Origin of the sequence: Pseudomonas sp. rhizo25 (assembly GCF_031931935.1) — a bacterium.
Lineage (GTDB): Bacteria > Pseudomonadota > Gammaproteobacteria > Pseudomonadales > Pseudomonadaceae > Aquipseudomonas > Aquipseudomonas synxantha.
This window is the reverse complement of the sequence record NZ_JAUJXA010000001.1, coordinates 681,347-735,808: the sequence shown is the minus strand read 5'-3', so window position 1 is coordinate 735,808 and position 54,462 is coordinate 681,347. Positions and strand designations below refer to the sequence as shown.

The 54,462-nt window shown below is 60.2% G+C and carries 60 protein-coding genes and 1 riboswitch (2 of these 61 only partly in view); of the genes, 38 read left to right on the top strand and 22 right to left on the bottom strand.

Going from position 1 to position 54,462, the window contains the following annotated elements; translation table 11 throughout:
- Together gatA and gatC are read right to left on the bottom strand one after the other, a co-directional pair.
- On the bottom strand, positions 1–1,151 hold the 5' portion of the coding sequence (gene gatA, locus QZR30_RS03480) for an Asp-tRNA(Asn)/Glu-tRNA(Gln) amidotransferase subunit GatA (RefSeq protein WP_056845511.1). It extends 301 nt beyond the left edge of the window; only the first 1,151 of its 1,452 coding nucleotides appear in the window; its start codon is at positions 1,149–1,151; its stop codon lies off the left edge, out of view.
- Between the two features lie 16 nt (positions 1,152–1,167).
- Positions 1,168–1,455 carry an Asp-tRNA(Asn)/Glu-tRNA(Gln) amidotransferase subunit GatC gene (gatC, locus tag QZR30_RS03475; RefSeq protein ID WP_046070912.1) on the bottom strand — a complete coding sequence of 96 codons (288 nt, stop codon included), beginning with the start codon at positions 1,453–1,455 and terminating at the stop codon, positions 1,168–1,170.
- Positions 1,456–1,665: 210 nt separating this feature from the next.
- On the opposite strand from gatC, the gene mreB reads away from it, so the two are divergent.
- From mreB to tldD, 8 genes are all read left to right on the top strand, one after another.
- Positions 1,666–2,703, top strand: coding sequence for a rod shape-determining protein MreB (mreB, locus tag QZR30_RS03470; RefSeq protein WP_002555108.1), 1,038 nt, complete (start codon positions 1,666–1,668; stop codon positions 2,701–2,703).
- A gap of 138 nt (positions 2,704–2,841) precedes the next feature.
- Complete coding sequence (gene mreC / locus QZR30_RS03465; protein ID WP_080944717.1) at positions 2,842–3,933, top strand: rod shape-determining protein MreC; 1,092 nt, start codon at positions 2,842–2,844, stop codon at positions 3,931–3,933.
- Complete coding sequence (mreD, locus tag QZR30_RS03460; RefSeq protein ID WP_043048570.1) at positions 3,933–4,421, top strand: rod shape-determining protein MreD; 489 nt, start codon at positions 3,933–3,935, stop codon at positions 4,419–4,421. The genes mreC and mreD overlap by 1 nt, the downstream gene beginning before the upstream one ends.
- A gap of 50 nt (positions 4,422–4,471) precedes the next feature.
- A complete protein-coding gene (locus QZR30_RS03455; protein WP_046070914.1) occupies positions 4,472–5,068 on the top strand; it encodes a Maf family protein in 597 nt (198 codons plus the stop codon).
- 70 nt (positions 5,069–5,138) lie between these two features.
- On the top strand, positions 5,139–6,596 hold the full coding sequence (rng, locus tag QZR30_RS03450; RefSeq protein WP_046070915.1) for a ribonuclease G: 1,458 nt from the start codon (positions 5,139–5,141) through the stop codon (positions 6,594–6,596).
- Between the two features lie 78 nt (positions 6,597–6,674).
- Positions 6,675–10,490, top strand: coding sequence for a YhdP family protein (locus QZR30_RS03445; RefSeq protein WP_311902937.1), 3,816 nt, complete (start codon positions 6,675–6,677; stop codon positions 10,488–10,490).
- A gap of 48 nt (positions 10,491–10,538) precedes the next feature.
- Positions 10,539–11,387: a carbon-nitrogen hydrolase family protein gene (locus QZR30_RS03440; protein ID WP_311902936.1), complete on the top strand. Its 849-nt coding sequence runs from the start codon at positions 10,539–10,541 to the stop codon at positions 11,385–11,387.
- Positions 11,388–11,403: 16 nt separating this feature from the next.
- Positions 11,404–12,846, top strand: coding sequence for a metalloprotease TldD (tldD, locus tag QZR30_RS03435; protein WP_046070918.1), 1,443 nt, complete (start codon positions 11,404–11,406; stop codon positions 12,844–12,846).
- A 45-nt stretch (positions 12,847–12,891) separates the two neighbouring features.
- On the opposite strand, the gene yjgA is transcribed toward tldD, so the two are convergent.
- Positions 12,892–13,413, bottom strand: coding sequence for a ribosome biogenesis factor YjgA (gene yjgA / locus QZR30_RS03430; protein WP_046070919.1), 522 nt, complete (start codon positions 13,411–13,413; stop codon positions 12,892–12,894).
- Positions 13,414–13,521: 108 nt separating this feature from the next.
- On the opposite strand from yjgA, the gene pmbA reads away from it, so the two are divergent.
- From pmbA to QZR30_RS03400, 6 genes are all read left to right on the top strand, one after another.
- Positions 13,522–14,868: a metalloprotease PmbA gene (gene pmbA, locus QZR30_RS03425; protein ID WP_046070920.1), complete on the top strand. Its 1,347-nt coding sequence runs from the start codon at positions 13,522–13,524 to the stop codon at positions 14,866–14,868.
- A 148-nt stretch (positions 14,869–15,016) separates the two neighbouring features.
- Positions 15,017–15,412, top strand: a complete 396-nt coding sequence (locus tag QZR30_RS03420) for a hypothetical protein (protein ID WP_046070921.1) — start codon at positions 15,017–15,019, stop codon at positions 15,410–15,412.
- Positions 15,405–16,781 carry a class II fumarate hydratase gene (locus QZR30_RS03415; protein WP_046070922.1) on the top strand — a complete coding sequence of 459 codons (1,377 nt, stop codon included), beginning with the start codon at positions 15,405–15,407 and terminating at the stop codon, positions 16,779–16,781. Before QZR30_RS03420 ends, QZR30_RS03415 begins: the two co-directional genes overlap by 8 nt.
- Positions 16,782–16,808: 27 nt before the next feature.
- Complete coding sequence (locus tag QZR30_RS03410; RefSeq protein ID WP_046070923.1) at positions 16,809–17,237, top strand: hypothetical protein; 429 nt, start codon at positions 16,809–16,811, stop codon at positions 17,235–17,237.
- 1 nt (position 17,238) lies between these two features.
- Positions 17,239–17,850: a superoxide dismutase gene (locus QZR30_RS03405; RefSeq protein ID WP_046070924.1), complete on the top strand. Its 612-nt coding sequence runs from the start codon at positions 17,239–17,241 to the stop codon at positions 17,848–17,850.
- Between the two features lie 31 nt (positions 17,851–17,881).
- Positions 17,882–18,775, top strand: coding sequence for a ZIP family metal transporter (locus tag QZR30_RS03400; RefSeq protein ID WP_046070925.1), 894 nt, complete (start codon positions 17,882–17,884; stop codon positions 18,773–18,775).
- A gap of 21 nt (positions 18,776–18,796) precedes the next feature.
- Here the strand turns inward: QZR30_RS03400 and QZR30_RS03395 are convergent, their stop codons facing one another.
- The 10 genes from QZR30_RS03395 to QZR30_RS03350 form a co-directional block, all read right to left on the bottom strand.
- Positions 18,797–19,069, bottom strand: coding sequence for an HPr family phosphocarrier protein (locus QZR30_RS03395; RefSeq protein WP_046070926.1), 273 nt, complete (start codon positions 19,067–19,069; stop codon positions 18,797–18,799).
- Between the two features lie 16 nt (positions 19,070–19,085).
- Positions 19,086–19,943 (bottom strand): RNase adapter RapZ, encoded by an 858-nt coding sequence (gene rapZ / locus QZR30_RS03390; RefSeq protein WP_046070927.1) that lies wholly within the window; start codon positions 19,941–19,943, stop codon positions 19,086–19,088.
- A 2-nt stretch (positions 19,944–19,945) separates the two neighbouring features.
- Entirely contained in the window at positions 19,946–20,410 is a 465-nt protein-coding gene (ptsN, locus tag QZR30_RS03385) for a PTS IIA-like nitrogen regulatory protein PtsN (RefSeq protein WP_046070928.1), read from the bottom strand.
- 10 nt (positions 20,411–20,420) lie between these two features.
- Positions 20,421–20,726: a ribosome hibernation-promoting factor, HPF/YfiA family gene (hpf, locus tag QZR30_RS03380; protein WP_027604812.1), complete on the bottom strand. Its 306-nt coding sequence runs from the start codon at positions 20,724–20,726 to the stop codon at positions 20,421–20,423.
- 74 nt (positions 20,727–20,800) lie between these two features.
- The gene (locus QZR30_RS03375) at positions 20,801–22,294 is read right to left on the bottom strand and encodes an RNA polymerase factor sigma-54 (protein WP_046070929.1); all 1,494 of its coding nucleotides are present in this window, start codon (positions 22,292–22,294) and stop codon (positions 20,801–20,803) included.
- 184 nt (positions 22,295–22,478) lie between these two features.
- Positions 22,479–23,204 carry an LPS export ABC transporter ATP-binding protein gene (lptB, locus tag QZR30_RS03370; RefSeq protein WP_005784841.1) on the bottom strand — a complete coding sequence of 242 codons (726 nt, stop codon included), beginning with the start codon at positions 23,202–23,204 and terminating at the stop codon, positions 22,479–22,481.
- Complete coding sequence (gene lptA, locus QZR30_RS03365) at positions 23,204–23,737, bottom strand: lipopolysaccharide transport periplasmic protein LptA (protein ID WP_043050759.1); 534 nt, start codon at positions 23,735–23,737, stop codon at positions 23,204–23,206. The genes lptB and lptA overlap by 1 nt, the downstream gene beginning before the upstream one ends.
- Entirely contained in the window at positions 23,724–24,296 is a 573-nt protein-coding gene (gene lptC, locus QZR30_RS03360) for an LPS export ABC transporter periplasmic protein LptC (protein ID WP_046070930.1), read from the bottom strand. Before lptC ends, lptA begins: the two co-directional genes overlap by 14 nt.
- An 8-nt stretch (positions 24,297–24,304) precedes the next feature.
- The gene (locus QZR30_RS03355; protein ID WP_056845505.1) at positions 24,305–24,829 is read right to left on the bottom strand and encodes a KdsC family phosphatase; all 525 of its coding nucleotides are present in this window, start codon (positions 24,827–24,829) and stop codon (positions 24,305–24,307) included.
- Complete coding sequence (locus QZR30_RS03350) at positions 24,830–25,804, bottom strand: KpsF/GutQ family sugar-phosphate isomerase (RefSeq protein ID WP_046070932.1); 975 nt, start codon at positions 25,802–25,804, stop codon at positions 24,830–24,832.
- Positions 25,805–26,113: 309 nt separating this feature from the next.
- Between QZR30_RS03350 and QZR30_RS03345 the strand changes: the two genes are divergently transcribed.
- From QZR30_RS03345 to hisC, 10 genes are all read left to right on the top strand, one after another.
- The gene (locus QZR30_RS03345) at positions 26,114–26,923 is read left to right on the top strand and encodes an ATP-binding cassette domain-containing protein (protein WP_003216128.1); all 810 of its coding nucleotides are present in this window, start codon (positions 26,114–26,116) and stop codon (positions 26,921–26,923) included.
- A complete protein-coding gene (gene mlaE / locus QZR30_RS03340) occupies positions 26,923–27,720 on the top strand; it encodes a lipid asymmetry maintenance ABC transporter permease subunit MlaE (RefSeq protein ID WP_274357968.1) in 798 nt (265 codons plus the stop codon). Before QZR30_RS03345 ends, mlaE begins: the two co-directional genes overlap by 1 nt.
- Positions 27,720–28,187 carry an outer membrane lipid asymmetry maintenance protein MlaD gene (gene mlaD / locus QZR30_RS03335; protein ID WP_003171814.1) on the top strand — a complete coding sequence of 156 codons (468 nt, stop codon included), beginning with the start codon at positions 27,720–27,722 and terminating at the stop codon, positions 28,185–28,187. The genes mlaE and mlaD overlap by 1 nt, the downstream gene beginning before the upstream one ends.
- 11 nt (positions 28,188–28,198) lie before the next feature.
- Positions 28,199–28,846 carry an MlaC/ttg2D family ABC transporter substrate-binding protein gene (locus QZR30_RS03330; RefSeq protein WP_046070933.1) on the top strand — a complete coding sequence of 216 codons (648 nt, stop codon included), beginning with the start codon at positions 28,199–28,201 and terminating at the stop codon, positions 28,844–28,846.
- On the top strand, positions 28,843–29,148 hold the full coding sequence (locus QZR30_RS03325) for an STAS domain-containing protein (RefSeq protein WP_046070934.1): 306 nt from the start codon (positions 28,843–28,845) through the stop codon (positions 29,146–29,148). The genes QZR30_RS03330 and QZR30_RS03325 overlap by 4 nt, the downstream gene beginning before the upstream one ends.
- Before the next feature lie 114 nt (positions 29,149–29,262).
- Positions 29,263–29,502, top strand: a complete 240-nt coding sequence (locus QZR30_RS03320) for a BolA family protein (protein ID WP_003188597.1) — start codon at positions 29,263–29,265, stop codon at positions 29,500–29,502.
- Between the two features lie 23 nt (positions 29,503–29,525).
- Entirely contained in the window at positions 29,526–30,791 is a 1,266-nt protein-coding gene (gene murA, locus QZR30_RS03315; protein WP_046070935.1) for a UDP-N-acetylglucosamine 1-carboxyvinyltransferase, read from the top strand.
- A gap of 214 nt (positions 30,792–31,005) precedes the next feature.
- The gene (hisG, locus tag QZR30_RS03310) at positions 31,006–31,641 is read left to right on the top strand and encodes an ATP phosphoribosyltransferase (RefSeq protein ID WP_003188599.1); all 636 of its coding nucleotides are present in this window, start codon (positions 31,006–31,008) and stop codon (positions 31,639–31,641) included.
- A 127-nt stretch (positions 31,642–31,768) separates the two neighbouring features.
- Complete coding sequence (gene hisD / locus QZR30_RS03305) at positions 31,769–33,091, top strand: histidinol dehydrogenase (protein ID WP_043050768.1); 1,323 nt, start codon at positions 31,769–31,771, stop codon at positions 33,089–33,091.
- A 3-nt stretch (positions 33,092–33,094) separates the two neighbouring features.
- Entirely contained in the window at positions 33,095–34,147 is a 1,053-nt protein-coding gene (hisC, locus tag QZR30_RS03300; protein WP_311902935.1) for a histidinol-phosphate transaminase, read from the top strand.
- A gap of 126 nt (positions 34,148–34,273) precedes the next feature.
- On the opposite strand, the gene QZR30_RS03295 is transcribed toward hisC, so the two are convergent.
- Both QZR30_RS03295 and upp read right to left on the bottom strand, forming a co-directional pair.
- On the bottom strand, positions 34,274–35,548 hold the full coding sequence (locus QZR30_RS03295) for a uracil-xanthine permease family protein (RefSeq protein ID WP_005784866.1): 1,275 nt from the start codon (positions 35,546–35,548) through the stop codon (positions 34,274–34,276).
- A gap of 2 nt (positions 35,549–35,550) precedes the next feature.
- On the bottom strand, positions 35,551–36,189 hold the full coding sequence (gene upp, locus QZR30_RS03290; protein ID WP_017138223.1) for a uracil phosphoribosyltransferase: 639 nt from the start codon (positions 36,187–36,189) through the stop codon (positions 35,551–35,553).
- Positions 36,190–36,353: 164 nt separating this feature from the next.
- Here upp and QZR30_RS03285 point away from each other — a divergent pair, with 164 nt between their 5' ends.
- The 3 genes from QZR30_RS03285 (at position 36,354) to QZR30_RS03275 (ending at position 37,781) form a co-directional block, all read left to right on the top strand.
- Positions 36,354–36,911: a hypoxanthine-guanine phosphoribosyltransferase gene (locus QZR30_RS03285; protein ID WP_046070938.1), complete on the top strand. Its 558-nt coding sequence runs from the start codon at positions 36,354–36,356 to the stop codon at positions 36,909–36,911.
- Between the two features lie 3 nt (positions 36,912–36,914).
- Positions 36,915–37,382 (top strand): WbuC family cupin fold metalloprotein, encoded by a 468-nt coding sequence (locus QZR30_RS03280; protein WP_046072646.1) that lies wholly within the window; start codon positions 36,915–36,917, stop codon positions 37,380–37,382.
- Between the two features lie 111 nt (positions 37,383–37,493).
- Entirely contained in the window at positions 37,494–37,781 is a 288-nt protein-coding gene (locus QZR30_RS03275; protein ID WP_046070939.1) for a PA4642 family protein, read from the top strand.
- Positions 37,782–37,884: 103 nt separating this feature from the next.
- Here the strand turns inward: QZR30_RS03275 and mqo are convergent, their stop codons facing one another.
- Positions 37,885–39,423 carry a malate dehydrogenase (quinone) gene (gene mqo / locus QZR30_RS03270; protein WP_056845502.1) on the bottom strand — a complete coding sequence of 513 codons (1,539 nt, stop codon included), beginning with the start codon at positions 39,421–39,423 and terminating at the stop codon, positions 37,885–37,887.
- A gap of 395 nt (positions 39,424–39,818) precedes the next feature.
- On the opposite strand from mqo, the gene QZR30_RS03265 reads away from it, so the two are divergent.
- Complete coding sequence (locus QZR30_RS03265; protein WP_156382903.1) at positions 39,819–40,139, top strand: hypothetical protein; 321 nt, start codon at positions 39,819–39,821, stop codon at positions 40,137–40,139.
- Positions 40,140–40,147: 8 nt separating this feature from the next.
- On the opposite strand, the gene QZR30_RS03260 is transcribed toward QZR30_RS03265, so the two are convergent.
- The gene (locus tag QZR30_RS03260; protein ID WP_046070942.1) at positions 40,148–40,381 is read right to left on the bottom strand and encodes a hypothetical protein; all 234 of its coding nucleotides are present in this window, start codon (positions 40,379–40,381) and stop codon (positions 40,148–40,150) included.
- Positions 40,382–40,564: 183 nt separating this feature from the next.
- Between QZR30_RS03260 and QZR30_RS03255 the strand changes: the two genes are divergently transcribed.
- On the top strand, positions 40,565–41,149 hold the full coding sequence (locus tag QZR30_RS03255) for a YajG family lipoprotein (protein ID WP_043050774.1): 585 nt from the start codon (positions 40,565–40,567) through the stop codon (positions 41,147–41,149).
- A gap of 59 nt (positions 41,150–41,208) precedes the next feature.
- Here the strand turns inward: QZR30_RS03255 and QZR30_RS03250 are convergent, their stop codons facing one another.
- Positions 41,209–41,418 carry a hypothetical protein gene (locus QZR30_RS03250; protein WP_046070943.1) on the bottom strand — a complete coding sequence of 70 codons (210 nt, stop codon included), beginning with the start codon at positions 41,416–41,418 and terminating at the stop codon, positions 41,209–41,211.
- Between the two features lie 182 nt (positions 41,419–41,600).
- Between QZR30_RS03250 and QZR30_RS03245 the strand changes: the two genes are divergently transcribed.
- On the top strand, positions 41,601–41,858 hold the full coding sequence (locus QZR30_RS03245; RefSeq protein WP_046070944.1) for a hypothetical protein: 258 nt from the start codon (positions 41,601–41,603) through the stop codon (positions 41,856–41,858).
- Positions 41,859–41,990: 132 nt separating this feature from the next.
- Here the strand turns inward: QZR30_RS03245 and QZR30_RS03240 are convergent, their stop codons facing one another.
- On the bottom strand, positions 41,991–43,154 hold the full coding sequence (locus tag QZR30_RS03240) for a 1-acyl-sn-glycerol-3-phosphate acyltransferase (protein WP_014716949.1): 1,164 nt from the start codon (positions 43,152–43,154) through the stop codon (positions 41,991–41,993).
- A gap of 132 nt (positions 43,155–43,286) precedes the next feature.
- Here QZR30_RS03240 and QZR30_RS03235 point away from each other — a divergent pair, with 132 nt between their 5' ends.
- The 4 genes from QZR30_RS03235 (at position 43,287) to QZR30_RS03220 (ending at position 45,347) form a co-directional block, all read left to right on the top strand.
- The gene (locus QZR30_RS03235) at positions 43,287–43,469 is read left to right on the top strand and encodes a CPXCG motif-containing cysteine-rich protein (RefSeq protein WP_046070945.1); all 183 of its coding nucleotides are present in this window, start codon (positions 43,287–43,289) and stop codon (positions 43,467–43,469) included.
- 13 nt (positions 43,470–43,482) lie between these two features.
- Positions 43,483–43,743 carry a putative signal transducing protein gene (locus QZR30_RS03230; protein ID WP_046070946.1) on the top strand — a complete coding sequence of 87 codons (261 nt, stop codon included), beginning with the start codon at positions 43,483–43,485 and terminating at the stop codon, positions 43,741–43,743.
- Between the two features lie 37 nt (positions 43,744–43,780).
- Positions 43,781–44,401 carry an SOS response-associated peptidase gene (locus QZR30_RS03225; protein ID WP_046070947.1) on the top strand — a complete coding sequence of 207 codons (621 nt, stop codon included), beginning with the start codon at positions 43,781–43,783 and terminating at the stop codon, positions 44,399–44,401.
- Positions 44,402–44,528: 127 nt separating this feature from the next.
- Positions 44,529–45,347 carry a M48 family metallopeptidase gene (locus QZR30_RS03220; protein WP_043050781.1) on the top strand — a complete coding sequence of 273 codons (819 nt, stop codon included), beginning with the start codon at positions 44,529–44,531 and terminating at the stop codon, positions 45,345–45,347.
- A gap of 141 nt (positions 45,348–45,488) precedes the next feature.
- Here the strand turns inward: QZR30_RS03220 and QZR30_RS03215 are convergent, their stop codons facing one another.
- From QZR30_RS03215 to QZR30_RS03205, 3 genes are all read right to left on the bottom strand, one after another.
- Positions 45,489–46,073 (bottom strand): TMEM165/GDT1 family protein, encoded by a 585-nt coding sequence (locus QZR30_RS03215; RefSeq protein ID WP_005784895.1) that lies wholly within the window; start codon positions 46,071–46,073, stop codon positions 45,489–45,491.
- Positions 46,074–46,160: 87 nt separating this feature from the next.
- Positions 46,161–46,282, bottom strand: a riboswitch (yybP-ykoY riboswitch).
- A gap of 50 nt (positions 46,283–46,332) precedes the next feature.
- Positions 46,333–47,331, bottom strand: a complete 999-nt coding sequence (locus QZR30_RS03210) for a class I SAM-dependent methyltransferase (protein WP_056845500.1) — start codon at positions 47,329–47,331, stop codon at positions 46,333–46,335.
- A 31-nt stretch (positions 47,332–47,362) separates the two neighbouring features.
- Positions 47,363–48,325, bottom strand: coding sequence for a 2-hydroxyacid dehydrogenase (locus QZR30_RS03205; protein ID WP_274357972.1), 963 nt, complete (start codon positions 48,323–48,325; stop codon positions 47,363–47,365).
- A gap of 87 nt (positions 48,326–48,412) precedes the next feature.
- Here QZR30_RS03205 and QZR30_RS03200 point away from each other — a divergent pair, with 87 nt between their 5' ends.
- From QZR30_RS03200 to QZR30_RS03185, 4 genes are all read left to right on the top strand, one after another.
- Positions 48,413–49,045: a LysE family translocator gene (locus QZR30_RS03200; RefSeq protein ID WP_005784901.1), complete on the top strand. Its 633-nt coding sequence runs from the start codon at positions 48,413–48,415 to the stop codon at positions 49,043–49,045.
- 265 nt (positions 49,046–49,310) lie between these two features.
- On the top strand, positions 49,311–50,993 hold the full coding sequence (locus QZR30_RS03195) for a fatty acid--CoA ligase (RefSeq protein ID WP_059398042.1): 1,683 nt from the start codon (positions 49,311–49,313) through the stop codon (positions 50,991–50,993).
- A 334-nt stretch (positions 50,994–51,327) separates the two neighbouring features.
- Positions 51,328–53,187, top strand: a complete 1,860-nt coding sequence (locus tag QZR30_RS03190; RefSeq protein WP_043050530.1) for a DUF1302 domain-containing protein — start codon at positions 51,328–51,330, stop codon at positions 53,185–53,187.
- A gap of 44 nt (positions 53,188–53,231) precedes the next feature.
- On the top strand, positions 53,232–54,462 hold the 5' portion of the coding sequence (locus tag QZR30_RS03185) for a DUF1329 domain-containing protein (protein WP_046070951.1). Its footprint extends 134 nt past the window's final position; 1,231 of the gene's 1,365 nt are visible here — the first part of the coding sequence; it begins with the start codon at positions 53,232–53,234; its stop codon lies beyond the right edge, outside the window.

Below are 54,462 nucleotides of genomic sequence, written 5' to 3'. Positions count from 1 at the left end.
TTCTTGATCAGGCGACGGATCTTTTGCGCCTTGAGGTAGTACGCGTCGTAGTAGCCAGCCGACAGGGCGTAGGCACCGACCATGATCCGGCGCTGGACTTCACTGCCGAAGCCTTCGCCACGGGAGCGTTTGTACAGGTCGGTGAGGTCTTTCGGGTTTTCGCAGCGGTAGCCGAAGCGCACGCCGTCGAAGCGCGACAGGTTGGAAGAAGCTTCTGCCGGCGCGATCACGTAGTAAGCGGGAATCGCGTGCTGGTTGTTCGGCAGGCTGATTTCCTTGATGACGGCGCCGAGCTTTTCCAGCTCCTTGATGCTGTTTTGCACCAGGTCGGCGATACGCGGGTCGAGGCCGGCGCTGAAATACTCTTTTGGCACGCCAATGCGCAGGCCCTTGATCGAGGTGTTCAGGCTCGCGCTGTAGTCCGGCACCGGCTCATCGATACTGGTGGAGTCCTGTTTATCGAAGCCTGCCATGCCTTGTAACAATATCGCGCAGTCTTCGGCAGTGCGTGCCAACGGGCCGCCCTGATCCAGGCTGGAAGCGTAGGCGATCATGCCCCAGCGGGAAACGCGACCGTAGGTCGGCTTCAGGCCGGTGAGGTTGGTGAAGGCCGCCGGCTGGCGGATCGAGCCACCGGTGTCGGTAGCGGTGGCAGCCGGGAGGAAGCGCGCGGCAACGGCCGCGGCCGAACCACCGGACGAGCCACCCGGCACGTGTTCCAGGTTCCACGGGTTTTTCACCGCGCCGTAGTAGCTCGACTCGTTGGCCGAACCCATGGCGAATTCATCCATGTTGGTCTTGCCCAGGGTCACGGCCCCGGCAGCGGCCAGCTTGGCGACCACGGTGGCGTCGTAGGGGGCCTTGAAATTGTCGAGCATCTTCGAGCCGCAACTGGTGCGAATGCCCTGGGTGCAGAACAGGTCCTTGTGGGCGATCGGTGCGCCCAGCAGCGCGCCATTTTCACCGTTGGCGCGACGGGCGTCGGCGGCCTTGGCCTGGCTCAATGCCAGCTCCTCGGTGAGGCTGATGAAGCTGTTGACCTTGGGATCGTGCTCGGCGATACGCGCCAGCAGGGTCTGGGTCAGTTCTTCGGAAGAAAACGTTTTGTCGGCGAGACCGCGGGCGATCTCGGCCAGAGTCATGTGATGCATGAAAGGCTCTTTCCCTTTAGTCGATGACTTTCGGAACCAGGTACAGGCCGTTTTCGACCGCTGGCGCGATGGACTGGTAGGCCTCGCGATTATTTTGCTCGGTCACGACGTCTGCGCGCAGGCGCTGGCTGGCTTCCAGTGGGTGAGCCAGGGGCTCGATGCCGTCGGTATTCACGGCCTGCATTTGGTCGACCAGCCCGAGGATGCTATTCAGGGCTGCGGTGGTCTGTGGAAGATCGGCATCATTCAGGCCAAGCGAGGCCAGATGTGCGATTTTTTCCACGTCGGAGCGTTCAAGCGCCATGGGATTCTCCAGTGGAAAACAGAACGGAGGGCGTCCGTGTGTTAGATTGTCGGAACACTACCGCATTTCTACGGTCATAAGGCCGCGATTGTGGGGGTTGGTGCACAGAAAGTCGGCCAATTTAGCACATTGGCGCCTTGCCCAAAATCCCTGTCGTTGTTAGAGTTTGCCGCACTTTTTTACCCACGCGTTGCCTAGGGTCCCTTTCCCATGTTCAAGAAACTGCGTGGCATGTTTTCCAGCGATCTTTCCATTGACCTGGGCACTGCCAACACCCTTATTTACGTGCGCGAGCGCGGTATCGTCCTGAATGAGCCATCGGTTGTGGCCATTCGGACCCATGGTAATCAGAAAAGTGTCGTTGCCGTTGGCACCGAGGCCAAGCGCATGCTCGGCCGTACACCAGGCAATATTGCTGCCATTCGTCCGATGAAGGATGGCGTGATCGCCGATTTCAGCGTCTGCGAGAAGATGCTGCAGTACTTCATCAACAAGGTTCACGAAAACAGTTTCCTGCAGCCCAGCCCTCGTGTGCTGATCTGCGTCCCGTGCAAGTCCACCCAGGTGGAGCGTCGTGCCATCCGTGAGTCGGCCCTTGGTGCCGGTGCCCGCGAAGTGTTCCTGATCGAAGAGCCGATGGCGGCCGCGATCGGTGCCGGCCTGCCGGTTGAAGAAGCCCGCGGCTCGATGGTGGTGGATATCGGTGGTGGTACGACCGAAATCGCCCTGATTTCCCTGAATGGTGTGGTGTATGCCGAATCCGTACGCGTCGGCGGCGACCGCTTCGACGAAGCGATCATCACTTATGTGCGTCGTAACTACGGCAGCCTGATCGGCGAATCAACCGCCGAGCGCATCAAGCAGGAAATCGGCACCGCTTACCCGGGCGGCGAAGTTCGCGAAGTCGATGTTCGCGGTCGCAACCTGGCCGAAGGCGTTCCACGTGCCTTCACCCTGAACTCCAACGAAGTGCTTGAGGCTCTGCAGGAGTCCCTGGCCACCATCGTTCAGGCCGTGAAGAGCGCCCTGGAGCAATCGCCGCCGGAGCTGGCTTCGGATATCGCCGAGCGTGGCCTGGTGCTGACCGGTGGTGGCGCCTTGCTGCGCGATCTGGACAAGTTGCTGGCCCAGGAAACCGGCCTGCCGGTGATCGTCGCCGAAGACCCGCTGACCTGCGTTGCCCGCGGCGGTGGTCGTGCACTGGAAATGATGGATAAACACACCATGGACCTGCTTTCCAGCGAATAAGACGCCTGGAAGGTTCATGCATGGTCGGCAGGCAGCACTTTGCAGTGCTGCCTGTTGGCGTTTATCTTCTTCAATCTGCATCCAGGCCGGTTTGATGCCGTATGAATAAAGAGAACATTTGCCTGGGAGGAGCGGCCTATTAAACCGCTTTTCGCCAAAGGCCCCTCATTGGGCGTGCGCTTACTGGTGCTGGTCGTGCTTTCGGTCGCGCTGATGGTGGTCGATGCCCGCTTTGCACTGCTCAAGCCTGTGCGTAGCCAGATGTCGCTGGTGTTGATGCAGACCTACTGGATCACCGACCTGCCGCAACGTCTCTACCAGGGCGTGGCCAGCCAATTCGGCAGCCGCACCGAGCTGGTTGCCGAGAACGAAAAACTCAAGACTGAAAACCTGCTGCTGCAGGGGCGCATGCAAAAGCTGGCGGCCCTCACCGAGCAGAACGTTCGGCTGCGCGAGTTGCTCAACTCTTCGGCACTGGTCAACGAAAAGGTCGAAGTGGCCGAGTTGATCGGCATGGACCCCAACCCCTTTACCCATCGCATTATCATCAACAAGGGTGAACGCGACGGCGTGGTCCTCGGCCAGCCGGTGCTCGATGCCCGTGGCCTGATGGGCCAGGTGGTGGAGCTGATGCCCTACACCTCGCGGGTATTGCTGCTGACCGACACGACCCACAGCATTCCAGTGCAGGTCAATCGCAACGGTTTGCGTGCGATTGCCAGCGGCACCGGTAACCCGGAACGCCTGGAATTGCGCCATGTGGCCGACACCGCGGATATCAAGGAAGGCGATTTGCTGGTCAGCTCCGGTCTGGGCCAGCGTTTCCCGGCCGGCTACCCGGTGGCGACGGTCAAGGAAGTGATCCACGATTCCGGCCAGCCGTTCGCTATTGTGCGGGCCGTGCCGACTGCCGCGCTCAATCGCAGCCGCTACCTGCTGCTGGTGTTCAGCGACAACCGCACCCCGGAAGAGCGCGCCAACGACGCCGCCCAGGCCCAGGAGGCGGAAGACAAGCAGAACGGCACTGTGCCGGTCGTGCCGGCCACGGTGCCGAAACCGGCGTTCGTTGGCCCGCCAGCCCCTGCTACCGTACCCGCAGCGGCGGCGCCTGTTGCAACGCCGGCCAAACCGGCTACGCATAACGCTCGCCCAGCCAAGCCGGCTGCGTCTAAACCGCCGGCCACGACGCCAACCGCCACTGCGGCCCCCACACGGCAGAGGGAGGAATAATGGCTAGTACTCATTCGCGTAATGGCTGGATCGTCTGGCTGACCTTCGCCATTGGCCTGTTACTCAGCGTTTCGCCACTGCCGCAATTCATGGAAATCCTGCGCCCGCTCTGGCTGGCCTTGCTGTTGGCGTTCTGGTCGCTGAACCTGCCGCACAAGGTGGGCATGGTCACGGCGATGTGCCTGGGCTTGGCGGAGGATGTGCTCTATGGCACCTTGCTGGGCCAGAACGCGTTGATCCTGACCCTGATTACCTTCCTGGTGCTGTCGTTGCAGCAGCGCTTGCGCATGTTCCCGATGTGGCAGCAGTGCCTGGTGATCCTGGTGATCTTCGGCCTGGCGCAGTTGGTCCAGTTGTGGCTCAGTGCCTTGACCGGCAATCGCCAGCCGACCCTGGCGTTGGTCTTACCGGCCCTGGTCAGCGCATTGCTGTGGCCCTGGATCAGTTTTGGCCTGCGTGGGCTGCGCCGTCGCTATAAAATCAATTGAATGGTTGCGAGGCTCTGCCTGGTTATCAAACCCCACAGGGAGAGGCTGCAATGAATTCGCTTTATCTGGCCTCGGGCTCCCCGCGGCGACGTGAGCTGTTGAACCAGATCGGTGTGCCTTTCACCGTGGTCAGCGCCGCTATTGATGAAACACCTCTTACCCACGAACCCGCCGTTACCTATGTCGAGCGTCTTGCGCGCGGCAAGGCAACGGCGGGTTTTGTTGCGCTTGGCCAACCTTCGGGCGCCTGCGTATTGGGCGCCGATACGGCGGTGATTATTGACGGCCAGATCCTGGGCAAACCCGTGGACCAGGCCGATGCGCTGGCAATGCTGATGGCCCTTTCCGGCCGCGAGCATGAAGTGCTCACTGCGATTGCCCTCACCGACGGCCAGCGCTGCGAAACCCGATATGTAAGCAGTCTTGTACGTTTTCGCCAGGTTTCTGTCGAAGAGGCTACAACCTACTGGCACAGTGGCGAACCCCAGGACAAGGCCGGCGGCTATGCTATCCAGGGCCTGGGTTCGGTGTTCGTTGCCGGCCTCAATGGCAGTTATTCTGCGGTGGTTGGCCTACCGGTGTGCGAAACCGCGCAACTGCTCGCCCAATTCGGCATACCCTGTTGGCAAAACCTTACCGTGCGCTGAACGCCGTATTCCAGCGCCAAGCCTTGAGCGACCGGTCACTATTGTGAAAACGCCTGAACGAGACCCAGCCATGAGTGAAGAGATTCTGATCAATATCACGCCGATGGAATCGCGCGTGGCGGTGGTAGAGAACGGTGTTCTGCAAGAAGTGCATGTGGAACGCACCCAGAAGCGCGGGATCGTCGGCAATATCTATAAAGGCAAGGTGGTGCGCGTATTGCCGGGCATGCAGGCGGCATTCGTCGATATCGGCCTGGACCGTGCAGCATTCATCCATGCTTCGGAAATTTCCCTGCGTGAAGGCCCGGCAGTGGAAAGCATCAGTGCCCTGGTGCATGAAGGGCAGAGCCTGGTGGTGCAAGTCACCAAAGACCCCATCGGTTCCAAGGGCGCACGCTTGACCACCCAGCTGTCGATTCCATCGCGCTACCTGGTGTACATGCCGCGCACTGCCCATGTGGGCATTTCCCTGAAGATCGAAGACGAAGCCGAGCGCGACCGACTCAAAAAGGTGGTCAGCGATTGCGTCGCCGCTGAGGGCATCAAAGAAGCGGGTGGTTTTATCCTGCGTACCGCCGCCGAGGGCGCCGGAGCTGATGAAATCCTTATGGATATCCGCTACCTGCGGCGCCTGTGGGACCAGATCGACGCACAGATCAAGACCATCGGCGCTCCCAGCGTGATTTATGAAGATCTCGGCCTGGCGCTGCGCACGCTGCGTGACCTGGTCAGCCCGAAGATTGAGAAAATCCGCATCGACTCGCGGGAAACCTTCCAGCGCACTACACAATTCGTTGCCGAGCTGATGCCGGAAATTGCCGACCGCCTGGAGCATTACCCCGGCGAGCGGCCGATCTTCGACCTGTATGGCGTCGAAGACGAAATCCAGAAAGCCCTCGAGCGCAAAGTGCCGCTCAAGTCCGGCGGCTATCTGGTGGTGGACCCGGCCGAGGCCATGACCACCATCGACGTCAACACTGGTGCATTCGTAGGCCATCGCAACCTTGAAGAGACCATCTTCAAGACCAATCTTGAAGCCGCCACCGCTATCGCTCGCCAGCTGCGCCTGCGCAACCTCGGCGGCATCATCATCATCGACTTCATCGACATGGAAGATGAAGAGCACCAGCGCCAGGTGCTGCGTACCCTCGAGAAGCAGCTGGAGCGCGATCACGCCAAGACCAACATCATCGGCATCACCGAGCTGGGCCTGGTGCAAATGACCCGCAAGCGCACCCGCGAAAGCCTGGAGCAGGTGCTGTGCGAGCCGTGCAGCAGTTGCCAGGGCCGCGGTAAGTTGAAGACGCCGGAAACCGTTTGCTACGAGATTTTCCGCGAAATCCTGCGCGAGGCGCGCGCCTACCAGGCCGAAGGTTATAGAGTGCTTGCCAACCAGAAAGTGGTCGATCGCCTGCTGGACGAAGAGTCCGGCAACGTTGCCGAGCTGGAAAGTTTTATCGGTCGCACGATTCGCTTCCAGGTTGAAACCATGTATTCCCAGGAACAATACGACGTGGTGCTGCTCTGATCCCCAATTGCGTGTTTTATCCGAGACCGGCAGACCTTGATCTGCCGTCCGCCAACTGTTTTTTGAGGGTCGCCTGACATGGAGCGTCTGATACGCTTTTTTGCCGCTTTGACCCGCTGGGGCCTGGGCCTGTGCGCGTTGCTGCTGGTATTGGCGGCGGTATACGTGAGCCTGGGGCGTGAGTTGAGCCCTCTGGTGGCTGAATACCGCGCCGAAATCGAAGCCAAGGCCCAGGCCGCCGTGGAGACGCCTTTGCATATCGGCAGCCTTGAAGGCCGTTGGAGCGGGTTTGCCCCGGTATTGCTGGCCCACGACGTCATGGTCGGCGAGGGCAGCAGTGCCTTGCGTCTTGACCAGGTGGAGGTTGTGCCGGATATGTGGGCCAGCCTGATGGCCCGTCAAGTGCGTATCGCCCACCTGGAAGTCAGTGGCCTGCAACTGAGCGTCAAGGAAGACAAGGATGGGCGCTGGACGCTGCAAGGCTTGCCGGTGCAGGACGACCAGCCGCTGGACCCGCAGCAGTTGCTGACGCGCATGCAAATGGTCAAGCGCGTGTCGGTGCTGGACAGCCAGGTCACCTTGCAACCCTTCGACCAGGCACTAGTGACCGTAACGTACGTGGGCCTGAGCCTGCACACCGGCATGAGCCAACAGCGCCTGGATGCACGCCTGACCCTGCCCGACGGCCAACCGCTTGCTGTCAGCCTGCGTAGCCACATCCGCGCCAGCCAATGGAAAGACGCCGAGGTCGATGCCTATCTGAGCTTGCCGCAAAGCGACTGGGCCAAGTGGATTCCCGCCAAACTGACCCGGCAATGGAAGCTCACTCAGTTCAAGGCCGGTGGCGAGTTTTGGCTCAGTTGGGCCAAAGGCACCGTACAAAGCGCTGCGGTGCGCCTCAATTCCCCGCAAGTGAAGGGCAACTACGCCGACCGCAAGCCTGTGCATCTGGAAAACCTGGCCCTGACCGCCTACCTGCAACGCAGCGACAGCGGCCTCAAGGTGCTGTTTGATTCGCTGGCGATGACTATCGGTGAGACCCGCTGGGAGTCGCGCCTGCAATTACAGCAGAGCCTGGCGACCGATAAGGCTCAGGAAGTGTGGAACCTGCAGGCCGATCGTCTCGACCTGACACCCATCACGCCACTGCTCAATGCCTTGGCGCCGTTGCCGGAAGGCTTTGCCAAGACCGTCGAGCACTTGAAGGCCACGGGCCTGCTGCGCAATGTGCTGGTGGACTTCAGACCCCAGGACACCACCGACCAGAAAGTCAGTTTTGCCGCAAACCTTGAGCGTGTAGGCTTCGACGCGTATTTCGGCGCGCCGGCTGCGCGCAATGTGTCTGGCAGCATCAGTGGCGACCTGGGCCATGGCGAGCTGCGCATGGACAGCAAGGACTTTTCCCTGCACCTGGACCCGATCTTCGCCAAGCCCTGGCAGTACATCCAGGCCAACGCACGCCTGACCTGGAAACTGGATAAACAGGGTTTCACCCTGATTGCCCCGTATATCAAGGTGCTGGGGGAGGAGGGCAAGGTTGCTGCAGACTTCCTGATCCGCCTGCACTTCGATCATAGTCAGGAAGACTACATGGACCTGCGGGTCGGGATGGTCGATGGCGATGGCCGTTTCACCCCCAAGTACCTGCCCGCCGTGTTGAGCCCGGCGCTGGATGAGTGGCTGCGTACGGCAATCCTCAAGGGCGCCGTGGATGAAGGGTTCTTCCAGTATCAAGGCTCCCTGAACCACGACGCGCTGCCGGCGTCGCGCAACATCAGTCTGTTCTTCAAGGTGCATGATGCCGAGTTGGCCTTCCAGCCGGGTTGGCCCCATGTTGACAAGGTCAACGGTGAAGTCTTCGTCGAGGAAAGCGGTGTGCGCATCCTGGCAAGCAAGGGCCAGTTGCTCGATACCCAGGTTAAGGACGTCTACGTCAACATTCCCCACGCGCCGGCCGGCCAGGACAGTCACCTGCTGCTCACTGGCGGGTTCTCCGGCGGCTTGGGCGATGGCTTGAAAATTCTCCAGGAAGCGCCCATTGGCACCGCGTCCACGTTCGCTGGCTGGAAAGGCGAGGGCGGCCTGCAGGGCAGCCTGGACCTGGACGTGCCCCTGGCCAAGGGCACCGAGCCCAAGATCGTGGTTGACTTCAAGACCGACAAGGCGCGCTTGCAATTGGCCGAGCCGACCCTGGACCTGACCCAGCTCAAAGGCAATTTCCGTTTTGACAGTGCCAAGGGCCTGAGCGGGCAGAACATCTCGGCCCAGGCCTTCGACCGGCCGATCACTGCGCAGATTTTTGCCGAAGGCAAGCCGGGCGATATCAGCACCCGCGTGACCGCCAACGGCCAGGTAACGGTCAAGCGCCTCACGGATTGGTTGAACGTCAGCCAGCCACTGCCGGTGTCCGGGGATATCCCGTACCAGTTACAAGTCATCCTGGACGGCGCAGACAGCCAGTTGATGGTCAACTCCAATCTCAAGGGTGTCGCCGTGGACTTGCCGGCGCCATTCGGCATGCCGGCCAGCCAGGGGCGCGACAGTACCTTCCGCATGACCTTGCAGGGGGCTGAGCGCCGTTACTGGTTTGATTACGGCGAGCTGGCAAACTTCACCTTTGCTGCGCCGCCGGACAAATTCAATGACGGGCGCGGCGAATTGTTCCTCGGCAATGGCGATGCCGTGCTGCCCGGTGCAAAGGGACTGCGCATTCGTGGTGTGTTGTCGGAACTGGATATCGACCCGTGGAAAAAACTCGTGGATCGCTACGCGGGGAATGACCCGGGCGGCAATGCCAAGCAGTTGCTCAGTGGCGCCGATTTCAAAGTGGGCAAGTTGACCGGGTTCGGCACCCAGTTTGACCAGGTCAGCTTACAGCTGGGTCGCAAGACCGCTGCCTGGGGGCTGCAATTTGATAGCCAGCAGGCCAAGGGCACGGTGAATCTGCCCGACGCCAACGGTGCGCCGATTGCGGTCAACCTCAACTATGTAAAATTGCCAGCAGTGGACCCGACGGTACAGGCGGACGAAAACGCGCCCGATCCGCTGGCCGATATCGACCCCAAGAGCATTCCGGCACTGGATATCGCCATCGACCAGCTCTTCCAGGGGCCGGACTTGGTGGGGGCGTGGTCATTGAAGATCCGTCCGACCGCCAAGGGCATGGCCTTCAATAACCTCGACCTGGGCCTCAAGGGCATGCAGCTCAAGGGTGCCGGCGGCTGGGAAGGGGCGCCGGGCGCCAGCAGCAGTTGGTACAAGGGTCGCCTGGACGGCAAGAACATTGCCGATGTGCTCAAGGGCTGGGGTTTTGCCCCGACGGTGACCAGCGAAGATTTCCATCTGGACGTGGATGGCCGTTGGCCGGGTTCGCCGGCCTGGGTTGGGCCCAAGCGCTTCTCCGGCAGCCTGGATGCGGCATTCCGTAAAGGCCAGTTCGTCGAAGTGGAGGGGGGCGCGCAGGCGTTGCGGGTGTTTGGCCTGCTCAACTTCAATTCCATTGGCCGGCGTTTGCGTCTGGACTTTTCCGACCTGCTTGGCAAGGGCTTGAGTTACGACCGGGTCAAGGGCTTGCTGGCCGCCAGTAATGGCGTGTTCGTGACCCGTGAGCCCATCACCATGACCGGGCCCTCTACCAATCTGGAGCTCAACGGTACCCTGGACCTGGTGGCTGATCGCGTCGACGCCAAGTTGCTGGTGACCTTGCCGGTGACCAACAACCTGCCCATCGCGGCGCTGATTGTCGGTGCACCAGCTATTGGCGGCGCGTTGTTCCTGATCGACAAACTGATCGGTGATCGGGTTTCGCGCTTTGCCAGTGTGCAATACAAGGTACAGGGCCCCTGGAAGGATCCGAAAATCACCTTCGACAAGCCATTTGAAAAGCCAAACTGAGAGCCTGTGGAGTAGCATGGCCCCATGCCCTGTATGGAGTGTCGGCCCATGTCTTTTGCAGTAATCCAAATGGTCAGCCAGAGTGACGTGCTGGCTAATCTCACCCAGGCGCGCCGCCTGCTGGAGCAAGCGGCGGCGGGTGGCGCGAAACTCGCGGTACTGCCGGAAAACTTCGCTGCGATGGGTCGCCGTGACGTGGCCGATATCGGCCGCGCCGAGGCCCTGGGTGAAGGCCCGATCCTGCCATGGTTGAAACAGGCCGCCCGTGACCTCACCTTATGGATAGTGGCCGGTACATTGCCGTTGCCGCCCAAGGACCAACCCCACGCCAAGTCCAACGCTTGCTCGCTGCTGATCAATGATCAGGGTGAAATTGTCGCTCGTTACGACAAGCTGCACCTGTTTGATGTGGACGTCGCGGATGCTCGTGGTCGTTATCGCGAATCTTACGACTATGCTTTCGGAAGCAATGTGGTGGTGGCGGATACGCCAGTGGGGCGTTTGGGGCTGACGGTGTGCTACGACTTGCGCTTCCCCGAGCTGTATAGCGAATTACGCGCTGCGGGGGCTGAATTGATTACCGCGCCCTCGGCCTTTACGGCGGTGACCGGGGCCGCCCATTGGGATGTGCTGATTCGGGCGCGGGCCATCGAAACCCAGTGCTACCTGCTGGCGGCCGCTCAAGGTGGCGTGCACCCAGGCCCACGGGAAACCCATGGCCACGCGGCGATTGTCGACCCTTGGGGGCGGGTGCTGGCACAACAGGATCAAGGCGAAGCGGTGTTGCTGGCCGAACGCGATAGCAGTGAACAGGCGTCGATAAGGGCGCGCATGCCGGTGGTCAGCCATCGGCGCTTTTTCTCGCAGGGCGCGCAGCGGCCTGCTTCAGAACGATGAATTTAAGGCCAAACCTATGAGCGAGTTGTTGTCCTCAGTCAGTGAACACCTCCTGGCACCCGGTGGCGTGACCATCGAAAGTCTGCAAACCGTGCTGGGCGATCTGGCCGGGCCGGGCATCGATGCCGCCGATCTGTATTTCCAGGGGCAGATCTCCGAATCCTGGTCGCTGGAAGACGGCATCGTCAAGGAAGGCAGTTTCAATCTTGACCAGGGCGTCGGCGTGCGTGCGCAATCCGGTGAAAAAACCGGCTTTGCCTACAGTAATGCGATTACCCTGGAAGCCCTGGGCCTGGCGGCGCGTGCGGCACGTTCGATTTCCCGTGCCGGCCAGAACGGTACGGTGCAGGCGTTCAGCACCCAGGACGTGACGCAGTTGTACGCGCCGGATAACCCCTTGGAAGTGATCAGCCGTGCCGAAAAGGTCGAGCTGCTCAAGCGTGTCGACGCGGCCACCCGCGCCCTGGACTCGCGTATCCAGCAAGTGACCGTGAGCATGGCTGGCGTGTGGGAGCGCATCCTCGTCGCCTCCACCGACGGCGGGTTGGCGGCGGATGTGCGGCCGCTGGTGCGTTTCAATGTGAGTGTGATCGTCGAGCAGAACGGTCGCCGCGAGCGTGGTGGCCATGGCGGTGGCGGGCGCACCGACTACCGTTACTTCCTCGCTGACGACCGTGCCATGGGCTATGCCCGTGAGGCGCTGCGCCAGGCCCTGGTGAACCTGGAAGCGATTCCGGCGCCCGCCGGTACCTTGCCGGTGGTGCTGGGCTCGGGTTGGTCCGGCGTGTTGCTCCACGAAGCCGTGGGCCACGGCCTGGAGGGCGACTTTAATCGCAAGGGCAGTTCCGCCTACAGTGGGCGCATGGGCGAAATGGTTGCATCCAAGCTGTGCACCATTGTCGATGACGGCACCCTGGCCGGTCGCCGGGGTTCGTTGAGCGTTGATGACGAAGGGACGCCGACCGAGTGCACCACCCTGATCGAAAACGGCGTGCTCAAGGGCTATATGCAAGACAAGCTCAACGCTCGGCTGATGGGTGTGGCGCGCACCGGTAACGGCCGCCGCGAATCCTACGCGCACCTGCCTATGCCGCGCATGACCAATACCTACATGCTTGGCGGCCAAAGCGATCCGGCGGAAATCATCGCCTCGGTGAAACGTGGCATCTACTGCGCCAACCTCGGCGGTGGCCAGGTGGATATCACCAGCGGCAAGTTTGTGTTCTCCACCAGCGAGGCATATTTGATCGAAGACGGCAAGATTACCGCGCCGGTCAAAGGGGCGACGCTGATCGGTAACGGGCCGGAAGCGATGAGCAAGGTGTCGATGGTCGGTAATGACCTGTCGCTGGACAGCGGCGTGGGCACGTGCGGCAAGGATGGGCAGTCGGTGCCGGTAGGCGTAGGCCAGCCAACCCTGAAAATTGACGCGATTACCGTGGGTGGCACGGGGTCGTAAAGGATGGAGCTTCGGGTGGCGCAGGCCGCCACCCGGGGAAGAGGATCAGCGCAGACCGCGTTGAGTCTCGTCCAGCTCACGAATGTACTTGAAGATTTTACGGCTGGTGGCCGGCGCCTTGTTATGCGCCAGTTCGTGTTGGGCCTGACGGATCAGGGAGCGCAGTTGCTGGCGGTCCGCGTCCGGGTAGTCCAGCACGAATTTCTCCAGCACGGCGTCATCGCCCGCGATCAGGCGGTCACGCCAACGTTCCAGGTTATGGAAGCGTTCGTTGTACTGGCGAGTGGAGGCATCAGTTTGATCGAGCAAGGCCAGAATCGCGTCAATGTCCTGATCGCGCATCAGTTTGCCAATAAACATGATGTGCCGTTTACGCGCGATATTCGCGCTGTGTTTGGGCGCATCCGCCAAGGCCCGGCGCATTTCGTCGGTCAGTGGCAGTTTGGCAATCAACTCTTTTTTGAGCGTTGTGAGGCGCTCGCCCAGGTCAACCAGCGCATGCAGCTCGCGCTTGACCTGGGTTTTGCTTTTCTCCCCATCGAGGGAGTCGTCGTAAGAATCAACCATGGTGGCAGTCCGCAAAGAAACGCCGCCATGATAACCAGTCGGGGGCCGCTTGTCCGGCCCGGTCGCTCGATGGCCTTAACCGAAAGCAGAATTTGAGTGGAGAAAACCATGAGTGCAGCCCAAAGCGTCGGTCCGCAAGCGTTACCGGCACTGCAGGAACAAGTCGAGCAGATCCTTGCCGAGGCCAAGCGCCAGGGGGCCAGTGCCTGTGAAGTAGCGGTGTCGCTGGAGCAGGGGTTGTCGACGTCGGTGCGCCAGCGAGAAGTGGAAACCGTCGAGTTCAATCGCGACCAGGGGTTCGGTATCACCTTGTACGCAGGCCAGCGCAAAGGCTCGGCAAGCACCTCAGCCAGTGGCCCGGAGGCCATTCGCGAGACCGTTGCCGCAGCACTGGCGATTGCCAGGCACACGTCCGAAGATGAAAGCTCGGGGCTGGCCGATAAGGCGCTGATGGCCAGGGACGTACAGGATTTTGACCTGTTCCACGCCTGGGACATCACCCCCGAGCAAGCCATTGAGCAGGCGCTGGTCTGCGAGGCGGCGGCCTTCGATACCGACGCCCGGATCAAGAATGCCGACGGCACTACGCTGAGCACCCACCAGGGCTGCCGCGTTTACGGCAACAGCCATGGCTTTATCGGTGGATATGCTTCGACGCGTCACAGCCTCAGTTGCGTGATGATCGCCGAAGCCAACGGCCAGATGCAGCGCGATTACTGGTACGACGTGAATCGCCAGGGCGATTTGTTGGCGGACCCCGTCAGCATTGGCCAGCGTGCTGCGCAACGTGCCGCCAGCCGTCTCGGTGCGCGCCCGGTGCCGACATGCGAAGTGCCGGTGCTGTTTTCCGCAGAGCTGGCCGGTGGTTTGTTCGGTAGCTTCCTTGGCGCTATTTCCGGCGGCAACCTGTATCGCAAGTCTTCGTTTCTTGAAGGCGCAATCGGCCAGAAGCTGTTTCCAGAGTGGCTGACCATCGACGAGCGGCCACACCTGATGCGGGCCATGGGCAGTTCGTCGTTCGACGGCGATGGCCTGGCGACCTATGCCAAGCCATTTGTCGAAAAGGGCGAGTTGGTCTCCTATGTATTGGGCACTTATGCCGGTCGCAAGCTTGGCCTGCCAAGCACCGCCAACTCCGGCGGCGTGCATAACCTGTTCGTTACCCATGGTGATGAAGACCAGGCTGCGTTGCTGCGGCGCATGGGGCGTGGGTTGCTGGTCACCGAATTGATGGGCCACGGCCTGAATATGGTCACCGGTGATTACTCTCGCGGCGCGGCGGGGTTCTGGGTGGAAAATGGCGAGATTCAGTTCGCCGTCCAGGAAGTGACGATTGCCGGCAATATGCGCGATATGTTCAAGCAGATCGTTGCCGTGGGTAATGACCTGGAACTGCGCAGCAATATTCGCACAGGTTCAGTGCTCATCGAGCGGATGACTGTCGCTGGCAGCTAACCCCCCTCCAGCACTCAATAAAAGGCGCGCCATCCTTTGGATGGCGCGCCTTTTTTATGGCTTGGTCATGGGAGGATCAACCTGCCGCTCTTGTTTTGATTCTCAATATCATTTAATAATAAATATCATTACCGAGTGAGTGTGGATCATGAGTTCTGTCCTGCATGAGGATCCTTACCTGGAAAGCTGGCGTTGGATGAGCCGCCAGATTCGCTGCGGCCTCGATCCCGATGAACCGCGGCTGATCGAGCATTACCTCAATGAAGGTCGATACCTGGCGTGTTGCACCGCGACCCATCCGTGGACGATCGCCGAAACCTCATTCCGCCTGTTGATCGACACCGCCAGCGATATCGCGCTGCCCTGGCATTGGCGCTCCATGTGCCTGGACCAGGCCTGGCGCCCGCTGCGCGACCTGGAACGACTCTCCCATTGCCCCTGCCGCCTCAAGCGCTGGCAGTCCTTTGCCTGGCAACTGGCGACTTGCCAATTGCTGCCCTCCATTTCTGTGTCTGACCTTGTGCAAGGATCTTCCGATGAGTAATACCCGTATCGAACGCGACAGCATGGGCGAGTTGAAAGTCCCGGCAGAAGCCTTGTATGGCGCCCAGACCCAGCGTGCGGTGAACAATTTTCCCATCAGTCATCAACGCATGCCGGCGCAATTCATTCGCGCCCTGATCCTCGCCAAGACCGCCGCGGCCAAGGTCAACGTTGACCTCAAGCAAATCAGCGAAGGGCAGGGCAAGGCCATTGTCGATGCTGCCCAAGGCTTGCTGGAAGGCGACTACATGCAGCACTTCCCGGTGGACATCTTCCAGACCGGTTCCGGCACCAGCTCCAACATGAACGCCAATGAAGTGATTGCCACCCTTGCCAGCCGTTTGCTCGGCGAGACGGTCAACCCCAATGACCACGTCAATTGCGGCCAAAGCAGCAACGACATCATCCCTACCACCATTCACGTCAGCGCAGCGTTGGTCCTGCATGAAGAAACGCTGCCGGCCCTGCTGCACCTGGTGCGGGTGATCGAGCAAAAGGCCGAGGAGGTTCACCCGTTCATCAAGACCGGCCGTACACATCTCATGGACGCCATGCCAGTACGCATGAGCCAGGTGCTCAATGGCTGGGCGCAGCAGCTCAAGGCCAATATCGGTCACTTGCAGGACCTGCTTGCGGCCTTGCAAGCGCTGGCCCAGGGCGGTACCGCCGTGGGCACCGGGATCAACGCGCACCCCGAGTTTGCCGGGCGTTTCAGCCAGCAACTGAGCCGCTTGACCGGGGTGAAGTTCACTCCAGGCACGAATCTGTTTGCGCTGATTGGCTCCCAGGACACCGCCGTTGCCGTCTCTGGCCAGTTGAAAGCCACGGCCGTCTCGCTGATGAAGATCGCCAACGACCTGCGCTGGATGAACTCCGGCCCACTCGCCGGCCTCGGTGAAATCGAGCTGGAAGGCTTACAGCCGGGCTCGTCGATCATGCCGGGCAAGGTCAACCCGGTGATCCCGGAAGCCACAGCCATGGTAGCCGCCCAAGTCATCGGCAATGACACGGTGATCACCGTGGCCGGTCAATCGGGCAACTTCGAGCTGAACGTGATGCTGCCGATCATCGCCCAGAACCTGCTCAGCAGCCTTGAATTGATCGCCAATTCCAGCCGTTTGCTGGCGGACAAGGCCATTGCCAGTTTCAAGGTCAACGAGGCCAAGCTCAAGGAGGCGCTGTCGCGCAACCCGATCCTGGTCACCGCACTCAACCCGATCATTGGTTACCAAAAAGCCGCTGAAATCGCCAAGAAGGCTTATCAGCAAGGCCGGCCGGTGATCGATGTCGCCCTCGAGCACACCGATCTGCCACGCAGCCAACTGGAAGTCCTGCTGGACCCGGAGAAGCTCACGGCCGGCGGCGTGTAACCAACGACTCTGCTTTGGAGGCTCACTATGGAGCACTGGAAACGCACGATCGAACGAGCCAATCGCTGTTTTATGGCGGGCGAGCTGGTTGACGCCCGCGAGGCCTATCTGCAAGCCCTGGCCCTGGCCCAAGTGTTGTTCGAACGCTGGGCGGATGCCGACGAAGCAGTGGCGGCTTGCGTCATTTCCCATCACAACCTGGCGGACTTGCACTTGCGCCTGAACCAACCAGAGGAAAGCGCGGAATACCTCTGTGCCATCCACCAGCGCCTGTTGCAGACCATGCAGGACCCACGCCTGAACCCGCAATTACGCGAGGCAGCATTGCGCCAGAGCAGCAAGACCTATGTCGAACTGTTGAACTTCATCAGCGATCACGGCGAGTACCCGCGTACCCATCGCTTGTTGGGCGCTGCTGCGCCGCAATCGTCCACGTCTCAATACGGAGCACATTGATATGACCTATACCTTGCCGGCCTTGCCTTACGCCTACGACGCCCTCGAGCCGCATATTGATGCGCAAACAATGGAGATTCACTACACCAAGCACCACCAGACCTATATCAACAACCTCAACGCTGCAGTCGAGGGTACTGAGTTTGCCGGTTGGCCGGTGGAAAAGCTGGTGTCCAGCGTCCAGCAACTGCCGGAAACGCTGCGGGCCGCGGTGATCAATCAAGGTGGCGGGCATGCCAACCATTCATTGTTCTGGGCCGTCATGTCGCCCAACGGCGGCGGTAAGCCAGAAGGTGCGCTGGGGAATGCTATCGACGAACAACTGGGCGGCTATGATCGTTTCAAGGAAGCCTTCACCAAGGCAGCCTTGACCCGCTTCGGCAGCGGTTGGGCCTGGCTCAGCGTCACCCCGCAAAAAAAACTGGTGGTGGAAAGCAGCGGCAACCAGGACAGCCCACTGATGACTGGCAATACGCCGATCCTGGGCCTCGACGTGTGGGAGCATGCTTACTACCTGCTGTACCAGAACCGTCGCCCGGAATATATCAATGCCTTCTACAGTGTCATCAACTGGCCGGAAGTTGCCGTACGCTACCAGGCCGCCCTGGCCTGAAATTCCTCCATAACAAGATCTAAGGCCGACTATGGGCACTGAAACACTGGCGATCAGTAGCGTGCGAATGTTTCGTTATGCGTTTGGCTCGCTGTTGCTATTGGCTGGTACCGCGTTGCTGGTGGCCCACGGGCTGGCCTGGCTTAACCTGGAGCCCCGCATCCTGCGCGCTTTGCAGGGAGGCGCGATTTGCGCGCTCGGCACGGCGCTGGGGGCGGTGCCAGTGCTGGTGATTCGGCGCATGCCGATAGCGCTGAGCGATACCCTTTTGGGTTTCGGTGCCGGTGTGATGCTGGCGGCGACCGCTTTCTCCCTTGTGGTACCGGGTATCGCCGCGGCTGAAAGCCTGGGGCTCTCGCCCTGGGGGGCGGGTGGGTTGATCAGCTTCGGCATTATGCTGGGGGCGTTCGGTCTGTACCTGGTCGATCGCAAGGTCTCCGGTGCCAGCCCGGAAATGCTGGTGGGCACACCGGATAAACCAGTGATCCCGCCGCGCATCTGGCTATTTGTGTTTGCCATCATCGCTCACAATATTCCAGAGGGTATGGCTGTGGGTGTCTCGGCGGGTGGTGGCATGCCGGATGCCGATAGCCTGGCCATGGGCATTGCTTTGCAGGACGTACCGGAAGGCCTGGTGATTGCGCTGGTGCTGGCTGGGGCGGGGATGTCGCGGGTCAAAGCGTTTCTGATCGGCGCGGCGTCAGGCTTGGTCGAGCCGGTATTCGCGGTACTTTGTGCCTGGTTGGTGAGCCTGGCCGAGGTGCTATTGCCCTTGGGCCTGGCGCTGGCCGCCGGTGCGATGCTGTTGGTGGTGACCCACGAAGTGATCCCCGAATCGCGGCGAAATGGTCACGAAAAGCTCGCCAGCCTCGGGCTGTGTATCGGGTTTTGCCTGATGATGGTGATGGATACGGCGTTGGGATGAGGCTCCCTGCTACTTAAAAGGTTATTCGCCTTCGTCGAAGTAGTTATTGATCAACTCAACCAATGCCGCCATCGCTTCGTCCTCTTGCTCGCCTTCGGTCTTCAGGTGAATCTTGGTGCCCTTGCCGGCCGCCAGCATCATCATCGCCATGATGCTCTTGCCATCGACCATGGATTCCGGTGTACGACCAGCGCGGATCTGACAAGGGTACTGCCCGGCCACGCCGACGAATTTGGCCGAGGCCCGGGCGTGCAGGCCCAACTTGTTGATGATTTCAATTTCCCGAGCCGGCATCGCAGTGGTGTTCCTTTCAGCTAAGGTCGCGGTGGCGGACCTGGACGTTCTTGAGGGTTTGTTGCAGCACCTGGCCCAGCCGTTCCGTCAGATAGACGGAGCGATGGTGGCCGCCAGTGCAGCCAATGGCAATGGTGACGTAGGCGCGGTTGCTCGCGGCAAAGCGCGGTAACCATTTGAGCAGGTAGCTGGAGATGTCCTGGAACATCTCTTCTACATCCGGTTGCGCGGCCAGGTAATCGACCACGGGTTGGTCCAAGCCGGATTGATCGCGCAGTTCCGGCTTCCAATAGGGGTTGGGCAGGCAGCGTACGTCGAACACCAGGTCGGCATCCACCGGCATGCCACGTTTGAAACCGAATGATTCGACCAGGAACGCAGTCCCGGGCTCTGGCTGGTTCAGCAGGCGCAGCTTGATCGCGTCGCGCAGCTGATACAGGTTCAGGTTGGTGGTGTTGATCTTAAGATCAGCCAGATCAATGATCGGCCCGAGCAGCTTGGTCTCGTCCTGGATGGCTTCGGCCAGGGAGCGGTTGGCGCTGCTGAGCGGGTGGCGACGACGGGTTTCTGAGAAGCGTTTGAGCAACGTTTCTTCGTCGGCATCCAGGTACAGCACATCGCAATGAATATGCTTGGCGCGCACTTCTTCCAGCAGTTCCGGGAACCGCGAGAGGTGGCTGGGCAGGTTGCGGGCATCGATAGACACAGCTACCAGGGGTTGCGCCAGTTCAGTATGGATCAGTGCGCGTTCCGCCAGCTCCGGCAGCAGGCCGGCGGGCAAATTGTCGATGCAATAGAAACCGTTGTCCTCAAGGACGTTGAGGGCGGTGCTTTTACCTGAGCCGGAACGGCCGCTGACGATGATCAAACGCATGATTACTGCCCGTTTTGTTCATCCAGGACGACCTGATACAGGGCCTCGTTGGTCTTGGCGCTGCGCAGTTTTTCGCGTACCTCCTTGCGGTCGAGCATGCTGGCGATCTGCCGGAGCAGTTCCAGGTGCGCATCGGTGGCGGCTTGCGGGACCAGCAATACGAACAGCAGGTCGACCGGGGCTCCGTCGATGGCGTCGAAATCGATGGCAGCTTCCAAGTGCAGCAGAGCGCTCACGGGCGTATCACAGCCTTTGAGGCGGCAGTGAGGGATGGCGATGCCGTTGCCAAAACCGGTGGAACCGAGCTTTTCACGGGCAATCAACGCCTCGAAGACATCTTGCATCTCCAGACCCGGCACTTCGCGGTGGATCAGGTTGGCAATTTGTTCGAGGGCTTTTTTCTTGCTGCCGCCCGGCGCGTTCACGAGGGAACGGCCGGGGGTCAGGATGGTTTCAAGTCGGATCATGGGGGGAGAGTTAACGACCTGTGCCTTGGAGCAGGCTCAGATTCTTTTCCTTATGCTTTTTGAGTTGGCGGTCGAGCTTGTCGGTGAGCAAGTCAATCGATGCATACATGTCTTCATGCTCGGCATTGGCAACCACTTCACCACCAGGTATCTGGAGGGTCGCTTCGATCTTCTGCTGAAGCTTGTCAACCTTCATGATGACCTGCACGTTGGTGATCTTGTCGAAATGTCCTTCAAGCTTCCTCAGCTTCTGCTCGACATAGTCGCGCAGTGGAGGGGTGACTTCTACATGGTGTCCACTGATGTTGACTTGCATACAGCTTCTCCTTCGTTGCCAGTGCATAAAGCGGCAGGCAAGACGCCTGCCACTGGAACGCTATGGCCCGCCCGTCACATCAAACGCTTACGCTCGCTGGAAGGCGCGATCCCGAGGGACTCGCGGTACTTGGCGACGGTTCGACGGGCGACCTGAATGCCTTGTGCCTCCAGTAAACCAGCGATCTTGCTGTCACTCAACGGCTTTTTCTGATTTTCCGCGGCAACCAGTTTCTTGATGATCGCGCGGATCGCCGTGGACGAGCATTCACCGCCTTCGGAGGTGCTGACGTGGCTGGAAAAAAAGTATTTCAGCTCATAAATACCCCGTGGGGTATGCATGAATTTCTGCGTGGTCACCCGGGAAATCGTTGATTCATGCATGCCCACCGCTTCGGCGATATCGTGCAGTACCAAAGGCTTCATGGCTTCGTCGCCATATTCCAGGAAGCCGCGCTGGTGCTCGACGATCTGGGTCGCCACTTTCATCAGGGTCTCGTTGCGGCTTTGCAGACTCTTGATGAACCAGCGGGCTTCCTGCAACTGGTTGCGCATGAAGGTGTTGTCGGCGCTGGTATCGGCGCGGCGCACAAAACCGGCATATTGCGGGTTGACCCGCAGGCGGGGCACCGACTCCTGATTCAGCTCCACCAGCCAACGCTCGTTGTCCTTGCGCACAATCACGTCGGGGACGACGTATTCGGCTTCGCTGGACTCGATTTGCGAGCCCGGGCGCGGGTTGAGGCTCTGCACCAGCTCGATGACCTGGCGCAATTCATCTTCCTTGAGCTTCATGCGGCGCATCAGCTGGCTGTAGTCGCGGCTGCCCAGCAGGTCGATGTAGTCCGCCACCAGGCGCTTGGCTTCGGCCAGCCAGGGCGTCTTGGCCGGCAACTGACGCAATTGCAGCAGCAGGCACTCGCTGAGGGTGCGGGCGCCAATGCCGGCGGGCTCGAATTGCTGGATGCGATGCAGGACGGCTTCGATTTCGTCCAGTTCGATGTCCAGCTCCGGGTCAAAGGCTTCAAGAATCTCGTCGAGGGTCTCGTCCAGGTAGCCCTGGTTATTGATGCAGTCGATCAGGGTGACCGCGATCAGGCGATCAGTGTCGGACATCGGTGCCAGGTTCAGTTGCCACAACAAATGGCTCTGCAGGCTCTCGCCGACAGATGTACGGGTGGTGAAGTCCCACTCGTCATCGTCGTTGCTCGGCAGGCTGCTGGCGCTGGTCTGGTACACGTCTTCCCACGCGGTATCCACGGGAAGCTCGTTGGGAATGCGTTCGTTCCATTCGCCGTCCTCGAGGTTATCCACCGTCGGGGCGGTTTCCTGGTAGGAGGGTTCCTGCACGTCGGGATTGGGTTTTTGCTCGATGTTATCGGCCAGAGGGTCGGCATTGTCGAAGTCGTCGCCTTCTTCCTGGCGTTCGAGCATCGGATTGGACTCCAGGGCCTCCTGGATTTCCTGTTGCAGGTCCAGGGTCGACAATTGGAGCAGGCGGATGGCCTGTTGCAGCTGCGGTGTCATCGTCAGCTGCTGGCCCATTCTCAGGACTAGCGATGGTTTCATGGCAGGGGCTTAACACCTTATTCGCCGGCGCAATGCGCCATCCACGACAGGGCGCGTGAGCGCCAAACATAAGCAAATTATATGCCTGATCTCGGGGGCTTTGCCTAGAGCGCGGTAACAATAAAAAAGCTAAGGTTTCTATTGACTCCTGCGCGCTCCAGGTAAAGCCGCGATACCACCGTGCCTACAGGCGGAACTCGTGACCCAGGTACACTTCCTTGACCAGCTCGTTGGCCAGGATAGTCTCGGCATCGCCTTCGGCAATCAGTTGGCCGTCGTTGACGATATAAGCCGTTTCGCAGATATCGAGTGTCTCGCGCACGTTATGGTCGGTGATCAGCACGCCAATGCCCTTGGCCTTGAGGTGGTGGATGATCTGCTTGATATCGCCCACCGAGATCGGGTCGACACCGGCAAACGGTTCATCCAGCAGGATGAACTTGGGCGCGGTCGCCAGGGCGCGGGCGATTTCCACACGACGACGCTCGCCACCGGACAGGCTCATGCCGAGGTTGTCGCGAATGTGGTTGATGTGGAATTCCTGCAGCAGGCTTTCCAGCTCTTTGCGGCGGCCATCGCGGTCGAGCTCCTTGCGGGTCTCCAGGATCGCCATGATGTTGTCGGCCACCGACAGTTTGCGGAAGATCGACGCTTCCTGGGGAAGATAGCCGATACCTGCCCGCGCACGACCATGCATCGGCTGGTGGCTGACATCCAGGTCGTCGATCAGCACACGACCCTGGTCCGCCTGGACCAGGCCGACGATCATATAGAAGCAGGTGGTCTTGCCGGCGCCGTTGGGGCCGAGCAGGCCGACGATCTGGCCGCTGTCGATCGACAGGCTGACGTCGCGTACCACCTGGCGGCTTTTATAGGCCTTGGCCAGGTGCTGGGCTTTCAGGGTCGCCATTACTCGGCCTTCTTCTTCGGCTGGATAACCATGTCGATACGCGGACGAGGTGCGGTGACCTTGTTGCCATTGGCGCGACCGGCCTGGGCGACCTGGGTCTGGGTGTTGTAGACGATTTTCTCGCCTTCGGTCGAGTTACCGTCGGCGCTCAGCACCTTGGCCTGGTCGATCAGTACAATGCGATTTTGCTGGGCATGGTATTGAATGGTCTTGCCGTAGCCCTTCATCGGGCCTGGATCTTCTGCCTTCTGCTTCTGTTCGAAGTAAGCGAGGTTGCCCACTGAGGTCACGACATCGATATCGCCGGCCTGGGTACGCGTCAGTGTCACCGTATTACCGGTGATCTTCATCGAGCCCTGGGTGATGATCACGCCGCCGGTGTAGGTGGCGACACCTTGCTTGTCATCCAGCTGCGCATCGTCAGCCGAGATATGGATCGGTTGCTGGCTATCGTTCGGCAGAGCCCAGGCGCTCACGCTTCCCAGTGCTGCGCCCAGACCGAGCAAAATAGGGAGGGTTTTAACGAGCCTCATACTGTCCTCTTACGTTCGATAGCAGGTGTATCCTGCTTTCTTTCAAATACGCTTTCATTCCCTTGCCAGTCGATACACCGCCAGCGCCGTCGATTCTAACGTCTTGCTCGGTCTGCGCATATTGCTTCTGTGGGAATACCGTCATGCGACTGCTGGTAATGATGGTGTCGCGGTTCTGTGCGTCTGTACGTGCGACGCGCACCGAGTCGATCAGTTCAACTTCGGTGCCGTCCGGGTTGACCTCGCCACGCTTGCTGGTGACGTGCCACGGAAATTCGGTGCCGCGATACAGGTTCAGGTCCGGATTGGTCAGCAGGCTGACTTCGGAGGCCTTCAAGTGCTCGACCTTGTCCGACGTCATTTCATACTGCACCTTCCCGTCGGGCAGGTACTGGATGCTGTAGGCATTGGTGGCGTAATAGTCGATAAGACCTTCGTCAACCTGCGCAACCGGCTGGTCGAGAAAGCGCCCTGGGCTGATATTCCAGTAGCCCACCGCCAAGAGCAGCGCGGCGATGACCCCGAATAACAGGAAGTTGCGGATCTTTTTACTCAGCATATAACGCTCTATAGGTAGGCGGCGTGGGCCGCTTCAAGACTGCCCTGGGCACGCAGGATCAACTCGCAGAACTCCCGGGCAGCACCTTCGCCGCCACGGGCGGTGGTGATGCCGTGGGCGTGTTCGCGCACAAACGCCGCGGCATTCGCGACGGCCATGCCCAGGCCCACCCGGCGAATCACCGGCAGGTCAGGCAAGTCGTCACCCAAATAGGCGACCTGTTCATAGCTTAGGTTGAGTTGGCCAAGAAGCTCGTCCAGCACTACCAGTTTATCCTCACGGCCCTGATACAGGTGAGCAATCCCCAGGTTTTGTGCGCGGCGTTCCACAACCGGTGTCTTTCGACCGCTGATAATCGCCGTTTGCACACCGGCCGCCATCAGCATCTTGATGCCCTGGCCATCGAGGGTGTTGAACGTCTTGAATTCGCTGCCATCTTCGAGGAAGTACAGGCGGCCATCGGTCAGCACGCCGTCAACGTCGAAAATCGCCAGCTTGATGTTTTTACCGCGTTGCAACAGGTCGCCGTTCATCTACATCACTCCTGCGCGCAGCAAGTCGCCAAGGTTAAGGGCCCCGATAGGGCGATCATCATTGTCGACGACGATGAGCGCGCCGATCCGGTGGTCTTCCATGATTTTCAGCGCCTCAGCCGCGAGCATTTCAGCGCGGGCGGTCTTGCCGTGAGGCGTCATTACCGCATCGATGGTCGCGGTGTGGATATCAATGGTGCGGTCCAGGGTACGACGCAGGTCGCCGTCGGTGAATACCCCGGCCAGGCGACCATCGGGTTCGACGATCGCCGTCATGCCCAAGCCTTTGCGGGTCATTTCCATCAGCGCATCCCTGAGCAGGGTGCCGCGTGGGACGCTTGGCAGTTCGGCGCCGGAATGCATGACATTTTCCACTTTAAGCAACAGGCGACGGCCGAGCGCGCCGCCTGGGTGGGAAAATGCGAAGTCTTCGGCGGTAAAACCGCGGGCCTCCAGGAGCGCCACGGCCAATGCATCGCCCATGACCAGCGCAGCAGTGGTGGAGGAGGTGGGCGCCAGGTTCAGCGGGCAGGCCTCGTGGGTCACGTGCACGTTCAGGTTGACATCGGCAGCCTTGGCCAGCGTCGATTCCGGGTTGCCGGTGAGGCTGATCATCTGGATGCCCAGGCGCTTGATCAGGGGCAACAGGGTCACGATTTCGTTGGTGGTGCCGGAATTGGACAGCGCCAGTATCACGTCATCCTTGGTGATCATGCCCATATCGCCGTGGCTGGCCTCGGCCGGGTGCACGAAAAACGCGGTGGTCCCGGTACTCGCCAGCGTCGCGGCGATTTTGTTGCCAATGTGACCGGACTTGCCCATGCCGACCACGACAACGCGGCCCTTGCTGGTCAGGATCAGCTCGCAGGCGCGCACGAAATCCGCGTCGATATGGGCCAGCAAGCCCTCTACGGCTTCAAGCTCGAGGCGGATGGTGCGTTGTGCGGATTGGATAAGCTCGTTGGATTGGCTCATGTCTGAATCGTATAGCCTGACGAAAAGTCGGCGATTATAGCCGTAATGATCAATACGCTCACGTAAGTTCGTCAGGGTTTGTGCGCGAGGTACATGAAAATCACCGTCCTTAACATAGCAGGCAACGTTTTTCCCCTGTCTCAAATCTGAACGAGCGCTGTTCCGGCCTTGGGGGCTCTGCACCAGCAGTGATATAGTTCGCCGCCAGTTCGGTCCACCCAACCCATGTGCCTAACTATTGCGCATCCTTTGCAAACCAAAGTCGCACACATGGTGTCTGAGTGAAAGGCTGCATCCCAAGGAGATTAGATGAGTGCCGATAACGCCTACGCGGTCGAGCTGAAGGGTCTTTCCTTCAAGCGCGGGACGCGCAGCATCTTCAATAACGTCGATATTCGCATTCCTCGCGGCAAGGTCACGGGCATCATGGGGCCTTCCGGTTGCGGCAAGACCACCCTGTTGCGCCTGATGGGCATGCAATTGCGGCCTAGTGCGGGCGAAGTGTGGGTCAACGGTCAGAATCTGCCGACCCTGTCGCGCAGCGATCTGTTCGATGCTCGCAAGCATATGGGCGTGCTGTTCCAGAGCGGCGCGCTGTTCACCGACCTCGATGTTTTCGAAAACGTAGCCTTCCCGCTGCGGGTGCACACCCAGCTGTCCGATGAAATGATTCGTGACATCGTGTTGCTGAAACTGCAGGCCGTGGGCCTTCGCGGTGCCATCGACCTGATGCCGGACGAATTGTCAGGCGGCATGAAGCGCCGTGTCGCGCTGGCGCGAGCCATCGCCCTCGACCCGCAGATCCTCATGTACGACGAGCCGTTCGTTGGCCAGGACCCGATCGCCATGGGCGTGCTGGTGCGCCTGATCCGTCTGCTCAACGACGCACTGGGGATCACCAGTATCGTGGTGTCCCACGATTTGGCCGAAACCGCGAGCATCGCCGACTACCTGTATGTAGTGGGCGATGGCCAGGTGCTGGGGCAGGGTACGCCTGAAGAGTTGATGAACGCCGATAACCCGCGCATTCGCCAATTCATGACCGGCGATCCCGATGGCCCGGTGCCTTTTCACTTTCCGGCAGCGGACTACCGCTCAGATCTTCTGGGGAAGCGCTGATGCGCAAGACATCTCTTATCGAGAAGGTTCGCCTTTTCGGTCGCTCGGGCATCGACATCGTCGAAGTCCTGGGGCGTTCGACCATTTTCCTGTTCCACGCCCTGCTGGGCCGCGGTGGCATCGGCGGCGGCTTTGGCCTGCTGCTCAAGCAGTTGCATGCAGTCGGCGTGATGTCCCTGGTGATCATCGTGGTCTCCGGGGTGTTCATCGGCATGGTGCTGGCGCTGCAAGGCTTCAATATCCTGTCCAGCTACGGTTCGGAGCAGGCGGTAGGCCAGATGGTGGCCCTGACCCTGCTGCGTGAGCTTGGTCCGGTGGTGACCGCCTTGTTGTTCGCGGGGCGTGCAGGTTCGGCGTTGACTGCCGAAATCGGCAATATGAAGTCCACCGAGCAGCTGTCCAGCCTGGAAATGATTGGCGTGGACCCGCTCAAGTACATTGTTGCCCCGCGCCTGTGGGCCGGTTTCATTTCCCTGCCATTGCTGGCGATGATTTTCAGCGTGGTGGGTATCTGGGGCGGTTCGTGGGTGGCGGTTGACTGGTTGGGCGTCTATGACGGTTCCTACTGGGCCAACATGCAAAACAGCGTCACCTTCACCGGTGACGTGCTCAACGGCATCATAAAGAGCGTTGTCTTTGCCTTTGTGGTGACCTGGATTGCCGTATTCCAAGGCTATGACTGCGAGCCCACCTCAGAAGGGATCAGTCGCGCCACCACCAAGACCGTTGTGTACGCCTCGCTGGCGGTACTGGGCCTTGACTTCATTTTGACCGCCTTGATGTTTGGAGATTTCTGATGCAAAACCGCACTGTGGAAATCGGTGTCGGCCTTTTCTTGCTGGCTGGCATCCTGGCTTTACTGTTGTTGGCCCTGCGAGTCAGCGGCCTTTCGGCCAGCCCCACCGCCGATACTTATAAACTTTACGCGTACTTCGACAATATCGCCGGTTTGACGGTCAGAGCTAAAGTGACCATGGCCGGCGTTACCATCGGCAAGGTCACGGCAATCGATCTGGACCGCGACAGCTTCACCGGGCGAGTGACCATGCAGTTGGACAAGAAGGTAGATAACCTGCCGACTGACTCCACGGCATCTATCCTCACTGCGGGTCTGCTGGGCGAGAAGTACATCGGCGTCAGCGTGGGCGGGGAAACAGCCCTGCTCAAGGATGGTTCGACCATCCACGACACGCAGTCGTCGCTGGTGCTTGAAGACCTGATCGGTAAATTCCTGCTCAATACGGTCAATAAAGACGCCAAATGAGGAATCTGTTCATGATCTCTACCTTGCGACGTGGCCTGCTGGTACTGCTTGCAGCGTTGCCGCTGATGGCCAACGCGGCAGGTTCTGCGCACGATTTGGTGCAGGACACGACCAACCGGATGCTGGCCGACCTGAAGGCCAACAAAGAGCAATACAAACAAGACCCTTCCCGATTCTACGAAGCACTCAACACGATTGTTGGCCCGGTGGTCGATGCCGAAGGCATTTCCAAAAGCATCATGACGGTCAAGTATTCGCGCAAGGCAACCCCGGCGCAGATGCAGACGTTCCAGGAAAATTTCAAGCGTGGCCTGTTCCAGTTCTACGGCAACGCTCTGCTGGAATACAACAACCAGGGTATCGTCGTTGACCCTGCCAAGGAGGAGTCGGGCGACCGTGCCGAGGTCGGCATGAAAGTCTCGGGCAGCAATGGCGCGATCTATCCGGTGTCCTACACCCTGACGAAAATCAACGGTGAGTGGAAGCTGCGCAACGTAGTCATCAACGGCATCAACATCGGCAAGCTGTTCCGCGACCAGTTCGCCGATGCGATGCAGCGCAATGGCAATGACCTGGACAAGACCATCAACGGTTGGGCCGGTGAAGTGGCCAAGGCCAAGGAAGAAACCGACAAAGCTGCCGGGAAGCCTGCGCAATGACCGAGTCGGCTGTTCGTATCGGCGACGCCGGCGAGCTGTTCCTCAGCGGCGTGCTGGATTACCGTACCGGGCCTGACCTGCGCAAGCAGGGCCAGGCGCTGATCAAGGCCAGCAAGGCGCCCGAAGTGGTACTCGATTGCTCGGCGGTGACCAAATCCAGCAGTGTCGGCCTGTCGTTGTTGCTGTGCTTCATGCGCGATGCCGAGGCGGTCAGAAAGCCGGTCAGCATCCGCGCATTGCCCGAAGACATGCGTGAGATTGCCCAGGTTTCTGGTCTGACCGAGCTGCTGGCGCATCCTTAATACACACTTTCAGGAAAGCCCCCCGTCAGAGTCCTGCTATGCGGGGTTCGCAGGCGCGGGGCTTTTTTGTATGATGTGCGACCCGTGCGCACTGGGCGCCGATAGAGGTTGAGCATGCAGGCCCTAGAAGTTAAGAGCTTCCTTGAAGGAAAGCTGCCGGAAACGACTGTTGAAGTTGAAGGCGAAGGCTGCAATTTCCAGCTGAATGTGATTAGCGATGAACTGGCGGCGTTAAGCCCGGTCAAGCGTCAACAGCAGATCTATGCCCATTTGAACCCGTGGATCACCGATGGCAGCATCCACGCGGTCACTATGAAATTTTTCAGCCGCGCGGCCTGGGCCGAGCGCACCTGAGCCCCCAAGGCGTCGAGATTCTTATGGATAAATTGATTATTACCGGCGGTGCCCGCCTCGATGGCGAGATCCGCATTTCCGGTGCGAAAAACTCCGCCTTGCCGATCCTGGCAGCAACCCTGCTGTGCGATGGCCCGGTGACGGTGGCCAACCTGCCGCACCTGCACGACATCACCACCATGATCGAGCTGTTCGGGCGCATGGGCATTGAGCCTGTGATCGACGAGAAACTGTCAGTCGAAATCGACCCGCGAACCATCAAGACCCTGATCGCTCCGTACGAACTGGTGAAAACCATGCGTGCGTCGATCCTGGTACTCGGCCCGATGGTTGCCCGTTTCGGTGAAGCCGAAGTGGCCCTGCCTGGCGGCTGTGCCATTGGTTCGCGTCCGGTCGACCTGCACATCCGTGGCCTGGAAGCCATGGGCGCGATCATCGACGTCGAAGGTGGCTACATCAAGGCCAAGGCGCCGGAAGGTGGCCTGCGTGGTGCGAACTTCTTCTTTGATACCGTCAGCGTAACCGGTACCGAGAACATCATGATGGCCGCTGCCCTGGCCAAAGGCCGCAGCGTGCTGCAAAACGCCGCACGTGAGCCGGAAGTGGTCGACCTGGCCAACTTCCTCAACGCCATGGGTGCGAAAGTTTCCGGTGCTGGCACCGACACCATCACCATTGATGGTGTAGAGCGTCTGCACACTGCCACCTACAAGGTCATGCCGGACCGTATCGAGACCGGCACCTACCTGGTCGCCGCTGCCGTGACCGGTGGTCGTGTAAAGGTCAAGGATACCGATCCGACCATCCTTGAAGCCGTCCTGGAAAAACTCAAGGAAGCCGGCGCAGAAATCACCACCGGTGAAGACTGGATCGAGCTGAACATGCACGGCAAGCGGCCAAAGGCTGTCAACGTGCGCACCGCTCCATACCCGGCCTTCCCGACCGACATGCAGGCGCAGTTCATCTCCCTGAACGCAATTGCCGAAGGCACTGGTGCTGTGATCGAGACCATCTTCGAAAACCGCTTCATGCATGTGTATGAACTGCACCGCATGGGCGCCAAGATCCAGGTCGAAGGCAATACCGCCATCGTCACCGGCATCGACAAGCTCAAGGGCGCGCCAGTGATGGCGACCGACCTGCGTGCCTCGGCCAGCCTGGTGATCTCGGCACTGTGCGCCGAAGGCGACACCCTGATCGACCGCATCTACCACATAGACCGTGGCTACGAGTGCATCGAGGAAAAACTGCAGATGCTCGGCGCAAAAATCCGCCGCGTACCGGGCTAACCCCCGCTGCACTGTAGGAGCGAGCTTGCTCGCGAAAAACTCATGTACACCGCGTTGACTCTGAGTAAACGCGTTATCGTTGACGTTCTTCGCGAGCAAGCTCGCTCCTACACACACACTGGTTTGTTTCAAATCGAGGCTGTCATGGCCTCGATCTGTGTCCGGCGCCATTTGCGACCGGGCCGCAATAGCCTGATAAAGGACTGACGTTCCCATGTTGACCATCGCACTGTCCAAGGGCCGCATCCTTGACGACACGTTGCCGCTTCTGGCTGAAGCGGGCATCGTGCCGACCGAGAATCCGGACAAGAGCCGCAAGCTGATCATCCCCACGACCCAGGACGATGTGCGCCTGCTGATCGTGCGGGCTACCGACGTGCCGACCTACGTTGAACATGGTGCCGCCGACCTGGGTGTGGCCGGTAAGGACGTACTGATGGAATACGGCGGCCAGGGCCTCTACGAGCCATTGGACCTGCGTATCGCCCTGTGCAAGCTGATGACCGCCGGCCGTGTCGGCGATGTCGAGCCCAAGGGCCGCCTGCGAGTGGCAACCAAGTTCGTCAACGTCGCCAAGCGCTACTACGCCGAACAAGGCCGCCAGGTCGATATCATCAAGCTCTACGGCTCGATGGAGCTGGCACCGCTGATCGGCCTGGCCGACAAGATCATCGACGTGGTCGACACCGGCAACACCCTGCGCGCCAACGGTTTGGAACCGCAGGATTTCATTGCCGACATCAGCTCCCGCCTGATCGTCAACAAAGCGTCGATGAAGATGCAACACGCCCGTATCCAGGCGTTGATCGACACCCTGCGCAAGGCAGTGGAGTCTCGACACCGCGGTTGACTCACCTGCGTAGCCCAAAGGCTGCGCCCGTCTATCCGCCTCATAGCCAGAATTCTCAGGTGCCCAAGCGGAGCGAACGGTAGTTTAGGGCGCCTGAGTTTTTTGCCAATCCTATGAGGCCCTCGCTATGACCACGTCCACTGCAATTGCCCGACTCAACGCTGCCGACCCGGATTTCGCCCATCATCTGGATCATCTGCTGAGCTGGGAAAGCGTGTCCGACGATTCGGTCAACCAGCGGGTGCTCGACATTATCAAGGCCGTGCGCGAGCGCGGTGACGCGGCGCTGGTGGACTTCACCCGTCAGTTCGACGGCCTGGACGTCAAATCCATGGCTGACCTGATCCTACCCCGCGAACGCCTGGAGCTGGCGCTGACACGCATCACCATCGCGCAGCGCGAAGCCTTGGAAGTGGCAGCGACTCGGGTACGCAGCTACCACGAAAAACAGAAGCAGGACTCCTGGAGCTACACCGAAGCCGATGGCACCGTGCTAGGCCAGAAGGTCACGCCGCTGGACCGGGCTGGCCTGTATGTACCGGGTGGCAAGGCTTCTTATCCGTCGTCGGTGCTGATGAATGCGATCCCGGCCAAAGTGGCGGGCGTGACCGAAGTGGTCATGGTGGTGCCGACTCCGCGTGGTGAAATCAACGAGTTGGTACTGGCTGCCGCCTGCATCGCAGGCGTCGACCGTGTATTCACCATCGGTGGCGCCCAAGCCGTGGCGGCACTGGCCTATGGCACCGAAAGCGTGCCGAAGGTCGACAAGGTGGTCGGCCCCGGCAATATCTATGTCGCCACCGCCAAGCGCCATGTGTTTGGCCAGGTCGGTATCGACATGATCGCCGGCCCCTCGGAAATCCTCGTGGTGTGTGATGGCCAGACCGACCCGGACTGGATCGCCATGGACCTGTTCTCCCAGGCCGAGCACGACGAAGACGCCCAGGCGATCCTGGTCAGCCCCGACGCCGAGTTCCTCGACAAGGTTGCCGCCAGCATTGATAAGCTGCTGCCGACCATGGAGCGTGCCGAGATCATCGAGAAGTCGATCAATGGCCGCGGTGCGCTGATTCTGGTGCGTGACATGGAGCAGGCCATCGAGGTGGCCAACCGCATCGCGCCGGAGCACCTTGAGCTGTCCGTAGCGGACCCACAGGCCTGGTTGCCGTCGATCCGTCACGCCGGGGCGATCTTCATGGGGCGCCACACCAGCGAAGCCCTGGGCGACTACTGTGCCGGGCCGAACCACGTGCTGCCGACCTCGGGCACCGCGCGCTTCTCGTCGCCACTGGGGGTGTATGACTTCCAGAAACGCTCGTCGATCATCTTCTGCTCGCCCCAAGGCGCTTCCGAACTGGGCAAGACCGCCTCGGTGCTGGCCCGCGGTGAATCCTTGAGTGCCCACGCACGCAGCGCTGAATATCGCATCCTTGACGAGAAGGGGAACTGAGACATGAGCAAATTCTGGAGCCCTTTCGTCAAGGACCTCGTGCCTTACGTACCCGGTGAGCAACCGAAGCTGACCAAACTGGTCAAGCTCAACACCAACGAAAACCCATACGGGCCATCGCCCAAGGCGCTGGCGGCGATGCAGGCCGAGTTGAACGACAACCTGCGTCTGTACCCGGACCCCAACAGCGACCTGCTCAAACAAGCCGTGGCCAGGTATTACGGAATCGACGCCAGCAAGGTGTTCCTCGGCAACGGTTCCGATGAAGTCCTGGCGCACATCTTCCATGGTCTGTTCCAGCACGATCTGCCGCTGCTGTTCCCGGATATCAGCTACAGCTTCTACCCGGTGTACTGCGGCTTGTACGGCATCAAGTTCAACGCCGTGCCGTTGGATGAGCAGTTCCAGATCCGCGTGGCGGACTACGCGAGGCCCAACGGCGGGATCATCATCCCCAACCCGAACGCGCCGACCGGCTGCGTACTGGCGCTGGATGCGGTGGAACAGCTCCTCAAGGCCAGCCCGGACTCGGTCGTCGTGGTCGATGAAGCCTATATCGACTTCGGCGGCGAGACCGCCATCAGCCTGGTAGACCGTTACCCGAACGTGCTGGTGACGCAGACCCTGTCCAAATCGCGCTCGCTGGCCGGTTTGCGTGTGGGCCTGGCCGTAGGCCACCCAGACCTGATCGAGGCGCTGGGGCGGGTCAAGAACAGCTTTAACTCCTACCCGTTGGATCGCTTGGCGATTGTCGGAGCGGCGGCGGCGTTCGATGACCGTGAGTATTTCGCGAAGACCTGCCAGTTGGTGATCGACAGTCGCGAGAAGCTCGTTGCGCAGTTGCAGGCTAAAGGCTTTGAAGTGTTGCCATCAGCGGCCAACTTCATCTTCGCTCGCCACCCGCAACACGACGCGGCCGGCCTGGCAGCCAAGTTGCGTGAGCAAGGGGTGATCGTGCGGCACTTCAAGCAGGAGCGGATTGCCCAGTTCCTGCGGATCAGTATCGGTACGCCTGAGCAGAACCAGGCGCTGATCGACGGGCTTGGCGAGCTTTAACAGACGCTGAAAATCAAATGTGGGAGGGGGCTTGCTCCCGATAGCGGAGTGTCAGTCAACAGTTGTATTGACTGAGACACTGCTATCGGGAGCAAGCCCCCTCCCACATTGGTTTTGTGTCGATGGTTAGATCAACGGTTCATCCGGCTTCTTGTTCTTCCAGCCATCATTGCCCGGCAGCAGCAGGTTCAAGCCAATCGCCACCACCGCACACAGCGCGATGCCCTTGAGGCCGAAATCATCCGGGCCGGTGCCGGTGCCGACCAACACACCGCCAATCCCGAACACCAGGGTCACTGACACAATCACCAGGTTGCGCGCTTCACCCAGGTCGATCCTGTGGCGAATCAGCGTGTTCATCCCCACTGCGGCAATCGAGCCGAACAGCAGGCACAGAATCCCACCCATTACCGGTACCGGGATGCTCTGCAGCAGTGCGCCGAACTTGCCGATAAACGCCAGGCTGATGGCAAATACCGCCGCCCAGGTCATGATTTTCGGGTTGTAGTTCTTGGTCAGCATCACCGCGCCGGTCACTTCGGCGTAGGTGGTGTTCGGCGGGCCGCCAAACATCCCCGCTGCCGTGGTGGCAATGCCGTCACCCAGCAGCGTGCGGTGCAGGCCGGGCTTTTTCAGGTAATCGCGGCCGGTCACGCTGCCTACTGCAATCACACCGCCGATATGCTCGATCGCCGGGGCCAGGGCCACTGGGACGATGAACAGGATCGCCTGCCAGTTGAACTCCGGCGCGGTGAAATGGGGCAGGGCGAACCATGGCGCAGCAGCGATCTTTGCGGTGTCGACCACGCCAAAGTAGAACGACATGGCAAAACCCACCAGCACCCCGGAAATGATCGGCACCAGGCGGAAAATGCCCTTGCCGAACACCGCGACGATCAAGGTGGTGAGCAGCGCCGGCATCGAGATCAGCATCGCCGTCTGGTAATGGATCAACTCGGCACCGTCGCCGGACTTGCCCATGGCCATATTGGCGGCAATCGGCGCCATGGCCAGGCCGATGGAGATAATCACCGGGCCGATCACCACTGGCGGCAACAGCCGGTCGATAAACCCGGTGCCCTTGACCTTCACGGCCAGGCCCAGGAACGTGTAGACGAAACCGGCCGCCATCACCCCGCCCATGGTTGCCGCCAGGCCGAACTGGCCCTTGGCGAGAATGATCGGGGTGATAAACGCGAAACTCGATGCCAGGAAGACCGGCACCTGCCGCCCTGTCACCACCTGGAACAGCAACGTGCCCAGGCCTGCGGTGAACAGTGCGACGTTTGGATCAAGACCTGTGATCAGCGGCATCAACACCAACGCGCCAAATGCTACGAAGAGCATCTGTGCGCCAGACAGGATCTGGCGCCAAAGCGGGTCGTTGAATTCATCCTGCATGCTCACGCGTCCTTCTGCTTGGTGCCGAAGATCTTGTCACCGGCATCGCCCAGGCCCGGGATGATGTAGCCGTGCTCGTTCAAGCGCTCATCGATGGACGCGGTATAGATCTGCACATCCGGGTGGGCTTTCTCGACGGCGGCGATACCTTCCGGCGCGGCTACCAGCACCATGGCGCGGATGTCCTTGCAGCCGGCCTTTTTCAGCAGGTCGATGGTCGCGACCATGGAGCTACCGGTGGCGAGCATCGGGTCGATGATCATGGCCAGGCGTTCGTTGATTTCCGGGACGAGTTTTTCCAGGTAAGTGTGGGCCTGCAAGGTTTCTTCATTGCGGGCTACGCCCACGGCGCTGACCTTGGCGCCCGGGATCAGGCTGAGGACGCCTTCGAGCATGCCTATACCGGCGCGCAGAATCGGCACGACGGTAATTTTCTTACCGGCGATTTTCTCCACTTGTACGGGACCGGCCCAACCGGGGATCTCGTAGGTCTCCAGGGGTAAATCCTTGGTGGCTTCGTAAGTGAGCAGCGCTCCGACTTCCTGAGCAAGCTCACGGAAATTCTTCGTGCTAATGTCGGCACGGCGCATAAGGCCGAGTTTGTGTCGGATCAGCGGGTGGCGGATCTCGCGAGTGGGCATGGGAAAGGCTCCGGCGGCGGGCAAAAAAACCGGCCTAGATTAATCTATCCGAGGGTGTTGTCCTATAGACATCAAGTACGTTAGTCCATAAAGGCTTGATTGGAGCGCACGAGAAGCGTACCTTCGCCCGCTTTTCTTGCCACAGCACCCCCTTGGAGAGCGCCATGTCTGCTGATCTCGAGCATATCCGTCAAATCATGCACGAGGCTGACTGCCTGTACACCGAAGCGCAAGTCGAAGCAGCGATCGCCAAGGTAGGCGAACACATCACCCGCGAAATGGCCGACACCAATCCGGTGGTCTTCTGCGTGATGAACGGTGGCCTGATCTTCGCCGGCAAATTGCTCACCCATCTGCAATTCCCGTTGGAAGCTTCCTACCTGCACGCTACCCGCTATCGCAATGAAACCAGCGGCGGCGATCTGTTCTGGAAGGCCAAGCCGGAAGTCTCGTTTATCGACCGCGATGTGCTGATCATCGATGACATTCTCGATGAAGGCCACACCCTGGGCGCGATCATCGACTTCTGCAAACACGCCGGCGCACGTAAAGTGCACACTGCTGTGCTGATCGACAAAGACCACGACCGCAAGGCCCGCCCTGAGCTGAAAGCCGACTTCGTCGGGTTGCCGTGCATCGACCGCTATATCTTCGGTTATGGCATGGACTACAAGGGCTACTGGCGTAACGCCAATGGCATTTTTGCCGTTAAAGGAATGTAAATGATGGCCCGCTTTCTTGATCAGACCCTGTTTGCTGAGTTGGCCGAGAAAGCGGCCGCTAATCCCCGTGGCCGTCAGAACGTCAACTTTCATGAGATGCAAGAGCCTTGTCATCGCATGGCAGTTGGCTTGCAGCCCAACACTTATGTGCAGCCTCATCGCCACCTGACCGCTGATAAAGCTGAAACCCTGCTGGTGCTCAAAGGCCGCCTGGGCATCCTGATTTTCAGTGACGCGGGCGAGGTGTTGAGCAAGCGTGTACTTCAGGCTGGAGGAGAGTGCCAGGGTGTCGACCTGTCGCCAGGGGTGTTTCATGGCCTGGTGGTGCTGGAGCCGGATAGCGTGATGTTTGAATGCAAGGCTGGCCCTTACCGTCCGGTTGGTGAAGGTGAACTGGCGAGCTGGGCGCCCCGTGAAGGCGAGGCGGGTATGGCTGAGTATCACCGCTGGATGCTTGCCCAGTTCGATTAATCCACTGAGATCCAAATGTGGGGGAAACGGTGCTTTCTCGCCGCTTCCGAAGCCTGCGTCCCGCAGGTAGACTTCAAGCCCCGTGTAAATGTCTGCAGGCTGGAGTCGGTAATGCGTAAAGATAAGAAACAGGTGATTGGTGACGAGATCGGCGACGAGCAGATCAAGTTGTTCCTGGACTTCGAGCCGGTTGATGCCACTTCGCCGTCCCTGCACAAACTGATCAAGGCCTATCGCGGCCTGCGTATCGACGACTTCGAACGGTTTCTGGGCTTTTTCAAGGAAGCAGGCTGGGACTTGGATGGCAAGGACGAGCACGGCCAGACCTTCGTTGACCTGATCAAGGACCAGCGCAACGCCGCCGAATACATCGAACTGATCGACAACGCCCGCGGTTGATTATCCAGGCCACAAAAAAACGCCCCGGCCTCATAAGAGTTCGGGGCGTTTCGCTTTTAACGGTAGGAGCGAGCTTGCTCGCGAAGAACCTGAGAGCGCCGCGTTAATCCACCTGCGCTGCGTTATCGTTGACGTTTTTCGCGAGCGAGCTCGCTCCTACAGGCTCCACCAGCTCAAGGCTGATGTTGTTCTGCGTGTTGATCTTGCGATACAGCTCTGCATCGGTCTCCAGGATCTTTTCCCGTGCCGGGAAGATCTCGTGCAGCTTGGTCGCCCATTCACCGGCTGCTTTCTCCGGGAAGCAGCGCTCAATCAGTTCGAGCATGATCGACACCGTGACCGAAGCGCCCGGAGACGCGCCCAACAGCGCCGCCAACGAACCATCCTTGGCCGCCACCAGCTCGGTGCCAAATTGCAGCACGCCGCCTTTCTTCGGGTCTTTTTTGATGATCTGCACCCGCTGGCCGGCCACTTCCAGGCGCCAGTCCTCTGCTTTCGCCTCAGGGTAGAAGCGGCGCAGGGATTCCAGGCGCTGTTCCATGGATTGGCGCACTTCGCTGACCAGGTACTTGGTCAGGTCCATGTTGTCGCGGGCCACAGCCAGCATCGGGCCAATGTTACCGGCACGAATCGACATTGGCAGGTCAAGGAACGAGCCGTGCTTGAGGAACTTGGTGGTGAAGCCCGCATAAGGCCCGAACAGCAGGGATTTCTTGCCATCTACCACGCGGGTGTCCAAGTGTGGCACCGACATGGGCGGCGAGCCCACCGCGGCCTGGCTATACACCTTGGCCTGGTGCTGCTTGACCACTTCCGGGTTGTCGCAACGCAGCCATTGGCCGCTGACCGGGAAGCCGCCGAAGCCCTTGCTTTCCTCGATGCCCGAGGCTTGCAGCAACGGCAGCGCCGCACCGCCGGCGCCGAGGAATACGAACTTGGCGTCGACATCACGGCTGTTGCCGCTGTTGACGTCCTTGATGCTCACGGTCCAGCCCGCACCGTTGCGCTTGAGGCCGGTGACGCGCTTGCAGTATTTGACCTGGGCGTCCGGCGAACTGGTCAGGTGGCTGAGCAACTGATTGGTCAGTGCGCCAAAGTTGACATCAGTGCCGTTCATCACGCGCGTGGCGGCAATTTTTTCGTCGAGCGGGCGGCCCGGCATCATCAGCGGCATCCACTCGGCCATTTCACTGCGGTCTTCGGTGTAGTGCATGTCCGAAAACGCGTGGTGCTGGCTGAGGGTTTCAAAGCGCTTCTTGAGGAAGGACACACCTTTGTCGCCCTGCACGAAACTCAGGTGCGGAACCGGGCTGATGAACGACTTGGAGGAGCCAAAAGTGCCCTTCTTGGTCAGGTACGCCCAGAACTGCTTCGACACCTCGAACTGGGTGTTGATGTGCACGGCTTTCTTGATGTCGATGGAGCCATCGGCGGCCTGCGGCGTGTAGTTCAGCTCACACAGCCCGGCGTGGCCGGTACCGGCGTTGTTCCACGGGTTGGAACTCTCCGCGGCACCCGAGTCCATCAGCTCAACGACTTCCAGCTTGAGGCCGGGGTCGAGCTCTTTGAGCAGTACGGCCAGGGTGGCACTCATGATGCCGGCCCCTACCAGTACTACGTCGACTGCTTCGTTATGCGCCATTTAACGCGTCTCCAAAATCTGCAGCACCAAATTGACGGCATGGCTGCCAGGAGTGACGGGGCGGTTCACGTGTTGCCCCAGGTTACCCATGGCCAGGATCGCCATGTCCGTTTCGCAATTCTTTGCAACTTCAGCACACGCTTCCTGCCGGGCTAATCTGCCTATGAACGCATTCATGGGCGCCTGTGGCAATTCGACTTATGGTCAAAGCGTGCGATTCGTGCAACCAATCCGTAGCGGACAGGCTCAAGCTCCGGTTTTTGAAGAAGGCTCGATCCTGTGTAATTGGGCTGCCCCAGACGCTGATGGTGCTTGTACAAACGCCAAACTATTCATTTGCTCGCCACACTCTTGTGAAGTTGTGAAAACCCGTTTTTTCACGCTCTTTTGAAGACGTGAACCTCAAAAAAGGGCTGCCCAGCCTGGCACCTGTCCCGCGTACCTCTGCCGACATGCGGCAAAACGGGCAAACAACTCAAGTGGCCGAGCGTATGGCAGCTCTGGCAGATTCGACAAAGACGGGTGGTTTGCAAAGGAAACAGCAAGCACGCCAGCTTCACTCGATCTGTGTGGGCGGCTCTCTGTGGGCGATTTTGGGGGCTAATGCCTGGGCATTAACGATGCTGCGAGGCCCGATCAGGAGACGTCCTTATAATCGGGGGGAGATTGTAGCGAAGAACGCCAAGGAAATGGGCGTGTTTTATGACTTTTATTAGCGCCTCGGTCAGGAGGCCAACACTTGCCGGTGCCGTGCGCGAAAAACCGGTGGGCTGACCCGGGCGCTGGCCGGCAGTGGGCGGTGCATCCAGCCCAGGTGAGTCTCTGTCACTTCGACCCAACCTTCACCGACCGGCGGCAGGCTGCACTGCTTGAATGCCTGGCAATGGCCTTGGGCATCGAGCAGGGCGAAGTGGCGGTGACGGGTGTGTGACATGAACAGGGTCTTGAGAAGGCGCATGGCTGTGTACCTATTGCGTTACATGCTTGAAGGTTGCCAGTGTGGCATGACACTGGGGTGACGAATTTATGCGAATTTGTAATTTGCACCCTGCCTTCAGCCGCCGTTCAGGATCGCTGGTGAGTAGCGCGCGTGCACCGTTATACTGGCGGCCTGTCTGCACCCAGTCCTGGAGAAATGAGTATGTTGCAACGCCTGTTGTTCGGTTTGATCACTGTGACCAGTTTGACCCTGGTTGGCTGCGCCAACAGCCCGCAACAACTCAGCCCGCAACCTAAAGTCACTGCGCCATTGGCCGCGGTAGGCCATGGCCAGCCGGTGTCGGTGCGAGTGGTAGACGGTCGCCCGTCGCCGACCCTGGGTTCGCGTGGCGGTCTGTACCCTGAGACTGCGCTGATTTCGGTGACCGGCCAGGACGTGCTGCCCAAGTTGCAGGCCCAGGCTGAAGCCGCCGTGCGCTTGCTGGGCTTTACCCCGACCAACTCCCCAGGCGTGCCGCAACTGACCGTGACCCTGGCTGAGCTGAAATATCAGTCGCCCAAGGAAGGCCTGTATGTGACCGAAGCGTCCATCGGTGCGACCTTCAAGTCCGACGTCAGCGCCGGTACCCGTCGCTATAGCGGCCGCTACGCCGCCTCGCTCAACCAGCGCTTCGGGATGTCGCCCAACCAGGAAACCAACACCAAGTTGGTCAGCGACGTGCTCAGTGATGCCTTGACCCGCCTGTTCAAGGATCCAAGCATCGGCCAATTGCTCAGCGCGCAATAAATTGTCGGCAAAAAACCGGGCTCATCGCTGAGCCCGGTTTTTTTATGCCTGCGGTTTGGTCATGCCGCAGCATCGACATAAAAGTCCAGCACACTCACGCCGGTAAGCAGATCCAGCTCCGGCAGGTCGGCATGCTGGTGCCCGCCGAGGGCGCAATACACCAGCCAGTGGCGGTCCTGGACGTTGAACGCGAGGCTACCGATCAGTGCCTCTTGCTCATCACTTTGGGCGATCAGATACAGTCGGTCCTGGTTTTGCGCATGCAACATGACAAGCTCCTCAAGCGTGGAAGGGCAACAGGGTGGCTTGTTAAGGTGACGTTCAGGTGACGCTGTAAATTACTGGATACATTAGCCGTCAACGGGGAGGGAGTATCAAAGGCGCAGGAGGCGACTATCGTTCAGCTTTGTATCTGGACTGATACCCGAACACTGATCCGCCGAGGTCTGCGATGGCGCTGCCTGCACTGTTCATCAATGCTGTTGCCCTACTGGTTGCCTGCTCGGGCGCCCTTGTGCTGTTCATCACCCGCCTGCACGCGCAACGCGCTATGGCCGACCTGGCCATGCGCAGCGAAGAGCGTGCGATTGACCAGCCGATGCTCTTTTTGGACACCCGCACCGAACGGGCGCATCGCCAGGCTTACCGGGTTGGGTTCGCCGGCCTGGGGCTGGCGCTGGCCCTGTCCTGGTTTAGCACCCACGTGTAAGCACACCGCAATACAAATGTGGGAGGGGCGGTGCGACGATTCGACTTGTCCCCGATAGCAGTGGGTCAGATACAGATAAGCTGACTGGCGCACCGCTATCGGGAGCACGCCCCCTCCCACATTGGATGAGTGTTACAGGGGGATTCCGGCCTTGACCCGATACTGATTGCGCACCGGCGTCGCATATTGCACCACCAGGTACGGGCGGTGTTCGGCCGGGCATTCGTTCAGGCGTCGTTCCCATTCCGCCTTGGCCTTGGCCAGCTCATCGGCCGGGAACACATCGGCCGCCTTGGGCACTTGCAGCTGCGGGTCGGCATCACTCCACTGCGCGTACGCCAGGTAATGCACTGGGAACAGCCGGTAACCGCCTAGGATCTGTCGATCCATTTCCACTGCCAGCAGCTTGGTATCTTCAAAGCGCTCGGTGATCGGCGGCGCAAAATTCACATGCACCCGGCCCTTGTAGCCGGTGATACCCAAGGCAATGCTCACATCGTCCTCGCCTGGCGCCTTGCTGTAGGTGCCGGTGGTGGCGCGGATATACAGCTCGCGGGCCTTGGCGGCATCGCAGGGGTCGTACTCGTAGCTGATGGACACCGGCGTCAGGTTCAACGACTGGATGACCTCGGCAAACGGCTCGTCCTTGCGGCTGACATGGAACATCTTGAGGATTGCCGATTCAGTGCGGTCATCGCCATCCTTGGCCCGGCCTTCGGCCTGGGCAATCCAGATCGACTGGCAGTCGTTGCGGATCGAATGGTTGATATAGGCCGACAGCAGGTTATAGGCCGCCATCTTCTCCTTTCGCCCGGTAATCGAACGGTGCACGATAAAGCTCTTGTTCAAGCGCATCAGGTCGCTGACAAACGGCTTTTGCAGCAGGTTGTCACCGATGGCGATGCGTGGCGTCGGCAGGCCGGCGTGGTACACGGCGTAGTTGACGAAGGCCGGGTCCATCACGATGTCGCGGTGGTTGGCCAAAAACAGATAGGCGGTGCCGGATTTGAGCTGTTCGACGCCGGTATAGGTCACGCCGTCGGTCGCCCGGTCAATGGTGTGGTCGACGTAATACTCGACTTTGTCCTGCAGCGTGGCCACGGTGGTGACGCCAGCAAACTCGCGGCGCAATTTGCGCGCGATCATCGGCTTGAGCAGCCAGCCCAGGGCGCCGGCAAAGCGCGGGAAGCGGAAGTGGGTCAGGATGTCCAGAAAGGCCTTGTCACTGAACAGGCGCGCCAGCACTGCCGGGACTTCGCTGTCGTTGTAAGGTCGGATGGTATCGAATTCGCCCATCATGCTCTCTTGTTAGAAACGGCTAGGGTAAGTAAAGGAACTAGCAGGAGCGGCGTGAGTAAACTGACTCAGCCGGAAATAGCCCTGTAAATAGACCGGCGATTATACGCACAAGTCACCTTGGAGACTGCGATGCTGGAAACTGCGCTGTACGATTGTCCTTATTGTGGCGAAACGGTCGAGACAACGGTGGATTTGTCTGGTGGTGACCAGACCTATATAGAAGACTGCCAAGTGTGTTGCAGGCCGATCACGTTCGACCTGCAAGTCCATGGTGACGAGTGGATGCTTGAAACCCGCAGCGAAAATGAATGACAGGTACGCGCCCATGCAGCGAATCTACGAACCGGAAAACCAGATGGAAGGCGAGCTACTGCAACAGATGCTTGCCAGCGAAGGTATCGAAGCGCACCTGGTGGGCCGCCATTTGCTCGGAGGTACCGGCGAACTGCCGATCTTCGGCTTGCTTGGGCTGGAGGTCGACAATGACCAGGCTGCCAACGCCCGCGAGCTGATCACCGCCTATATCGGTGCGCAACCTGTGCCCGGCGACGAACCCGACAGCTTCCCCGACGTATTGGTCTGTTAGGCTGTCGGTCGGTTTACCCCAAGAGTCGTGTTGCCCCATGTGTGGACGTTATGCCCTGTTTCGCTGGAACCCTGCCTTTGCTGCCTTGCCCGGCTTCCCCGCCGACCAGCAGGCCCAGTGGAACATCTCTCCCAATGATTCGGTGCTGATCCAGCGCCTGAGCGAAGGCCAGCTCACCCTGGCCCGTGCGCGTTGGGGGCTGACGCCGCCCTGGCTCACCGACCTTTCCCGCACCCCGGCCCACGCCCGTGCCGAAACGCTCGCCGAGCAACCGATGTTCCGCGAAGCCTTCCGCCAGCGCCGCTGCCTGCTGCCAGCCAACGGTTTCTACGAGTGGCGCGGCACCCAGCGCAAGCGTCCGTATTGGCTGACGCCGGGGGAGGGCTCCACACTATTTTTTGCCGCGATCTGGGAAGCATATCCGGTGCAGGAACAGGTGTGGCTGAGTACGGCGGTGATCACCCAGGCGGCGCAGAGCCAGCGACGCCCATTGATCCTGGATGCGACAGGGCAGGCGGCGTGGCTCGACCCCGAGACGCCGCTGCATGTGTTGCAGGGCTTGCTGGCCGGTGAGCCCGCCGCGTTACGCGAGCGCGTGCTGGCCAATATGGTCAATGATCCGAAGCTCAATGGGCCGGAGTGCCTGACCCCGGCTTGAACCGGCGCCAACCAGGTCATCTGCACTGTGGGATGTGTCCGAAATTCAGTAGTTAAATGTCTGATGTATCTGGCGCGGATACAAACGACCGCCTACGATACGCGCCATGTGTTCAGGGAGCGTGTTCATGAAGAAGTCATTGGTGGTAAGTGGTTTGGTTGCAGCAATGCTGCTGGCGGGTTGTCAGTCGGTTAATACCACCAGCGGCGGCGCCGTTGGGGTAGAGCGCAAGCAGTACATGTTCAGCATGCTGTCGAGCCAGGAAGTCGACCAGATGTATGCCCAGTCCTACCAGCAGACCCTGGGTGAAGCCAGCGGCAAAGGGGTTCTGGACAAGACCAGCGCCAACGCCAAGCGCGTGCAGGCCATTGCCAAGCGCCTGATTGCCCAGGCACCCACCTTCCGTCCGGATGCGGCGCAATGGAACTGGGAAGTGAACCTGATCAAGAGCGACGAGATGAACGCCAACTGCGGACCGGGCGGCAAGATCCTGGTGTACAGCGCGTTGATCGACAACCTCAAGCTCACCGATGACGAGTTGGCGGCGGTGATGGGCCATGAAATCGCCCACGCCTTGCGCGAACACGGGCGTGAAGCCATGTCCAAGGCGTACGGCATCGAGATGGCCAAGCAGGGCGCCGGGGCGATATTCGGTCTTGGCCAGGACAGCCTGGCGTTGGCTGATACCGTGGCCAACTATGGCATGACCTTGCCCAACAGCCGCAGCAATGAGAACGAAGCGGACCTGATTGGCCTGGAGCTCTCGGCCCGCGCCGGCTACAACCCGAACGCGGCGATCACCTTGTGGAACAAGATGGCCAAGGCCTCCGAAGGTGCCCCGCCGGAGTTCATGAGTACTCACCCGGCTTCCGACAGCCGCATCGCTTCGTTGCAGGCGGCGATTCCGAAGGTGATGCCGCTGTACCAACAGGCCAAGAAATCCTGATGGACGCCGTGTAGGAGCGAGCTTGCTCGCGAAAAACTCACCGGCACCGCGTTTATTCAGGCAGCACGCGTTATCGTTGACGTTTTTCGCGAGCAAGCTCGCTCCTACAGGCATCAGGGCCAACCATCCCTCGTGTTCGGTTTAGATCCAGCCACTGCTTTGCATGGCCTTGTACACCGCCACAATCGCCAGTACGAAGAACGCCGTAGCCGCCAATCGGCGAATCAAGGTCAACGGCAGTTTCTCCGCTGCAAAATTCCCCGCTAGAACCACCGGTACGTTGGCAATCAACATGCCCAGGGTGGTGCCGATAATTACCAGCCATAACTCCGGATATTGCGCTGCCAGCATCACCGTGGCGATCTGGGTCTTGTCACCGATTTCGGCGAGGAAGAACGCTATCAATGTGGTCAGGAACGGCCCGAACTTGCGGGTGGTACTGGCTTCGTCATCATCGAGCTTGTCTGGCACCAGGGTCCACAGCGCCGTGGCGCAGAAGCTCGCGGCAAGGATCCAGTGCAGCACCGCGTCCGAGAAGAAACTCCCGAACCAGGCCCCCACGGCACCGGCCGCCGCATGGTTGGCCAGGGTCGCAGCGACAATGCCGGCGATGATCGGCCAGGGTTTGCGAAAGCGTGCGGCAAGGATAAGCGCGAGCAGTTGCGTCTTGTCGCCGATTTCGGCCAAGGCAACGATTGCGGTAGGAACGAGTAGTGAATCCAGCATCAGGTAGCTTCCAGGGGCGGGTCGACACGGCTATGACACGTACAGCCTTCCCGCCCCGGGTAAGGTGTGCGTGTCATAGGTCTTGTCAAACCCCGGTCCGTCTGTGCGGACTCCTGGGTCGCATACGCCATGGTCTGCTGACCAAGTATGTTGACGTATGCCGGACGAGCATGGCGCTCGTGGGAGACTACTCCCCTAGGACGCTGCGGATTCTGCCTAGGCAAAACCCATTCGGCAAGCCTTCTTTTTCAAACGCCCGTCAGGGACGCTTGGCACGGTAGATGCGAAAACCATTGCCCTCGGCCTTGATCGCGCAGATGCCCAGATGCTCTTCGATCAACGGCTGATACTTGAGGAAACTGTTGGCAACCAAACGAAGTTCGCCGCCTTTTGCCAGATGTTTGGCCGCTTTTCGCAGCAGGTTTTCCGTGGCGAAGTAATCCGTGTGCACGCCGACATGGAACGGCGGGTTGCTCAAGATCGCGTTCAAACCCATGGGCGCCGCGTCGATGCCGTCACCGGTCAACACCTCGGCTTCCAGCCCGTTTGCGGCCAGGGTCAGGCGGCTGCTGGCGGCGGCGAAGGCGTCCACATCCAGCATCGTCACCGTGTTATGCGGGTAGCGACGCTTGACCGCCGCGCCGAGTACACCGGCGCCGCATCCGAAATCGAGCAAATGCCCGCTGGGCAGTTTATCCAGATGCTCCAGCAACAGCTCGGTGCCACGGTCCAGGCGCCCATGGCTGAACACACCCGGCAAGCTCACTACCTTCAACGGACCTTCGGCCAGCGGTACATCGAAGACCTGCGCCAGGCTCTCCAGCTCCACGGCTTGCGGAGCATTGGCCACGGTGACCTGCCACAGCTGGCAATGCCGCGCGTTATCCAGCTTGCGCGGCTTGCCGAAGGGCAGCAGCTGTTTGGCAGCGCTTTCGATACCGCCTTTTTTCTCCCCCACCAGAAACAGTTCGGCACCCGGCAGGCGTGCGGCCACGGCGTTGAGCAGGTAGTCGGTGAGGTCCTTGGACTTGGGCAGGAAGATCACCGCCGCATCAAACGCACGCTGGGGCACATTCACGCCGAACTGGCTGCGTTCGGGGAAGCGCGCGTCCAGTGCCGCCTGGTCGCCGGCATGCCAGCACCAGCCGTGGGCGTTGGGGAGGCGCCCGAGCAAATCGTCGGCAGGCAAACCTACCAGCAGCAGGTTGCCTTGAAAAAGTTCGGCCTGGCGAAGCAGTACTTCACTGCGCGGATCCATGGTCTGCTCCTTGAAAAAGGGGCGCAGTTTATCAAGTGACGACGCGCAGCGGGGCGCCACTGAAAAAGCCCCGGGCGTTTTCCGTCAGTTGCCCGACGATACGTTGCCGCGCTTCACGACTGCCCCAGGCGTTGTGAGGCGTGACGATCAAGCGTGGAATGTCTCCAGCCAGCAGCGGATTGCCATTGACCGGCGGTTCGACACTCAGCACGTCGGTTGCCGCGCCGCCCAGATGCCCGCTGCGCAGCGCATCGGCCAGGGCCTGTTCATTGATCAAGCCACCGCGTGCGGTGTTGACGACAAACGCACCGGGCTTGAGCAGGGCCAATTCACGGGCGCCGATAAAGTCACGGGTGTGTTCGTTAAGTGGGCAGTGCAGGGTCAGTGCATCGATCTGGGCGAGCAGCTCATCCAGCGGCATGCGATCGGCGCGGGCAGGGCGCCCGGGTATTGCGCCGAGCAGCACGCGCATACCGAACGCTTCGGCCAGGCGCGCCACGGCACCGCCTAACTCGCCATGGCCGAGCAGGCCGAGGGTTTTGCCTTCAAGTTCGACAATCGGATGGTCCAGTAGGCAGAACTGCTGGGCCTGCTGCCATTTGCCGGCGGCCACATCCTGTTGATAGTCCTTCAAGCGCGTCGCCAGGTTGAGCAACAGCATGATCGTGTGCTGCGCCACAGACGGCGTGCCATAACCCTGGCAGTTGCTCACGGTGATGCCGTGGGCGCGTGCGGCTTCGAGATCGACGTTGTTAGTGCCGGTGGCCGATACCAGGATCAGTTTGAGCTCCGGGCACGCCGCCAGGGTTTGCGCCGTGAGCGGTATTTTATTGCTGATCGCGACTTGGGCGCCCTGCAAGCGCTCCACCACATTCTGCGGCGTGGTCTGCTCAAACAGCTGCAACTCGCTGAAGCAGTCACGCAAACTGCTCAGGTCGAGGTCGCCCAGATCCAGGGAAGGGTGGTCGAGGAAGACGGCGCGGCGTTTGTTCATGGTCAACTGTACCTTTTGCGACGAGGTTCGAAGGCGTAATCTGCCGAGCCTATCAGATGAAATAATCAGTTACTTAATGGAGTGAGCATGTACGTCGCCGAGTTTTTGACCGTAGCCTTGATTCACTTGCTGGCGGTGGCCAGCCCCGGCCCGGATTTCGCCGTGGTGGTCCGTGAGAGCGTGACCCATGGGCGCCGCGCCGGAACCTGGACGGCCCTGGGCGTCGGCACGGCGATTTTCGTGCATGTAGGTTATTCGTTGCTGGGCATTGGCTTGATCGTGTCCCAGTCCATCGTGTTGTTCAACGCATTGAAATGGGCAGCGGCGGCGTACCTGCTGTATATCGGCTTCAAGGCCCTGCGCGCCCAGCCGGCCAAGCCCGCTGCCGAGGGTGAGTTGCACCGCGAAGCGGGCGAGCGCACACCGCGCGGCGCGTTTACCGCAGGCTTTGTGACCAACGGCCTGAACCCTAAGGCGACGTTGTTCTTCCTCTCGCTGTTCACCGTGGTGATCAACCCCCACACGCCCCTGGCGGTACAGGCCGGTTATGGCGTGTACCTGGCGGTGGCGACGGCGTTGTGGTTCTGCCTGGTGGCGATGCTGTTCAGCCAGCAGCGTGTACGCGCCGGGTTTGCACGGATGGGGCATTGGTTTGATCGGACCATGGGCGCGGTGCTGATTGCGATTGGGGTGAAGCTGGCGTTTACCAGCATGAAGTAATCAATTTTCTCAAGGGGACACAGCTCAAATGTGGGAGGGGGCTTGCTCCCGATAGCGGTGTGTCAGCCCTACATAAGCTGACTGACACCCTGCTATCGGGAGCAAGCCCCCTCCCACATTGGTCTTCCATAAGCCGCAGATACTGGCGCAAAGCCAGCATTTGCTCAGGTCTGCAAATCATTCCTTTGGCTGATTTGGCTGAAACATAAGCCCTCTACAGTGCAAGTCTTCAAGCCAAGACCGTGCAGTCATTAAAGGGATTCGTATGTTGCAGACCCGAGTTATCCCGCCCGCCGAAGGTGCGTACCAATACCCGCTGTTGATCAAACGCCTGCTGATGTCCGGGACGCGCTACGAGAAGACCCGCGAAATCATCTACCGCGACAAGCTGCGCTACACCTACCCGACGCTGATCGAACGCGTTGCGCGCCTGGCCAATGTGTTGACCGAAGCGGGGGTCAAGGCCGGTGACACCGTGGCCGTGATGGACTGGGACAGCCACCGCTACCTGGAATGCATGTTCGCCATCCCGATGATCGGCGCGGTGATCCACACCATCAACGTGCGCCTGTCGCCGGAACAGATTCTCTACACCATGAACCACGCCGAAGATCGCTTCGTACTGGTCAACAGTGAGTTTGCGGGGCTCTACCAGGCCATCGCCGGGCAGTTGACCACGGTCGACAAGACGTTGTTGATTACCGATGGTGACACCAAGACCTGCGAGCTACCCAATCTGGTGGGTGAGTACGAAACCCTGCTGGCCGCTGCCAGCCCCAATTACGACTTCGAGGATTTCGACGAAAATTCCGTCGCCACTACCTTCTACACCACCGGCACTACCGGTAACCCAAAGGGTGTGTACTTCACCCATCGCCAACTGGTACTGCACACCATCGGCGTGGCGACGATCATGGGCAGTGTCGACAGCGTGCGCCTGTTGGGCACCAACGACGTGTACATGCCGATCACGCCGATGTTCCACGTACACGCGTGGGGCCTACCCTATGTGGCGACCATGCTCGGCTTGAAGCAGGTCTACCCCGGGCGCTACGACCCTGAATACCTGGTGGAGCTATGGCGCAAGGAAAAGGTCACCTTCTCCCATTGCGTGCCGACCATCCTGCAAATGGTGCTCAACGCCAAGGCCGGCCAGGGTGTGGATTTTGGCGGTTGGAAAATCGTTATCGGTGGTAGTGCGCTTAACCGCTCGTTGTACGAAGCGGCCAAGGCCCGAGGCATTCAACTGACCGCTGCGTACGGCATGTCCGAGACCGGGCCGCTGGTGTCCTGCGCCCACCTCAATGCCGAACTGATGGCCGGCAGCGAAGACGAGCGCACTACCTATCGAATCAAGGCCGGCGTGCCTGGGCCGTTGGTGGAGGCGGCGATCATGGATACGAACGGCAACTTCCTGCCCGCCGATGGTGAAACCCAGGGCGAACTGGTACTGCGTGCGCCCTGGCTCACCGAGGGCTATTACAACGAGCCGCAAAAGGGTGCCGAGCTATGGGCCGGCGGCTGGATGCACACCGGCGACGTCGCCACGCTGGATGCGTTCGGCGTGATTGATATCCGCGACCGCATCAAGGATGTGATCAAGACCGGTGGCGAATGGATCTCGTCCCTGGCTCTCGAAGACCTGGTCAGCCGCCACCCGGCGGTTCGCGAAGTCGCAGTGGTGGGCATTGCCGACCCGCAATGGGGCGAACGCCCATTCGCCTTGCTGGTGGTGCATGAGGGCCATGTGATCGGTGCACGAGAGCTTAAGGAGCACCTCAAGCCTTTCGTTGAACTGGGGCATTTGAGCAAGTGGGCGATCCCGAGCCAGATTGCCGTTGTTACTGAAATTCCCAAGACCAGCGTAGGAAAGCTCGACAAAAAACGTATCCGCATCGACATCATCGAATGGCAGGCCAACAACAGCACGTTCCTGTCGACACTCTAGTGCCCCTCGCCGCGCCCGTTCAGGCGCGGCAACGCTCTATCTTGCGGCTTTACTTGTGATTTACCGAATTTCAGCCATCCTTCTCGCGCCGGCCTTCGTCGGCGTGGCGAAAGGGTTGTGGCAGACGGCTTGGTGATGCAAATCACACTTTAGAGGGATCAAGCGATACCTACCGCTGGCTATAGTCCCTTTCAGAGTTTTTCAAGGATGTTGTGCTTCGGGCCATGGGGGCCCGGTTGTCGTGCGGCATTGGAATCGTTGTATTCCGGCCGTTACATGCATCCAGCCGCAGAACTCACTGCCATAACAATAAAATGCACATGGAGTAGCGTCGATGACCTCAGTAAACCAGTTCTGGCGCCGGGCAAGACTGCCCCTGGCCGTCAGTCTCGCTTCTACGCTCGCCGGGCCCGCATTCGGCGTCAGTTTCAACATTGGTGAAATCGAAGGGAGTTTTGATTCGTCGCTTTCCGTCGGGGCAAGCTGGTCCACGGCCAAGCCCAACCGCGACCTGATCGGTGCCAACAACGGTGGCAAGGGCTTGTCCCAGACTTCCGATGACGGCCACTTGAACTTCAAGCGCGGCGAGACGTTCTCGAAGATATTCAAGGGCATCCACGACCTGGAACTGAAGTACGGCGACACCGGTGTGTTTGTGCGTGGCAAGTACTGGTACGACTTCGAACTCAAGGACGAAAGCCGTCAGTTCAAGGACATCAGTGACAACAACCGCAAGGAAGGCGCCAAGTCTTCGGGCGGGCAGATCCTCGATGCGTTCGTCTACCACAACTACTCGATTGCCGATGCGCCGGGCTCGGTGCGGTTTGGCAAGCAGGTGGTGAGCTGGGGTGAAAGTACCTTCATCGGCGGCGGCATCAACTCTATCAACCCGATCGATGTGTCGGCGTTCCGTCGTCCCGGCGCCGAGATCAAGGAAGGCTTGATCCCGGTCAACATGTTCTATGTGTCCCAGACGCTTACCGACAACCTGTCGGCAGAGGCGTTTTACCAACTGGAGTGGGACCAGACCGTTACCGATAACTGCGGCACCTTCTTCTCGCAGCCGGACGTGATCTCCGATGGTTGCAGCAATAACCTGCGGGTACTGAACAAGCGCTCGACCATCCCGGCCGCAGCCTTGCCGACCCTGGGTGCCCTGGGTGTGGACGTCAACAGCGAGGGCGTGCTGGTGCGCCGTGGGCCGGACCGTGACGCACGGGACAGCGGCCAGTTCGGCGTGGCCATGCACTACAACTTCGAGCCGCTGGACACCGAGTTCGGCGCCTACTTCATGAACTACCACAGCCGTGCGCCGATCTTCAGTGCACAGGGTGCGCCATCGGCGGCCTATACTCGTCCTTTGGGCCCGCTGGGGGCATTGCGTCCGCTGATCGTGGCCGGCAGTTCGAACTACTTCGTCGAGTATCCTGAAGATATCCGCCTCTATGGCTTGAGCTTCTCTACCACGCTGCCTACAGGCACCGCCTGGAGCGGTGAGTTGAGCTACCGCCCCAACGCACCGGTGCAGTTGAGCACCACCGACATCCTGTTCGCCGGTGTCACGCCGATTCCGGGCTTTGGTAATGCTTCCGTGCTCAAGGGTTCGCCCGGCCAGGATCTGCATGGCTACAACCGCAAGGAAGTCACTCAGTTCCAGACCACCTTCACGCACTTCTTCGATCAGGTCATGGGCGCCAGCCGCCTGACCACGGTCGGTGAAATCGGCGTGACCCATGTCGGTGGCCTGGAAAGCAAATCCCAGGCGCGTTATGGCCGCGATCCAGTGTTCGGCCCAGGCACCTTGCCGGGTGGCTTCTGCGCCGCGCTTAACAACTCCACCGCCAACGGCGCCGGCCTGCCCAACGCTGCCGGCTTGAACACCAACTGCAACAACGACGGCTACACCACCGCAACCTCCTGGGGCTACCGCGCCCGTGCCATCTGGGAATACCCGGACGTGTTCGCTGGCGTCAACCTCAAGCCCAACGTGGCCTGGTCCCATGACGTCAAGGGTTACTCGCCAGGCCCCGGCGGCAACTTCGAAGAAGGTCGCAAAGCCGTCAGCCTGGGCCTGGATGCCGAGTACCAGAACACCTACACCGCGAGCCTGGCCTACACCAACTTCTTTGGTGGCAAGTTCAGCACTGTGGATGACCGCGACTTCGTCGCCTTGAGTTTCGGCGCCAACTTCTAAGCACACTCTTTTCAAGTGGCATGTATTTTCAGGAAGACCAGAGTATGAAAATAACTAAAAGTCTGTTGCACGTGGGTGTGCTTGGGCTGTCGATCCTGGCGAGCAACGTCATGGCGGCAGTCTCGGCGGATGAAGCCGCCAAGCTCGGCACGACCCTGACCCCGATGGGCGCCGAGATGGCGGGCAACGCGGCTGGCACCATTCCTAAATGGTCACCACTGCCCACCAATGCCGGCGCCGTGGATGCCAAAGGGTTCCTGGCCAACCCATACGCCAGTGAACAACCGCAGTTCACCATCACCGCGCAGAACGTCGAGCAGTACAAGGACAAGCTGGCCCCCGGGCAGTACGCGATGTTCAAGCGTTACCCGGACAGCTTCAAGATGCCGGTTTACCCGACCCACCGCGGTGCCACCGTGCCGGCTGAGGTGTTTGCCTCGATCAAGAAGAACGCTACCACCACCAACCTGGTGTCCGGCGGCAACGGCCTGGAAAACTTCGAGACGGCCGTACCCTTCCCGATTCCTAAAAGCGGCGTCGAAGTCATCTGGAACCACATCACCCGTTATCGCGGCGGCAGCGTGACGCGCCTGGTCACCCAGGCTACTCCGCAGACCAACGGGTCCTACAGCCTGGTGTACTTCCGCGACCAGTTCGTGTTCCGCGACAAAATGAAGGACTTCGACCCGAAAAACCCGGGCAACGTTTTGTTCTACTTCAAGCAGCAAGTCACCGCACCGGCCCGCCTGGCCGGTGGTGTACTGCTGGTGCACGAAACCCTGGACCAAGTGAAGGAGCCGCGTTCGGCGTGGGTCTACAACGCCGGCCAGCGCCGCGTGCGCCGGGCGCCACAAGTGTCCTACGACGGGCCGGGTACTGCCGCTGACGGCCTGCGTACGTCCGACAACCTCGACATGTACAACGGTGCGCCGGATCGCTACGACTGGAAGCTGGAAGGCAAGAAAGAAATCTACATCGCCTCCAACAGCTACAAGATCGACGACCCCAAGCTCAAGTACGCCGACATCATCAAGGCCGGCCACATCAACCAGGACCTGACGCGCTATGAGCTACGTCGTGTCTGGCACGTGGTCGCCACCTTGAAGGAAGGCCAGCGCCACATCTACGCCAAGCGTGACTTCTTCATCGACGAAGACACCTGGCAAGCGGCGGTGATCGACCACTACGACGGCCGCGGCCAACTGTGGCGCGTCGCCGAAGCCCATGCCGAGAACTACTACGACAAGCAAGTGCCGTGGTACGCCCTGGAAACCC

Excerpts from the sequence above, each read along its gene's own strand:
- gatC (WP_046070912.1), bottom strand. The coding sequence starts at position 1,455 with ATGGCGCTTGAACGCTCCGACGTGGAAAAAATCGCACATCTGGCCTCG.
- mreB (WP_002555108.1), top strand. The coding sequence starts at position 1,666 with ATGTTCAAGAAACTGCGTGGCATGTTTTCCAGCGATCTTTCCATTGAC.
- mreD (WP_043048570.1), top strand. The coding sequence starts at position 3,933 with ATGGCTAGTACTCATTCGCGTAATGGCTGGATCGTCTGGCTGACCTTC.
- QZR30_RS03455 (WP_046070914.1), top strand. The coding sequence starts at position 4,472 with ATGAATTCGCTTTATCTGGCCTCGGGCTCCCCGCGGCGACGTGAGCTG.
- rng (WP_046070915.1), top strand. The coding sequence starts at position 5,139 with ATGAGTGAAGAGATTCTGATCAATATCACGCCGATGGAATCGCGCGTG.
- QZR30_RS03445 (WP_311902937.1), top strand. The coding sequence starts at position 6,675 with ATGGAGCGTCTGATACGCTTTTTTGCCGCTTTGACCCGCTGGGGCCTG.
- QZR30_RS03440 (WP_311902936.1), top strand. The coding sequence starts at position 10,539 with ATGTCTTTTGCAGTAATCCAAATGGTCAGCCAGAGTGACGTGCTGGCT.
- tldD (WP_046070918.1), top strand. The coding sequence starts at position 11,404 with ATGAGCGAGTTGTTGTCCTCAGTCAGTGAACACCTCCTGGCACCCGGT.
- yjgA (WP_046070919.1), bottom strand. The coding sequence starts at position 13,413 with ATGGTTGATTCTTACGACGACTCCCTCGATGGGGAGAAAAGCAAAACC.
- pmbA (WP_046070920.1), top strand. The coding sequence starts at position 13,522 with ATGAGTGCAGCCCAAAGCGTCGGTCCGCAAGCGTTACCGGCACTGCAG.
- QZR30_RS03420 (WP_046070921.1), top strand. The coding sequence starts at position 15,017 with ATGAGTTCTGTCCTGCATGAGGATCCTTACCTGGAAAGCTGGCGTTGG.
- QZR30_RS03415 (WP_046070922.1), top strand. The coding sequence starts at position 15,405 with ATGAGTAATACCCGTATCGAACGCGACAGCATGGGCGAGTTGAAAGTC.
- QZR30_RS03410 (WP_046070923.1), top strand. The coding sequence starts at position 16,809 with ATGGAGCACTGGAAACGCACGATCGAACGAGCCAATCGCTGTTTTATG.
- QZR30_RS03405 (WP_046070924.1), top strand. The coding sequence starts at position 17,239 with ATGACCTATACCTTGCCGGCCTTGCCTTACGCCTACGACGCCCTCGAG.
- QZR30_RS03400 (WP_046070925.1), top strand. The coding sequence starts at position 17,882 with ATGGGCACTGAAACACTGGCGATCAGTAGCGTGCGAATGTTTCGTTAT.
- QZR30_RS03395 (WP_046070926.1), bottom strand. The coding sequence starts at position 19,069 with ATGCCGGCTCGGGAAATTGAAATCATCAACAAGTTGGGCCTGCACGCC.
- rapZ (WP_046070927.1), bottom strand. The coding sequence starts at position 19,943 with ATGCGTTTGATCATCGTCAGCGGCCGTTCCGGCTCAGGTAAAAGCACC.
- ptsN (WP_046070928.1), bottom strand. The coding sequence starts at position 20,410 with ATGATCCGACTTGAAACCATCCTGACCCCCGGCCGTTCCCTCGTGAAC.
- hpf (WP_027604812.1), bottom strand. The coding sequence starts at position 20,726 with ATGCAAGTCAACATCAGTGGACACCATGTAGAAGTCACCCCTCCACTG.
- QZR30_RS03375 (WP_046070929.1), bottom strand. The coding sequence starts at position 22,294 with ATGAAACCATCGCTAGTCCTGAGAATGGGCCAGCAGCTGACGATGACA.
- lptB (WP_005784841.1), bottom strand. The coding sequence starts at position 23,204 with ATGGCGACCCTGAAAGCCCAGCACCTGGCCAAGGCCTATAAAAGCCGC.
- lptA (WP_043050759.1), bottom strand. The coding sequence starts at position 23,737 with ATGAGGCTCGTTAAAACCCTCCCTATTTTGCTCGGTCTGGGCGCAGCA.
- lptC (WP_046070930.1), bottom strand. The coding sequence starts at position 24,296 with ATGCTGAGTAAAAAGATCCGCAACTTCCTGTTATTCGGGGTCATCGCC.
- QZR30_RS03355 (WP_056845505.1), bottom strand. The coding sequence starts at position 24,829 with ATGAACGGCGACCTGTTGCAACGCGGTAAAAACATCAAGCTGGCGATT.
- QZR30_RS03350 (WP_046070932.1), bottom strand. The coding sequence starts at position 25,804 with ATGAGCCAATCCAACGAGCTTATCCAATCCGCACAACGCACCATCCGC.
- QZR30_RS03345 (WP_003216128.1), top strand. The coding sequence starts at position 26,114 with ATGAGTGCCGATAACGCCTACGCGGTCGAGCTGAAGGGTCTTTCCTTC.
- mlaE (WP_274357968.1), top strand. The coding sequence starts at position 26,923 with ATGCGCAAGACATCTCTTATCGAGAAGGTTCGCCTTTTCGGTCGCTCG.
- mlaD (WP_003171814.1), top strand. The coding sequence starts at position 27,720 with ATGCAAAACCGCACTGTGGAAATCGGTGTCGGCCTTTTCTTGCTGGCT.
- QZR30_RS03330 (WP_046070933.1), top strand. The coding sequence starts at position 28,199 with ATGATCTCTACCTTGCGACGTGGCCTGCTGGTACTGCTTGCAGCGTTG.
- QZR30_RS03325 (WP_046070934.1), top strand. The coding sequence starts at position 28,843 with ATGACCGAGTCGGCTGTTCGTATCGGCGACGCCGGCGAGCTGTTCCTC.
- QZR30_RS03320 (WP_003188597.1), top strand. The coding sequence starts at position 29,263 with ATGCAGGCCCTAGAAGTTAAGAGCTTCCTTGAAGGAAAGCTGCCGGAA.
- murA (WP_046070935.1), top strand. The coding sequence starts at position 29,526 with ATGGATAAATTGATTATTACCGGCGGTGCCCGCCTCGATGGCGAGATC.
- hisG (WP_003188599.1), top strand. The coding sequence starts at position 31,006 with ATGTTGACCATCGCACTGTCCAAGGGCCGCATCCTTGACGACACGTTG.
- hisD (WP_043050768.1), top strand. The coding sequence starts at position 31,769 with ATGACCACGTCCACTGCAATTGCCCGACTCAACGCTGCCGACCCGGAT.
- hisC (WP_311902935.1), top strand. The coding sequence starts at position 33,095 with ATGAGCAAATTCTGGAGCCCTTTCGTCAAGGACCTCGTGCCTTACGTA.
- QZR30_RS03295 (WP_005784866.1), bottom strand. The coding sequence starts at position 35,548 with ATGCAGGATGAATTCAACGACCCGCTTTGGCGCCAGATCCTGTCTGGC.
- upp (WP_017138223.1), bottom strand. The coding sequence starts at position 36,189 with ATGCCCACTCGCGAGATCCGCCACCCGCTGATCCGACACAAACTCGGC.
- QZR30_RS03285 (WP_046070938.1), top strand. The coding sequence starts at position 36,354 with ATGTCTGCTGATCTCGAGCATATCCGTCAAATCATGCACGAGGCTGAC.
- QZR30_RS03280 (WP_046072646.1), top strand. The coding sequence starts at position 36,915 with ATGGCCCGCTTTCTTGATCAGACCCTGTTTGCTGAGTTGGCCGAGAAA.
- QZR30_RS03275 (WP_046070939.1), top strand. The coding sequence starts at position 37,494 with ATGCGTAAAGATAAGAAACAGGTGATTGGTGACGAGATCGGCGACGAG.
- mqo (WP_056845502.1), bottom strand. The coding sequence starts at position 39,423 with ATGGCGCATAACGAAGCAGTCGACGTAGTACTGGTAGGGGCCGGCATC.
- QZR30_RS03260 (WP_046070942.1), bottom strand. The coding sequence starts at position 40,381 with ATGCGCCTTCTCAAGACCCTGTTCATGTCACACACCCGTCACCGCCAC.
- QZR30_RS03255 (WP_043050774.1), top strand. The coding sequence starts at position 40,565 with ATGTTGCAACGCCTGTTGTTCGGTTTGATCACTGTGACCAGTTTGACC.
- QZR30_RS03250 (WP_046070943.1), bottom strand. The coding sequence starts at position 41,418 with ATGTTGCATGCGCAAAACCAGGACCGACTGTATCTGATCGCCCAAAGT.
- QZR30_RS03245 (WP_046070944.1), top strand. The coding sequence starts at position 41,601 with ATGGCGCTGCCTGCACTGTTCATCAATGCTGTTGCCCTACTGGTTGCC.
- QZR30_RS03240 (WP_014716949.1), bottom strand. The coding sequence starts at position 43,154 with ATGGGCGAATTCGATACCATCCGACCTTACAACGACAGCGAAGTCCCG.
- QZR30_RS03235 (WP_046070945.1), top strand. The coding sequence starts at position 43,287 with ATGCTGGAAACTGCGCTGTACGATTGTCCTTATTGTGGCGAAACGGTC.
- QZR30_RS03230 (WP_046070946.1), top strand. The coding sequence starts at position 43,483 with ATGCAGCGAATCTACGAACCGGAAAACCAGATGGAAGGCGAGCTACTG.
- QZR30_RS03225 (WP_046070947.1), top strand. The coding sequence starts at position 43,781 with ATGTGTGGACGTTATGCCCTGTTTCGCTGGAACCCTGCCTTTGCTGCC.
- QZR30_RS03220 (WP_043050781.1), top strand. The coding sequence starts at position 44,529 with ATGAAGAAGTCATTGGTGGTAAGTGGTTTGGTTGCAGCAATGCTGCTG.
- QZR30_RS03215 (WP_005784895.1), bottom strand. The coding sequence starts at position 46,073 with ATGCTGGATTCACTACTCGTTCCTACCGCAATCGTTGCCTTGGCCGAA.
- QZR30_RS03210 (WP_056845500.1), bottom strand. The coding sequence starts at position 47,331 with ATGGATCCGCGCAGTGAAGTACTGCTTCGCCAGGCCGAACTTTTTCAA.
- QZR30_RS03205 (WP_274357972.1), bottom strand. The coding sequence starts at position 48,325 with ATGAACAAACGCCGCGCCGTCTTCCTCGACCACCCTTCCCTGGATCTG.
- QZR30_RS03200 (WP_005784901.1), top strand. The coding sequence starts at position 48,413 with ATGTACGTCGCCGAGTTTTTGACCGTAGCCTTGATTCACTTGCTGGCG.
- QZR30_RS03195 (WP_059398042.1), top strand. The coding sequence starts at position 49,311 with ATGTTGCAGACCCGAGTTATCCCGCCCGCCGAAGGTGCGTACCAATAC.
- QZR30_RS03190 (WP_043050530.1), top strand. The coding sequence starts at position 51,328 with ATGACCTCAGTAAACCAGTTCTGGCGCCGGGCAAGACTGCCCCTGGCC.